The organism is Streptomyces sp. NPDC058326 (assembly GCF_042879855.1).
Lineage (GTDB): Bacteria > Actinomycetota > Actinomycetes > Streptomycetales > Streptomycetaceae > Streptomyces.
In genome coordinates this window covers 85,720-141,179 of the sequence record NZ_JBHVZO010000014.1, presented here as the reverse complement: position 1 = coordinate 141,179, position 55,460 = coordinate 85,720, and the positions used below count along the sequence as shown (strand labels likewise).

Annotated in this window: 56 protein-coding genes and 1 tRNA gene (1 of these 57 running past the window's edge); 32 read left to right on the top strand and 25 right to left on the bottom strand. The window is 72.5% G+C overall.

What is annotated here, in order from left to right; genetic code table 11:
* The 6 genes from ACFVYX_RS24765 to ACFVYX_RS24740 all read left to right on the top strand — a co-directional run.
* Positions 1-466: the 3' end of an ABC transporter substrate-binding protein gene (locus tag ACFVYX_RS24765; protein ID WP_389683644.1), read on the top strand. 1,160 nt of this gene lie to the left of the window's left edge; the window shows 466 of its 1,626 coding nt (coding positions 1,161-1,626); its start codon lies beyond the left edge, outside the window; it ends in the stop codon at positions 464-466.
* Positions 467-570: 104 nt separating this feature from the next.
* Positions 571-1,494: an ABC transporter permease gene (locus tag ACFVYX_RS24760; protein ID WP_389683643.1), complete on the top strand. Its 924-nt coding sequence runs from the start codon at positions 571-573 to the stop codon at positions 1,492-1,494.
* Entirely contained in the window at positions 1,487-2,473 is a 987-nt protein-coding gene (locus tag ACFVYX_RS24755) for an ABC transporter permease (RefSeq protein WP_389683642.1), read from the top strand. Before ACFVYX_RS24760 ends, ACFVYX_RS24755 begins: the two co-directional genes overlap by 8 nt.
* A gap of 6 nt (positions 2,474-2,479) precedes the next feature.
* Positions 2,480-3,463, top strand: a complete 984-nt coding sequence (locus ACFVYX_RS24750; protein WP_389683641.1) for an ABC transporter ATP-binding protein — start codon at positions 2,480-2,482, stop codon at positions 3,461-3,463.
* Positions 3,456-4,565: an ABC transporter ATP-binding protein gene (locus ACFVYX_RS24745; protein ID WP_389683639.1), complete on the top strand. Its 1,110-nt coding sequence runs from the start codon at positions 3,456-3,458 to the stop codon at positions 4,563-4,565. The genes ACFVYX_RS24750 and ACFVYX_RS24745 overlap by 8 nt, the downstream gene beginning before the upstream one ends.
* 178 nt (positions 4,566-4,743) lie before the next feature.
* The gene (locus ACFVYX_RS24740; protein WP_389683638.1) at positions 4,744-5,682 is read left to right on the top strand and encodes a hypothetical protein; all 939 of its coding nucleotides are present in this window, start codon (positions 4,744-4,746) and stop codon (positions 5,680-5,682) included.
* 1 nt (position 5,683) lies between these two features.
* Here ACFVYX_RS24740 and ACFVYX_RS24735 read toward each other — a convergent pair whose 3' ends face one another.
* Complete coding sequence (locus ACFVYX_RS24735) at positions 5,684-7,849, bottom strand: prolyl oligopeptidase family serine peptidase (RefSeq protein WP_389683637.1); 2,166 nt, start codon at positions 7,847-7,849, stop codon at positions 5,684-5,686.
* Positions 7,850-8,030: 181 nt separating this feature from the next.
* On the opposite strand from ACFVYX_RS24735, the gene ACFVYX_RS24730 reads away from it, so the two are divergent.
* From ACFVYX_RS24730 to ACFVYX_RS24715, 4 genes are all read left to right on the top strand, one after another.
* Positions 8,031-8,225 carry a hypothetical protein gene (locus ACFVYX_RS24730; protein WP_030207665.1) on the top strand — a complete coding sequence of 65 codons (195 nt, stop codon included), beginning with the start codon at positions 8,031-8,033 and terminating at the stop codon, positions 8,223-8,225.
* A 51-nt stretch (positions 8,226-8,276) separates the two neighbouring features.
* Positions 8,277-9,167, top strand: coding sequence for an N-acetyl-1-D-myo-inositol-2-amino-2-deoxy-alpha-D-glucopyranoside deacetylase (gene mshB, locus ACFVYX_RS24725; RefSeq protein ID WP_389683636.1), 891 nt, complete (start codon positions 8,277-8,279; stop codon positions 9,165-9,167).
* On the top strand, positions 9,164-9,535 hold the full coding sequence (locus tag ACFVYX_RS24720; RefSeq protein ID WP_389683635.1) for a DUF6113 family protein: 372 nt from the start codon (positions 9,164-9,166) through the stop codon (positions 9,533-9,535). Before mshB ends, ACFVYX_RS24720 begins: the two co-directional genes overlap by 4 nt.
* A gap of 175 nt (positions 9,536-9,710) precedes the next feature.
* The gene (locus tag ACFVYX_RS24715; RefSeq protein ID WP_389683634.1) at positions 9,711-11,912 is read left to right on the top strand and encodes a hypothetical protein; all 2,202 of its coding nucleotides are present in this window, start codon (positions 9,711-9,713) and stop codon (positions 11,910-11,912) included.
* Between the two features lie 187 nt (positions 11,913-12,099).
* Here ACFVYX_RS24715 and ACFVYX_RS24710 read toward each other — a convergent pair whose 3' ends face one another.
* Positions 12,100-12,462 (bottom strand): DUF1304 domain-containing protein, encoded by a 363-nt coding sequence (locus ACFVYX_RS24710; protein WP_389683633.1) that lies wholly within the window; start codon positions 12,460-12,462, stop codon positions 12,100-12,102.
* 240 nt (positions 12,463-12,702) lie between these two features.
* Between ACFVYX_RS24710 and ACFVYX_RS24705 the strand changes: the two genes are divergently transcribed.
* Positions 12,703-12,777, top strand: a tRNA-Val gene (locus ACFVYX_RS24705).
* A gap of 46 nt (positions 12,778-12,823) precedes the next feature.
* On the opposite strand, the gene ACFVYX_RS24700 is transcribed toward ACFVYX_RS24705, so the two are convergent.
* The 4 genes from ACFVYX_RS24700 to ACFVYX_RS24685 form a co-directional block, all read right to left on the bottom strand.
* Positions 12,824-14,389, bottom strand: a complete 1,566-nt coding sequence (locus ACFVYX_RS24700) for a protein kinase (RefSeq protein ID WP_389683632.1) — start codon at positions 14,387-14,389, stop codon at positions 12,824-12,826.
* Positions 14,386-15,963 (bottom strand): serine/threonine-protein kinase, encoded by a 1,578-nt coding sequence (locus tag ACFVYX_RS24695; protein WP_389683631.1) that lies wholly within the window; start codon positions 15,961-15,963, stop codon positions 14,386-14,388. Before ACFVYX_RS24695 ends, ACFVYX_RS24700 begins: the two co-directional genes overlap by 4 nt.
* Before the next feature lie 100 nt (positions 15,964-16,063).
* Positions 16,064-17,128, bottom strand: a complete 1,065-nt coding sequence (locus tag ACFVYX_RS24690; protein WP_389683630.1) for a tetratricopeptide repeat protein — start codon at positions 17,126-17,128, stop codon at positions 16,064-16,066.
* Positions 17,125-18,180, bottom strand: coding sequence for a GNAT family N-acetyltransferase (locus ACFVYX_RS24685; RefSeq protein WP_389683629.1), 1,056 nt, complete (start codon positions 18,178-18,180; stop codon positions 17,125-17,127). The genes ACFVYX_RS24690 and ACFVYX_RS24685 overlap by 4 nt, the downstream gene beginning before the upstream one ends.
* 112 nt (positions 18,181-18,292) lie before the next feature.
* Between ACFVYX_RS24685 and fdxA the strand changes: the two genes are divergently transcribed.
* On the top strand, positions 18,293-18,613 hold the full coding sequence (gene fdxA / locus ACFVYX_RS24680) for a ferredoxin (protein ID WP_015035968.1): 321 nt from the start codon (positions 18,293-18,295) through the stop codon (positions 18,611-18,613).
* A 97-nt stretch (positions 18,614-18,710) separates the two neighbouring features.
* Complete coding sequence (locus ACFVYX_RS24675) at positions 18,711-19,805, top strand: bifunctional succinyldiaminopimelate transaminase/glutamate-prephenate aminotransferase (protein ID WP_389683628.1); 1,095 nt, start codon at positions 18,711-18,713, stop codon at positions 19,803-19,805.
* A gap of 73 nt (positions 19,806-19,878) precedes the next feature.
* On the opposite strand, the gene ACFVYX_RS24670 is transcribed toward ACFVYX_RS24675, so the two are convergent.
* Complete coding sequence (locus ACFVYX_RS24670) at positions 19,879-20,313, bottom strand: ATP-binding protein (RefSeq protein WP_389683627.1); 435 nt, start codon at positions 20,311-20,313, stop codon at positions 19,879-19,881.
* Positions 20,314-20,647: 334 nt separating this feature from the next.
* Entirely contained in the window at positions 20,648-21,589 is a 942-nt protein-coding gene (locus ACFVYX_RS24665; RefSeq protein WP_389683626.1) for a hypothetical protein, read from the bottom strand.
* A gap of 29 nt (positions 21,590-21,618) precedes the next feature.
* Here ACFVYX_RS24665 and dapE point away from each other — a divergent pair, with 29 nt between their 5' ends.
* Positions 21,619-22,713 carry a succinyl-diaminopimelate desuccinylase gene (gene dapE / locus ACFVYX_RS24660; RefSeq protein WP_389683625.1) on the top strand — a complete coding sequence of 365 codons (1,095 nt, stop codon included), beginning with the start codon at positions 21,619-21,621 and terminating at the stop codon, positions 22,711-22,713.
* 104 nt (positions 22,714-22,817) lie between these two features.
* A complete protein-coding gene (locus ACFVYX_RS24655) occupies positions 22,818-23,567 on the top strand; it encodes a TIGR00730 family Rossman fold protein (RefSeq protein WP_389683624.1) in 750 nt (249 codons plus the stop codon).
* A gap of 40 nt (positions 23,568-23,607) precedes the next feature.
* Here the strand turns inward: ACFVYX_RS24655 and folP are convergent, their stop codons facing one another.
* A complete protein-coding gene (gene folP, locus ACFVYX_RS24650) occupies positions 23,608-24,468 on the bottom strand; it encodes a dihydropteroate synthase (RefSeq protein WP_389683623.1) in 861 nt (286 codons plus the stop codon).
* 103 nt (positions 24,469-24,571) lie between these two features.
* On the opposite strand from folP, the gene ACFVYX_RS24645 reads away from it, so the two are divergent.
* Positions 24,572-24,898 (top strand): hypothetical protein, encoded by a 327-nt coding sequence (locus tag ACFVYX_RS24645; RefSeq protein WP_389683622.1) that lies wholly within the window; start codon positions 24,572-24,574, stop codon positions 24,896-24,898.
* Complete coding sequence (locus ACFVYX_RS24640) at positions 24,895-25,482, top strand: DNA-3-methyladenine glycosylase I (RefSeq protein WP_389683621.1); 588 nt, start codon at positions 24,895-24,897, stop codon at positions 25,480-25,482. Before ACFVYX_RS24645 ends, ACFVYX_RS24640 begins: the two co-directional genes overlap by 4 nt.
* Positions 25,483-25,507: 25 nt before the next feature.
* On the opposite strand, the gene ACFVYX_RS24635 is transcribed toward ACFVYX_RS24640, so the two are convergent.
* The 3 genes from ACFVYX_RS24635 to ACFVYX_RS24625 form a co-directional block, all read right to left on the bottom strand.
* A complete protein-coding gene (locus ACFVYX_RS24635) occupies positions 25,508-26,746 on the bottom strand; it encodes an FG-GAP-like repeat-containing protein (protein WP_389683620.1) in 1,239 nt (412 codons plus the stop codon).
* Positions 26,747-26,757: 11 nt separating this feature from the next.
* The gene (locus ACFVYX_RS24630) at positions 26,758-27,999 is read right to left on the bottom strand and encodes an FG-GAP-like repeat-containing protein (RefSeq protein ID WP_389683619.1); all 1,242 of its coding nucleotides are present in this window, start codon (positions 27,997-27,999) and stop codon (positions 26,758-26,760) included.
* Between the two features lie 84 nt (positions 28,000-28,083).
* The gene (locus tag ACFVYX_RS24625; RefSeq protein ID WP_389683618.1) at positions 28,084-28,887 is read right to left on the bottom strand and encodes an enoyl-CoA hydratase/isomerase family protein; all 804 of its coding nucleotides are present in this window, start codon (positions 28,885-28,887) and stop codon (positions 28,084-28,086) included.
* A gap of 312 nt (positions 28,888-29,199) precedes the next feature.
* Between ACFVYX_RS24625 and ACFVYX_RS24620 the strand changes: the two genes are divergently transcribed.
* Positions 29,200-29,367, top strand: a complete 168-nt coding sequence (locus ACFVYX_RS24620) for a DUF3117 domain-containing protein (protein WP_073809075.1) — start codon at positions 29,200-29,202, stop codon at positions 29,365-29,367.
* Positions 29,368-29,493: 126 nt separating this feature from the next.
* On the opposite strand, the gene ACFVYX_RS24615 is transcribed toward ACFVYX_RS24620, so the two are convergent.
* Positions 29,494-30,159 carry an O-methyltransferase gene (locus ACFVYX_RS24615; protein WP_389683617.1) on the bottom strand — a complete coding sequence of 222 codons (666 nt, stop codon included), beginning with the start codon at positions 30,157-30,159 and terminating at the stop codon, positions 29,494-29,496.
* A 142-nt stretch (positions 30,160-30,301) separates the two neighbouring features.
* On the opposite strand from ACFVYX_RS24615, the gene sigE reads away from it, so the two are divergent.
* From sigE to ACFVYX_RS24590, 5 genes are all read left to right on the top strand, one after another.
* Entirely contained in the window at positions 30,302-31,060 is a 759-nt protein-coding gene (sigE, locus tag ACFVYX_RS24610) for an RNA polymerase sigma factor SigE (RefSeq protein WP_079044462.1), read from the top strand.
* A complete protein-coding gene (locus ACFVYX_RS24605; RefSeq protein ID WP_389683616.1) occupies positions 31,057-32,013 on the top strand; it encodes an anti-sigma factor family protein in 957 nt (318 codons plus the stop codon). Before sigE ends, ACFVYX_RS24605 begins: the two co-directional genes overlap by 4 nt.
* A gap of 77 nt (positions 32,014-32,090) precedes the next feature.
* Positions 32,091-33,812 carry a trypsin-like peptidase domain-containing protein gene (locus ACFVYX_RS24600; RefSeq protein ID WP_389683615.1) on the top strand — a complete coding sequence of 574 codons (1,722 nt, stop codon included), beginning with the start codon at positions 32,091-32,093 and terminating at the stop codon, positions 33,810-33,812.
* A 91-nt stretch (positions 33,813-33,903) separates the two neighbouring features.
* On the top strand, positions 33,904-34,347 hold the full coding sequence (locus ACFVYX_RS24595) for a sec-independent translocase (protein ID WP_389683613.1): 444 nt from the start codon (positions 33,904-33,906) through the stop codon (positions 34,345-34,347).
* Between the two features lie 75 nt (positions 34,348-34,422).
* The gene (locus tag ACFVYX_RS24590; protein WP_389683612.1) at positions 34,423-35,049 is read left to right on the top strand and encodes a hypothetical protein; all 627 of its coding nucleotides are present in this window, start codon (positions 34,423-34,425) and stop codon (positions 35,047-35,049) included.
* A 44-nt stretch (positions 35,050-35,093) separates the two neighbouring features.
* On the opposite strand, the gene ACFVYX_RS24585 is transcribed toward ACFVYX_RS24590, so the two are convergent.
* The 3 genes from ACFVYX_RS24585 to ACFVYX_RS24575 are packed head-to-tail and all read right to left on the bottom strand — an operon-like array spanning position 35,094 to position 38,114.
* Entirely contained in the window at positions 35,094-36,227 is a 1,134-nt protein-coding gene (locus ACFVYX_RS24585; protein WP_389683611.1) for an Mrp/NBP35 family ATP-binding protein, read from the bottom strand.
* Positions 36,228-36,271: 44 nt separating this feature from the next.
* Positions 36,272-36,841, bottom strand: a complete 570-nt coding sequence (locus ACFVYX_RS24580) for a DUF1003 domain-containing protein (RefSeq protein WP_389683610.1) — start codon at positions 36,839-36,841, stop codon at positions 36,272-36,274.
* Complete coding sequence (locus ACFVYX_RS24575) at positions 36,831-38,114, bottom strand: magnesium transporter MgtE N-terminal domain-containing protein (protein ID WP_389683608.1); 1,284 nt, start codon at positions 38,112-38,114, stop codon at positions 36,831-36,833. Before ACFVYX_RS24575 ends, ACFVYX_RS24580 begins: the two co-directional genes overlap by 11 nt.
* A 305-nt stretch (positions 38,115-38,419) precedes the next feature.
* Here ACFVYX_RS24575 and ACFVYX_RS24570 point away from each other — a divergent pair, with 305 nt between their 5' ends.
* On the top strand, positions 38,420-39,178 hold the full coding sequence (locus tag ACFVYX_RS24570; protein WP_389683607.1) for a hypothetical protein: 759 nt from the start codon (positions 38,420-38,422) through the stop codon (positions 39,176-39,178).
* Positions 39,179-39,249: 71 nt separating this feature from the next.
* Here the strand turns inward: ACFVYX_RS24570 and ACFVYX_RS24565 are convergent, their stop codons facing one another.
* Complete coding sequence (locus ACFVYX_RS24565; RefSeq protein ID WP_389683606.1) at positions 39,250-39,747, bottom strand: hypothetical protein; 498 nt, start codon at positions 39,745-39,747, stop codon at positions 39,250-39,252.
* A 24-nt stretch (positions 39,748-39,771) separates the two neighbouring features.
* Positions 39,772-40,902, bottom strand: a complete 1,131-nt coding sequence (locus ACFVYX_RS24560) for a magnesium and cobalt transport protein CorA (RefSeq protein WP_389683604.1) — start codon at positions 40,900-40,902, stop codon at positions 39,772-39,774.
* A gap of 429 nt (positions 40,903-41,331) precedes the next feature.
* On the opposite strand from ACFVYX_RS24560, the gene ACFVYX_RS24555 reads away from it, so the two are divergent.
* The 4 genes from ACFVYX_RS24555 to ACFVYX_RS24540 all read left to right on the top strand — a co-directional run bounded on the left by ACFVYX_RS24555 (position 41,332) and on the right by ACFVYX_RS24540 (position 44,526).
* Positions 41,332-41,916, top strand: a complete 585-nt coding sequence (locus ACFVYX_RS24555) for a suppressor of fused domain protein (protein WP_389683603.1) — start codon at positions 41,332-41,334, stop codon at positions 41,914-41,916.
* Between the two features lie 133 nt (positions 41,917-42,049).
* Complete coding sequence (locus ACFVYX_RS24550; protein WP_389683602.1) at positions 42,050-42,688, top strand: DUF6758 family protein; 639 nt, start codon at positions 42,050-42,052, stop codon at positions 42,686-42,688.
* Positions 42,689-42,832: 144 nt separating this feature from the next.
* Positions 42,833-43,696, top strand: coding sequence for a PHP domain-containing protein (locus ACFVYX_RS24545; protein WP_389683601.1), 864 nt, complete (start codon positions 42,833-42,835; stop codon positions 43,694-43,696).
* 224 nt (positions 43,697-43,920) lie between these two features.
* Entirely contained in the window at positions 43,921-44,526 is a 606-nt protein-coding gene (locus ACFVYX_RS24540; RefSeq protein ID WP_389683600.1) for a MarC family protein, read from the top strand.
* Positions 44,527-44,618: 92 nt separating this feature from the next.
* Here ACFVYX_RS24540 and ACFVYX_RS24535 read toward each other — a convergent pair whose 3' ends face one another.
* Complete coding sequence (locus tag ACFVYX_RS24535; RefSeq protein WP_362524569.1) at positions 44,619-44,771, bottom strand: hypothetical protein; 153 nt, start codon at positions 44,769-44,771, stop codon at positions 44,619-44,621.
* Positions 44,772-44,946: 175 nt separating this feature from the next.
* Between ACFVYX_RS24535 and ACFVYX_RS24530 the strand changes: the two genes are divergently transcribed.
* On the top strand, positions 44,947-45,876 hold the full coding sequence (locus ACFVYX_RS24530) for an NYN domain-containing protein (protein WP_389683599.1): 930 nt from the start codon (positions 44,947-44,949) through the stop codon (positions 45,874-45,876).
* Here ACFVYX_RS24530 and ACFVYX_RS24525 read toward each other — a convergent pair.
* Positions 45,860-46,747, bottom strand: a complete 888-nt coding sequence (locus tag ACFVYX_RS24525; RefSeq protein WP_389683598.1) for an alpha/beta fold hydrolase — start codon at positions 46,745-46,747, stop codon at positions 45,860-45,862. The two genes, ACFVYX_RS24530 and ACFVYX_RS24525, sit on opposite strands and share 17 nt — an antisense overlap.
* 103 nt (positions 46,748-46,850) lie before the next feature.
* The gene (locus ACFVYX_RS24520) at positions 46,851-49,478 is read right to left on the bottom strand and encodes a DEAD/DEAH box helicase (RefSeq protein WP_389683597.1); all 2,628 of its coding nucleotides are present in this window, start codon (positions 49,476-49,478) and stop codon (positions 46,851-46,853) included.
* A 487-nt stretch (positions 49,479-49,965) separates the two neighbouring features.
* Here ACFVYX_RS24520 and ACFVYX_RS24515 point away from each other — a divergent pair, with 487 nt between their 5' ends.
* Entirely contained in the window at positions 49,966-50,688 is a 723-nt protein-coding gene (locus tag ACFVYX_RS24515; RefSeq protein ID WP_389683596.1) for a ferritin-like fold-containing protein, read from the top strand.
* 33 nt (positions 50,689-50,721) lie between these two features.
* Here the strand turns inward: ACFVYX_RS24515 and ACFVYX_RS24510 are convergent, their stop codons facing one another.
* The 4 genes from ACFVYX_RS24510 to ACFVYX_RS24495 form a co-directional block, all read right to left on the bottom strand.
* On the bottom strand, positions 50,722-50,994 hold the full coding sequence (locus tag ACFVYX_RS24510; protein ID WP_389683595.1) for a hypothetical protein: 273 nt from the start codon (positions 50,992-50,994) through the stop codon (positions 50,722-50,724).
* 257 nt (positions 50,995-51,251) lie between these two features.
* Entirely contained in the window at positions 51,252-51,479 is a 228-nt protein-coding gene (locus tag ACFVYX_RS24505; protein ID WP_189800025.1) for a DUF3107 domain-containing protein, read from the bottom strand.
* Positions 51,480-51,606: 127 nt separating this feature from the next.
* Entirely contained in the window at positions 51,607-52,266 is a 660-nt protein-coding gene (locus ACFVYX_RS24500) for a TetR/AcrR family transcriptional regulator (protein ID WP_073809023.1), read from the bottom strand.
* Positions 52,267-52,469: 203 nt separating this feature from the next.
* On the bottom strand, positions 52,470-52,685 hold the full coding sequence (locus tag ACFVYX_RS24495) for a hypothetical protein (protein WP_389683594.1): 216 nt from the start codon (positions 52,683-52,685) through the stop codon (positions 52,470-52,472).
* Between the two features lie 140 nt (positions 52,686-52,825).
* Between ACFVYX_RS24495 and ACFVYX_RS24490 the strand changes: the two genes are divergently transcribed.
* Complete coding sequence (locus tag ACFVYX_RS24490; protein ID WP_389683593.1) at positions 52,826-53,794, top strand: alpha/beta fold hydrolase; 969 nt, start codon at positions 52,826-52,828, stop codon at positions 53,792-53,794.
* Positions 53,795-54,201: 407 nt separating this feature from the next.
* On the top strand, positions 54,202-55,215 hold the full coding sequence (locus tag ACFVYX_RS24485; RefSeq protein WP_389683592.1) for a DUF3152 domain-containing protein: 1,014 nt from the start codon (positions 54,202-54,204) through the stop codon (positions 55,213-55,215).
* Positions 55,216-55,460: the final 245 nt, after the last annotated feature.

Genomic DNA, 55,460 nt, shown 5'->3' with positions numbered 1-55,460 from the left:
CGCCGACACCGGCTCCCACAAGGAATGGGTCGACGCGGTCTGCAACTCCATCAACCGGGCCCTCGGCAACGACCGCGCCTGCGTCGGCAACCCCGTCGGCACCTTCGCCGACTACCGCAACCAGGTCACCACGCAGAAGCTCCAGGGCCCCTTCCGCGCCGGCTGGCAGATGGACTACCCGCTCATCCAGAACTTCCTGCAGCCGCTGTACTACACCAACGCCTCGTCCAACGACGGCAAGTGGACGAGCCCCGAGTTCGACAAGCTCATCGACCGGGCCAACGCCGAGCCGGACACCGCGAAGGCCGTCGGCATCTTCCAGGAGGCCGAGGGCGTCCTCCGCGACGACATGGGCGCCATCCCGCTCTGGTACCAGAACGGCAGCGCCGGCTACTCGGAGCGCGTCTCCAACGTCTCCCTGAACCCCTTCAGCGTCCCGGTCTACGACCAGATCAAGGTCAACTGACGCCGTAGCAGGTCGGAGGCGTACGGCCCGGCCCGCGGACCCCCGCGCCGGGCCGTACGCCTTCCCCGGAACCCCCCACCCGGAGCCAACCCCCGGAGCCCCTCATGGGTCGTTATGTGATCCGGCGACTGCTGCAGATGATCCCGGTCTTCTTCGGCGCCACGCTGCTGATCTTCCTGATGGTGAACGTGATGGGCGACCCCATCGCCGGACTGTGCGGCGACCGCCAGTGCGACCCGGCGACCGCGGCCCAGCTCAAGAAGGAGTTCGGCCTCGACAAGCCCGTCTGGCAGCAATACCTGACCTATATGGGCAACGTCTTCACCGGCGACTTCGGCACGGCCTTCAACGGCCAGGAGGTCACCGAGCTGATGGCGAACGCCTTCCCGGTCACCATCCGTCTCACCCTCGTCGCCATCGTCTTCGAGATCGTCATCGGCATCAGCCTCGGCGTCCTCACCGGCCTCAGGCGCGGCCGCCCCGTCGACACCACGGTGCTGCTGCTGACCCTGGTCGTCATCTCGGTCCCGACCTTCGTCACCGGCCTGCTGCTCCAGCTCCTCCTCGGCGTGAAATGGGGCTGGATCAGACCGGCCGTCTCCACCGACGCCCCGATCGACGAGCTGATCGTCCCCGGCCTCGTCCTCGCCTCGGTCTCCCTCGCGTACGTCACCCGGCTCACCCGGACCTCCATCGCCGAGAACAAGCGCGCCGACTACGTCCGCACCGCCGTGGCCAAGGGACTGCCCCGCCGCCGGGTCATCACCCGCCACCTGCTGCGCAACAGCCTCATCCCCGTGGTGACCTTCATCGGCACCGACGTCGGCGCGCTCATGGGCGGAGCCATCGTCACCGAACGGATCTTCAACATCCACGGCGTCGGCTACCAGCTCTACCAAGGCATCCTCCGCCAGAACACCCAGACCGTCGTCGGCTTCGTGACCGTTCTCGTCCTGGTCTTCCTGGTGGCGAATCTGCTCGTCGACCTCCTGTACGCCGTCCTTGACCCGAGGATCCGCTATGCCTGAGCAGCCCGAGCAGCCGTACGAAGGCCAGGCCATCGCCCCGACCGGAGGCGGCGGCGCCTACGACCTCGCGATGGCCGAGGCCGAGACCCTGGAGAAGAACCCGGGCGGCCCCGAAGGCACCGGCCCCGACCGGAAACCCCGCTCCCTCTGGTCCGACGCCTGGCACGACCTGCGCCGGAATCCGATCTTCATCGTCTCCGGCCTGATCATCCTCTTCCTCGTGGTCATCGCCATCTGGCCGCAGCTCATCGCGAGCGGCAACCCCCTCGACTGCGACCTCTCCAAGGCGCAGGAGGGATCCCAGCCCGGTCACCCCTTCGGCTTCAACGGCCAGGGCTGCGACGTCTACACCCGCACCGTCTACGGAGCCAGGGCCTCCGTCCAGGTCGGCGTCTTCGCCACCCTCGGCGTCACCCTCCTCGGCTCCGTCCTCGGCGGCCTCGCCGGCTTCTACGGCGGCGCCTGGGACGGCTTCCTCTCCCGCATCACCGACGTCTTCTTCGCGATCCCCGTCATCCTCGGCGGCCTCGTCCTGCTCTCCGTCGTCAGCAACAACAGCGTCTGGCCCGTCATCGGCTTCATGGTGCTCCTCGGCTGGCCGCAGATCTCCCGCATCGCCCGCGGCTCCGTCATCACCGTCAAACAGAACGACTACGTGCAGGCCGCCCGCGCCCTCGGCGCCTCCAACTCACGGATGCTGCTCCGCCACATCGCGCCCAACGCCCTCGCGCCCGTCATCGTCGTCGCGACCATCGCCCTCGGTACGTACATCGCGCTCGAAGCCACGCTCTCCTTCCTCGGCGTCGGCCTCAAACCCCCCACCGTCTCCTGGGGCATCGACATCTCCTCGGCAGCCGCCTACGTGCGCAACGCGCCCCACATGCTGCTCTGGCCCTCCGGCGCGCTCGCCATCACCGTGCTCGCCTTCATCATGCTCGGCGACGCCGTGCGCGACGCCCTCGACCCCAAGCTGAGGTAGGGACCCATGCTGCTCGAAGTGCGCGACCTGCACGTGGAGTTCCACACCCGGGACGGGGTCGCCAAGGCGGTCAACGGCGTCGACTACTCCGTCGACGCCGGCGAGACCCTCGCCGTCCTCGGCGAGTCCGGCTCCGGCAAGTCCGTCACCGCCCAGGCCGTCATGGGCATCCTCGACATGCCCCCGGGGAAGATCACCCAGGGCGAGATCCTCTTCCAGGGCCAGGACCTCCTGAAGCTCAAGGAGGAGGAACGACGCAAGATCCGGGGCGCCAAGATGGCGATGGTCTTCCAGGACGCCCTGTCCTCCCTCAACCCCGTCCTCAGCGTCGGCGACCAGCTCGGCGAGATGTTCCAGGTCCACAAGGGCATGTCGCGCAAGGACTCCAGGGCCAGGGCCGTCGAGCTGATGGACCGGGTGCGCATCCCCGCCGCCAAGGAACGCGTCGGTCAGTACCCGCACCAGTTCTCCGGCGGCATGCGCCAGCGCATCATGATCGCCATGGCGCTCGCCCTCGAACCCGAACTGATCATCGCCGACGAGCCCACCACCGCCCTCGACGTCACCGTCCAGGCGCAGGTCATGGACCTCCTCGCCGAACTCCAGCGCGAGCTCCACATGGGACTCATCCTCATCACCCACGACCTCGGCGTCGTCGCCGACGTCGCCGACAAGATCGCCGTCATGTACGCCGGCCGGATCGTCGAACGCGCCCCCGTCCACGAGATCTACAAGGCCCCCGCCCACCCCTACACCAAGGGCCTCCTCGAATCGATCCCGCGCCTGGACCAGAAGGGCCAGGAGCTGTACGCGATCAAGGGCCTGCCGCCCAACCTGCTGAACATCCCGCCCGGCTGCGCCTTCAACCCCCGCTGTCCCCTCGCCAGGGACCGCTGCCGGACCGAGGTGCCCCCGCTGTACGAGGTGACCGAGTCCCCCGTGCCGCGCACCAGCGCCTGCCACTTCTGGAAGGAGTGCCTCCATGGCTGAGTCGACCGGGTCGGCCGAGGCGATCCTCGAAGTCCGGGACCTCCACAAGCACTACCCGCTCACCCAGGGCATCCTCTTCAAGAAGCAGGTCGGCGCCGTCAGGGCGGTCGACGGCGTCGACTTCGACCTCGCCGCGGGAGAGACCCTCGGGATCGTCGGCGAATCGGGCTGCGGCAAGTCGACCGTGGCGAAGATGCTCGTCAACCTGGAACGGCCGACGTCCGGCTCCATCCGCTACAAGGGCGAGGACATCAGCAGGCTCTCCCCCCGCGCGCTCAAGGCCGTCCGCCGCAACATCCAGATGGTGTTCCAGGACCCGTACACCTCGCTCAACCCGCGCATGACGGTCGGCGACATCATCGGCGAACCGTACGAGATCCACCCCGAGGTCGCCCCCAAGGGCTCCCGCCGGCAGAAGGTCCAGGACCTCCTCGACGTCGTCGGCCTCAACCCCGAGTACATCAACCGCTACCCGCACCAGTTCTCCGGCGGCCAGCGCCAGCGCATCGGCATCGCCCGCGGCCTCGCCCTCCAGCCCGAGATCATCGTCGCCGACGAGCCCGTCTCCGCGCTCGACGTCTCCGTCCAGGCGCAGGTCGTCAACCTCCTGGAGAACCTCCAGACCGAGTTCTCCCTGTCGTACGTCTTCATCGCCCACGACCTGTCGATCGTCCGGCACATCTCCGACCGCGTCGGCGTCATGTACCTCGGCCGGATCGTCGAGATCGGCACCGACACCCAGATCTACGACCACCCCACCCACCCCTACACCCAGGCGCTGCTCTCCGCCGTCCCCGTCCCCGACCCCGAGGCGCGGGCCCACCGCGAACGCATCATCCTCACCGGCGACGTCCCCTCCCCGGCCAACATCCCCTCCGGCTGCCGCTTCCGCACCCGCTGCTGGAAGGCCCAGGAACGCTGCGCCCTGGAAGTCCCGCTCCTCGCCGTCCCCGCGGAGTTCCGGCTCACGGACAGCCCGGCGAGACACCCCTCGGCCTGCCACTTCGCCGAGGAGAAGCAGGTCGTCCCCCCGGAGCACGACACGGACGAACCCGACACGCCGCCCAGGCGCCGCTTCTTCCGGAAACCCGAAAAGCCTTAACGCCCGGGCAACTTGACGGAAGCGGCACCGATATACGGACACGGCACAGTCGACGACGTACGGCCGTGCGGGTGCCGTGGCCGGCCGGGACGTCATGGCGCCCCGGCCGGCCGTCCGCCACCGGCGGGAAACGCGGAACCGCTTGTTTCGGCGGATGGCGACCGAGAGTATCGGGACCGTGACTGTGACACGACCGGCACGTCTCACGGGCGCCGCGCTCTGCGCCGCGCTCGCCCTCATCGCCGCCGTGTGGATCCTCAAGGACCTCGCCGCGCTCGGCTCGCCCGCCGACCTCGCGTGGTACTGGGCGGGGGACCACCACTTCCTCATCCGGGGGCGGTCCGCCACCTCGCTCATCGACCCGGTGCTCCTCGCCGTCTCCGCCGCCACCGCCGTCGCCGCCCTCCGCTCGCGCCACGCGGCCTCCGCGCTCGCCGCGACCGGCGCCGTCACCCTCGCCCTGCGACTGCCCGGACTGTGGGCACCCGCGAGCGGGGCCCTCGTCACCGCGTTCCTCGAACTGGCCCTCGCCGCCGGTCTCGTCATCACCGCGGCCGCCGGCCGCCGCCCCGTCACCGCCTCGTACGAGCAGCCGGCCACCCGCCCCCGCACCGGCCCCGCGATCGCCGCCGGGATCCTGCTCGCCGTGGCCACGCTCGTCACGGTCCTGTGGGAGCTGTACTGGGCCACCGAACTGCCCCTGGAGATCACCGTCGACCGGTTCATCGGCGGCCGGTCCGTCCTCAGGGCGGATCTCGCGCCGCCGCCCGGCTGGCTCTCCCTCGTCCTCACCGCCCTGTACGGCACGGCCGCCGTCTCCGCCTTCGTGCGGGCCCGCCACAGCCGGTCCTACGGGCTGCTCGCCGGGGTGTTCCTCGTGGCCGGCGGCATCGCCGAGACCGCGCGGACAGCCCGCTACGAACTCGTCGGCCGCTTCGGGGACATCACGACGGCCGAACAGATGGACGTCCTCAGCGCCTGCTTCGGAGTGCTCGCCGGAATCGCGGTGCTCGTCCTTCTCGCCGGGCGCGGCGCCCCCGCCGCCGCACCCGGCGCCTTCCCACCGGCCCGGATGCCGCCCCCGGCGCCGCCGTACCCGCCGCCGCCCGGCTGGTGACTCAGTCCTCGCGCAGCCCCAGGGACCGCCTCAGGAAGTCCACCTGGAGCAGGAGCAGGTTCTCCGCCACCTGCTCCTGAGGCGTCATGTGCGTGACCCCGGTCAGCGGCAGCACCTCGTGCGGCCGCCCGGCGGCGAGGAGCGCGGAGGAGAGCCGCAGCGCGTGCGCGACGACCACGTTGTCGTCCGCGAGACCGTGGACGATCATCATCGGCCGCTCCGGCACCTCAGGACCCGAAAGCCCGTCGTCGGTGAGCAGCGACTGCGCCGCGTACACCTCCGGATCGTCCTGCGGGGTGCCCAGGTACCGCTCCGTGTAGTGGGTGTCGTACAGCCGCCAGTCCGTCACCGGCGCACCGGCGACGGCCGCGTGGAACACGTCGGGCCGCTGGAGCACCGCCCGCGCCGCCAGGTACCCGCCGTACGACCAGCCGCGGATCGCGACCCGGCCCAGGTCGAGCGGGAAGCGCCCCGCGAGTCCCTGGAGGGCCTCCACCTGGTCGTCGAGGGTCGGCGAGAAGTCCCGCGCGATCGCCTTCTCCCAGGCGGGGGAGCGTCCGGGCGTGCCCCGCCCGTCCGCGACGACCACCGCGAAGCCCTGGTCGGCGAACCACTGGGACGTCAGATGCGGATTGTGGGCGGCGACCACCCGGGGCCCGTGCGGACCGCCGTACGGATCCATCAGGACCGGCAGCGGCCCGTCGCCCTCCTCGTACCCCGAGGGAAGCAGCACCGCGCACGGGATCCGCCGGGCGCCCGCCTCCGTGAGCCGCACCCGGGCGGTGATCACCGGCTCCTTGGCGTACGAGGCCACCACCGCGACCTGTTCGCCGTCCCGCAGCACCCGCGCCACACTCCCCGGCGCCCCGGGCCGCGCCGACACCAGCACGGTCACCGGCCCGGACCGCACCGCGCCGTGCACCCCGACGCCCCCGGAGAGCCGCTCGGCGCCCGCGCCGGTCACCCGGTACACATGGACCTCACCGGTCTCGGGGACGGCCGCGTCCGCGCCCGCCGAAGCCGACACGAGGACGTCGTCGTCCCCGATGTCGAGCACGGCCCGCACATGCAGCCCGGCATCGGTGAGCGTCTCCTCCCCGACGGCCAGGGCACGGGCCCCGCTCTCGTCCGTGACGCGCACCAGACGCCCGTCGGGGGTCCACGCCGGCACCCCCGGCAGCAGCTCCAGCCACACCGGATCCGTCTCCTCGCGTACGGTTCTCGTCTCCCCGGACTCCGGGTCCGCCGCGAGGAACAGCTGCGCGCGCTGGTCCCGCGCCTCGACGAGGAGCAGCGGAGCCCCGGCCGCCGACCAGTGGACCCGCGCCAGGTACGGAAACCGCTCCCGGTCCCACCGCACCTCCGTACGCGCCCCGTCGAGGCCCACGACGAACAGCCGCACCTCCGCGTTGCCGGTGCCCGCCGCCGGGTACGCCACCGGCTGCGGCTCCCGGTCCGGGTGCGCCGGGTCGGAGATCCACCAGCGCCGCACCGCCCGGTCGTCCGCCCGGGCGACGAGCAGCCGGTCCGAGCCGGGGGACCACCAGAAACCCCGCTCCCTGCCCATCTCCTCCGAGGCGATGAATTCGGCCAATCCGTAGGTGACGTGATCGTCCTCGGGAACGGCCAGTTCCCGGTCGCCCGCACCGTCCGCGCCCACGACCCGCAGCGCGCCCTCCGTCACGTACGCCACGAACCGTCCGTCCGGCGAGGGCCGGGGGTCGATCACCGGCCCCGGCACCGGCAGCTCCCGTGCCGTCCCGGCCCGCAGCTCCGCCGTGAACAGCCGCCCCGACAGGGCGAACGCCGCCAACTCCACGGCCCCGTCCACCGCGTACGACACCACGCCGGCCGAGCCCTCCCGGCTCCGTTCCCGGCGCGCCCGCTCCTGCGGCGACAACTCCTCCTCCGCCCCGGCGAGCAGCAGCTCCGGGTCGGCCGCCACCCGCTCCCCGGGCGGGCCGCCGTCCCGGGGCAGGTCGAGGACCCAGAGCCGGTGCGAACGGTCCGTCCCCGAAGCGGACCTGACGAACACCACGCGCTCCGCGTCCGGGGAGATCGAGAAGGCACGCGGGACCCCCAGGGTGAACCGCTGGGTCCTCGCGTGCTGACGGGGGAAGGAGAGCCCGGCCGAGGGTGTGGCCGACTGCTGTCGAGACAAGGTCATGCGGCTGAAACTAGCGCCGTGCGCCCCCCTCGTGCCTCTGTCCGCCGATCGATGCGGTCGCACGGATAGTTATGATCCGTAGCGCTAGGTGGGTATGCATCCGATCGGCATGCCCCCTGGCACATGCTGATCGACCGAACCGCTCGAATATCCGACCGAAGAAGTGTGGAGGTGAACCGCCGTGGCACTCTCGATCTCCGTGGTGGTGCTGCTGGCGATCGTCGTCTTCCTTCTGATCCGGAAATCCGGGTTGAAGGCGGGACACGCGGCGGTCTGCGCGCTCCTGGGCTTCTATCTGGCGAGCTCGTCCATCGCTCCGTCCATCAGCACCCTCACCACGAACGTGGCGAACATGGTCGGCGGGCTCAAGTTCTGAGACCCCGCACGTCCTGACCTGCCACCCGGTCCGACCTCGTAGGGTGGGGACATGTCCGATCTCCCCGCCCGCCGTCTGCTGCTCGTGCACGCGCACCCGGACGACGAGTCGATCAACAACGGCGCCACCATGGCCAGGTACGCGGCCGAGGGCGCCCTCGTCACCCTCGTCACCTGCACGCTCGGCGAGGAGGGCGAGGTCATCCCGCCCGGGCTCGCCCACCTGGCCCCCGACCGGGAGGACCGGCTCGGCCCCCACCGTGTCGGCGAACTGGCCGCCGCGATGCGCGAGCTGGGCGTCACCGACCACCGTTTCCTCGGCGGCCCCGGACGCTTCCGCGACTCCGGGATGATGGGCGCCGAGCAGAACAAGCGCGACAACGCCTTCTGGAACACCGACGTCGACACGGCCGCCCCCCACCTCGTCGAGGTGATCAGGGAGACCCGCCCGCAGGTCCTCGTCACCTACGACCCCGACGGCGGGTACGGCCACCCCGACCACATCCAGGCCCACCGCGTCGCCATGCGCGCCGCCGAACTCGCCGCCGACCCGGCCTACCGGCCCGGACTCGGACCCGCCCACACGATCGCCAAGATCTACTGGAACAGGGTGCCCCGCCCCGTCGCCGAGGCCGCTTTCGCCCGGCTGCGCGCCGAGGGCTCCGTCTTCCCGGCCGTCGCCGCGATCGACGACGTCCCGGGCGTCGTCGACGAGGACCGGATCACCGCCGCGATCGACGCCGGACCGGAGCACGCGGCACGCAAGAGCGCGGCGATGGCCGCGCACGCCACCCAAGTCGCCGTCGACGGTCCCTTCTTCGCCCTCTCCAACGACCTCGGCCAGCCGATCTTCACCACCGAGTACTACGAGTTGGTCCAGGGCGTCCCCGGCGCCCCCGCCGGCGAGCGCGAGACGGACCTCTTCGCGGGGGTGACCGCGTGAGCACCTCCACGCCGACCGCATCCCGTAACGCCCGGTTCGTCTGGTGCGCGGTACTTGTCGTCCTCGGCGCCCTCGTCGGAACCGCCGGCGCTCTCGTCCAGGCCGCCTGGCTCCCCGGCGGCCTGTTCCTCGCGCTCCTCGCGACCGCCGCCCTCTTCTACGGCGGACTGCGCGCCACCGGCACCCAGACCGGCGTCGTCACCGGCGCCGCCGGCTGGCTCCTCGCCGTCATCCTGCTCAGCCTCGGACGCCCCGAGGGTGACGGGGTGTTCGCCGGAGGCGTCGGCGAGCTGCTCTTCCTCTTCGGAGGCATGGCCCTCGCTGTGATGTGCGCCACGCTGTCACGGCTGCCGCGACCGACCCCTTGAACAGGTCGACTTGAGGCCGGGGACGCCCTGACTTCGGCCGGATTGCCCGTCGTCCGTCACCCGGGGGTCGGGTATATGACGGCGGCGGCCAGTATGGTGGTGCGCGCCGCCGAACCGCCCGGGTTATACGAGCATCAGCAAGAGCGGGCGGTGGAGCCAACCGGGAGATCCTGCTTTGAGTCGTGAAACTGGTCGAGAGACTGACAGTTCGTCCTCCGGCGCCCAGGGGCGCGGTGGAGCCGCGTACCCCTCGGGTACACCGCCGTACGGATCCCGCCAGTATCCGTCGCTCCACCCCTCGCAGGACGCGCCGGAGGAGACCGCCGCGCCCGCTCCGCCGGAGGAGCCCAAGACCGAGACGACCCTGACGACCCGTATCCGGATCAACATCCCGGGTTCGCGTCCGATCCCGCCGGTCGTCGTCCGCAAGACGGTCAACGAGACGCCCGCGCCGGAACCCGCGCCCGAGCCCGCTCCCGCCGTGGAGCCGGAGCCCGCGCCGGTGGCGGCCCCCGAGCCGCCGCAGGCCGAGGAGGCGCCCAGGGCGAAGGAGACGAGCGACTGGTTCGCCCCCCGCAAGGCGGCGCCCCAGAGCCCGGCCCCGACGCCCGCCCTGCCGTCGGCACCCACCCCGGCCCCCAAGCCGGCCGCCGCCGGGCCGGACGCCCAGGGCACGGGCTTCGCGGGCTCCGCGACCTCCGGCGTCCCGACCGTCGGCAGCACCCCGTCGAGCCGCCCGGTCACGGCACAGCCGACGCCCGGCAACCCGCTGTACGACAGCGGCCCGTCGACGGGCAGTACGCCGATGTACACGGGCACACCGGCCGGCGGCACGCCGATGTACAGCGGGACCCCCGCCGGGGGCACGCCGATGTACGACGGAGGCCCGGCCGGAACCCCCGCCGGGGGCACGCCGATGTACGACGGAGGCCAGGGCTACGAGGGCACGCCCGGCGCCGGAACCCCGAGGTACGACGGGACCCACGGCTACGAGGGCACCCCCGCCGCCGGAACCCCGAAGTACACCGGGACGCCGGCCGGCGGCACGCCCGCGTACCGGGGTCCGGGCGCGGCCGCGCCGACCGGCCCCACCACGGGCCCGGTCACCGGCACCGTCTCCCTGGGCGGTCCCGGACAGACCAAGAGGCCGGGCCAGGGCGCGGGCTCCCCGTTCCCCGGCGGCGCCCCCCGCATGTCCGACGACACCGCGATCCTCACCCCGCAGGCACCCGCGCCGGCCCCGGGACCCGGGGCGCACGACGGCAGCGGCCACATCTCCGGGGACACGCTCACCAGCGGCATCCCCGTCGTCCCGCCGAAGGCGGCCCGACCGGACCTCACCCCCCGCATCGAGGAGCAGGCGAGCCCCGCGCCCGCCCCGGCACCCGCGCCGCGCCAGACGTCCGCGCCCGGCCGCGCGCCCGCGAAGAAGGGCCGCTCCAAGCTGGTCCTCCTCGCCGCCGGAGTCTTCGGCCTCGCCGGCGTCGCCTACGGCGCGGGACTGCTCCTCAACCACTCCGACGTCCCCAAGGGCACCACGGTGCTCGGCGTGGACATCGGCGGCGGTACGAAGGAGGAGGCCGTCAACAAGCTGGACGCGGCCCTCGGCGAGCGCGCCGCCACCCCGCTCCAGCTCGGCCTGGGCGGCCAGAAGGTACAGCTGCCCCCCGAGAAGGCGGGCCTGTCGCTCGACAGCCAGGAGACCGTCCGCGCCGCCGCCGGCAGCGACTACAACCCCGTCTCCGTCATCGGCTCCCTCTTCGGCGGCGAGCGGGTCGCCAAGCCCGTCTTCCCGGTCGACAAGGAGAAGCTCGCCGTCGCGCTGCGCGACCTCGCCGGCACGTCCGCCTCCGCGACCGAGGGCACCATCCTGTTCGCCCCGAACAAGGTGACCCCCGTCGAGGGCAAGCCCGGCAAGGCCGTCGACCTCCAGCGCTCGATGATCTCCGTCCAGGACGCCTTCCGCGCCCAGGTGGAGACGGGCCAGAACAGGCTCGTCGAACTGCCGGTCACCACCCGCCGGCCGACCGTCACCAAGGCCGAGCTCGACCGGGCGATGAAGGAGTTCGCCACCCCCGCCATGTCCGGTCTGATCCGGATCTACGCGGGCGGCAAGTACATCGACTTCGGCCCCGCGCGGTCCCTGCCGCAGATCCTCTCCATGAAGGCCGTCGACGGTCGGCTGGTCGAGGTCTACGACAAGAAGGCGATCGACCGGCTCCTCGACGGCGCCTTCGACGGAATCATGATCACCAAGGGTGACGGCACCAAGCACGAGGTCTCCGCCGACGACGTCGCCTTCGTGATGGGCGACGCCCTGCGCGGCAGGACGAAGGCGGAGCGCACGAAGACCATCGACCTCAGCGGCGAGGGCTGACCGCACCCGCCCCGGGCCCCGAGCCCCCGTCCCCTCCCGGGACGGGGGCTCCCGCGCGTCGCGCGCGGATCACCACCGGCCCCCGTACCGCTGCTGCCTGGCGCGCAGCCACGCCTGGATCTCCCGCACCTCGGCGGGGAAGGCGGCCGGGACACGCCTTTCGCTCTCTCTGACGGTCCGGGGGCTGTCAGTGGGACACGAGGACGGCGGAAAGGGCGAGCGCGCCCGGCAGGGCCTGGCCGAAGAGGATACGGCGGTTGGCCGTGGCGGCGCCGTAGATCCCGGCGATGACGACGCAGGACAGGAAGAAGACGCGGACGCGGAAGCCGGTGGGGTCGTCGGCGACGAGGCCCCAGACCAGACCGGCGGCGAGGAAGCCGTTGTAGAGACCCTGGTTGGCGGCCATGGCGGCGGTGTCACGGGCCAGGGCGGCGTCGAAGCCGGAGAAGCGACGGCCGATCGGCTTCTGCCACAGGAACATCTCCATCACGAGGATGTAGGCGTGCAGCAGGGCGACGAGGGCGACGAGGATGTCGGCGGTCAGCGGCATGTCCGCATTCTGCCGCCGTGCCCGGCCGGGAAGCCGCGCGACGCGAGCGTGCGGAGCGGAAAGAGGTCGGCCGCGCCGGAAGCCCGCCCGGCACGTCCCTCCGGGGCTCCGCTCCGATCGGGGCCATGACTCTCTCGCTCGGCTCCGTCTCGGCGCCCTCCGGCGGTTCACGCGGAGGTCCGCGAGGACGTGAATATGGTTCGCCCGTACGCCCCTCGCCGCCTACGATGACGTCCAAGGGCGGGGTCGTAGCACAGAGGTAATGCGCCGCGATGACATCTCGGAGGACGCCGGTTCGAATCCGGTCGCCCCGCCCCCTTCTTCCCCTCCCCGGCCTTCCCCGGCCCGGACGCTCTTCCGCTCAGGCGCGCGGCATCGCCCGCACCGCCGCCTCCGCGATGCCCCTGGCCTCCCGTTCGCACGTCTCGGCCGGATGTCTCCTGCCTCCCAGGCTCACGGACACGATCAGGTTCCCCGTGCGCGCGTACAGCGTGCACGTCGTCCGCTCGTCGCTCGGGCCGCTCCAGAAGGCCTCGTCGGCGAACGTGAGGCCGTTCTCCGGGCGTTCGCCCTCCGCGTCGTCCGCGAACTCGCTCCGCTGCCGTTCCGTGGCGTTCTCCTTCGTGCCCGCGCTGCGACGGAGGTTCCAGCCGACCGTGGCGTGGGCGTAGTAGTTCCAGCCGTCCGGCTGCGGTTCGTCCTTGTCGTGCCACGAGCAGCTGGTCTCGGCGCGGTCCGAGTACTCGGAGTACGCGTCCTGGTCCGCCCGCCGTTCCGGCAGCGGGAGACCGGGGGCCACCTCCGCGCAGATCGGCATCGTGACGTAGCGGTCCGGTGGCCCGGCCGCGCCTTCCTCCCGTACGTACCACCAGGCCCCGGCGCCGAGCACGCACAGGGCCACGACGGCCGCGACGAGCGGCCCCCGTCGTCGCCGTCGGGCGGGTGCGGCGGAGAGCCGGGTGGCCACGGCGGTCGGCGCGGCGGAGCCTCCGCCGCGCGGGACGACCACCGTGCGCTCAGGATGGTCGTCGCCCCGGGCGAGGAGGCGGTCGACGGCCCGCTGCTGGTCGGCGGCCATCGCGTGGACGGCGGGCGGCCACGGGCGGGCCGCCGGAACCGCCGGGCCGAGCGCGGCGAGGAGCTGGGCAGGGGCCGGCCGGGCCGTCGGGTCCTTGGCCAGGCACCACGTCACGAGGCCTCGCAGCTCCTGGGGCACGGCGGAGAGGTCGGGTTCGGTGTGGACGACGTCGTAGAGCGACTGGAGTGTCGACGCGGCGGCGAACGGGCTCGCGCCGGTCGCCGCGAGGACCAGGACCGAGCCCAGGGAGAACACGTCGCTCGCGGGGGTGAGTTCCCTGCCCTCCGCCTGCTCGGGCGACATGAACGCCGGTGAGCCGACGACCAGGCCCGTCGCGGTGAGTTCGGCGACGTCGCCGCCCTCGGCCGCCCGCGCGATACCGAAGTCGATGACGCGGGCGCCGTCCTCCGACAGCAGGACGTTCTCCGGCTTCAGGTCGCGGTGGATGAGCCCCGCCCGGTGGATCTCGTCCAGGGCGGTCGCCAGTTGTACGGCGAGCCGCCGTACCGTCTCGACGGGCAGGGAGCCGGACCGTTCCACCGCCGCCCCGAGGGAAGGCCCGGCGACGAACACGGAGGCGAGCCACGGCGTGGGTGCGTCCGCGTCGGCGGCCATCACGGCCGCCGTGCAGGCGCCGGACACCTTCCGGGAGGCCTCGACCTCCCGACGGAACCGGGCACGGAAGCCGTCGTCGGCGGCGAGCCGGGCGTGGACCTGCTTCACGGCGGCGAGCCGCCCGTCGGGCGCGGCGCCGAGGAAGACGCGGCCCATGCCGCCGCGCCCCAGTTCGGCCAGGAGCCCGTACGGGCCGGCCGTGCGCGGGTCGGTGGGGCTCAGGGGGCGGATCACCGTGCCGCCGCCTGCGTCGCCGCCAGCGCGACCGCCTGCTTCGCGCTGTCCTCGGTCAGGGCCTCACAGGTGCCCAGCGGGTGGTTCGGTCCCTTCACCTGGACGAAGAGGTCCAGGTTGACGTCCCGGGCGTACAGCACGCAGTACCGGCCGTCGGGCTTGTACCAGAGGGCCTCCTCCACGAACCCGAGGGCGAAGACCCGGTGGGTGTCGCCGCGGATGTACATGCCCTCGTGGTCGGTCTTCGCCAGTTCGGCGCCGGTGGGGCCGCCGGCCTTGCCCCGGAAGAGCTCCCACACGAGGACGACCCGGTCGCCGGAGCGGGTGTTCCAGGCGCACTGGTTCGACGACCCGCCGTCCTTCTGGCCGGTGGGCGGCCCGCCGTCCTGCACCCGTTCCGGCACGAACCCGGCCGGCAGCCGCATCGCCGCGCCCGCCTCCGCGCACGACGGGAGGGCGCCCGTGTACTTGTCGGCGACCTGACTCAGCGGCACGTTCCCCGGCGTCGGTACGGGCTCGTCGACGAACGTGTAGTACAAGTCACCCGCCAAGCCCGTCGCCGCGCCCACCGCCCCGGTGACCGCCAGGACTCCGGCGGTGACGGCGGCGACCGTCCAGCGCCGGCGGCCCCGGCCCCGTGCCCGGGGGAGGGGAACGGGGGCCGCCCGGGGCGCCGGCGCGGTCGCCACCGCGGCACGCACCAGCCGGTCGATCTCCGCCCGCTGCTCCGCGATCCGCCCGTGCACGGCCTCCGGCCAGGGCCGCGCGGACGGCGGGACCGGCCCGATCAGGGCGAGCAGTTCCCGCGGGGAGGGGCGCTGGGCCGGGTCCTTGGCGAGGCAGGCCGCGAGGAGGCCGCGCAGGTGGGGCGGTACGGCGTCGAGGTCGGGTTCCTCGTGGGCGATGCTGTACATGAGCCCGGGGGCGGAGGTACCTGCGAACGGCGTCTTTCCCGTGCAGGCCACGACGAGGGTGGCGCCGAGCGCGAAGATGTCGGCGGCGGGACCCGGGGTCTCGCCCCGGATCTGTTCGGGTGCCATGAAGGCGGGGGAGCCGATGAGCGCTCCGGTGTGCGTCAGCTTCGTGAGGTGGTCCGCGGCGCGGGCGATGCCGAAGTCGATCACCCGGACGCCGTCGTCGGTGAGCATCACGTTCGACGGCTTCAGGTCCCGGTGCACGAGACCCACCCGGTGGATGTCGGCCAGTGCCTGCGCGAGGCCGGCGGCCACCTGCCGTACCGGCGCCTCGGGCAGGACGCCCGCCGCGAGCACCTCGTTCAGTGCGAGTCCCGGGAGGAAGAGCGAGGCCAGCCAGGGTGTCGCCGCGTCCGGGTCGGCGTCCACCACGGGCGCGGTGTAGGCCCCCGAGACCCGGCGCGAGGCGTCGACCTCACGCCGGAAGCGGGACCGGAAGCCCTCGTCGTCGGCGAGGTCGTCGTGCACCTGCTTGACGGCCACCAGCCGTCCGTCGGCGGCCACGCCGAGTAGGACCCGGCCCATTCCGCCCTGCCCCAGCACCGCGACCGTGCGGAACGGCCCGACCTGTGACGGGTCGTTCGGCGTCCAAGGACGCATGTGATCACCCTCCCCCGTGAGCGCGGAACGGATCCTAGTCCCCACGGACCCCGAGCTCGCCGAATCCGCCGCGTGATCCGCAGGACACGGACGGGAGCGGTCAGTTAAGCCGGGCCCGCGCCGCCTGGGCGCGGCGCCGGATCGTCGTCGCCGACTCCGGGTCCACCGCGTCCATCACCTGCGCGTACGCCTCCATCTCGGCCGCTCCGGTCAGGAACTGGCCGCGCTGGACGAGCAGCTCGGCGCGCTCGTAGCGGAGTCTGGCCGGGTGGGAGGGGAGCAGCAGGGAGAGCTCCACCGCCCACAGGGCCACGTCGGAGCGTTCCGGTCGGGGCGCCGCCCAGGCGCGGATGTTGTTGAGGACGCGCAGCACGATCGCGCCGGGCTCGGCGGGCCGGAGCATCGAGCGGTCGAGGGCCTCGCCCGTCGCGCCGGCGACCAGGAGTTCGGCGTCCGTGCCGGTCATGGGGCGCCCGCCGGCGAAGGGGTCGGCGAGGTTCAGGTCGGCCGGGTCGCCGAAGCCGACGACGAAGTGGCCGGGCAGCCCGAGCCCGTACACGGGGGCGCCGGCCCGGCGTGCGACCTCCATCCAGACGACGGAGAGCAGGATGGGCAGGCCACGGCGGCGCCGGAGCACCTCGTGCAGCAGTGAGGACTCCAGACGCTGGTAGTCGGCGGGGACACCCTCGAAACCCTCGTGGCGGCCGAGGAGCGCCGCGAGCTCGCCGGTCCAGTCGCCGGTGATCCGGGTCGCGTACGGGACGAGCCCGGCGAGGCGGTCGAGCTCGATCTCGGCCTCGTCGAGGTCGCGCCGGGTGACCGCGGGGTCGGCGACCGCGCCGATGAGGAGGCAGAGCCGCGCGAGGTCGGGCCGTTCGGTCCTGGCCTCCTCCGCGAACTCCCGCCGCCAGTCGACCGCCTCGCCGCCCCGGGCGCCGACCGCTTCGCCGCCGGGCGGGCCGGCCGGCCCTTCGTCGTCCCGCGCCGCGCCGGCCGCGCCGTCCCCCGCGGCAGTCGGCTCTCCACCGTCCGCCGCGCCGTCCCCCGCGGCAGTCGGCTCTCCACCGTCCGCCGCGCCGTCCCCCGCGGCAGTCGGCTCTCCACCGTCCGCCGCGCCGTCCGCCTCCGGGCCGTCCCCCGCCTCCGGTGGTCCCTCGTCCGTCACGCCTCCGCCCATCGGTAGTGGTGGTAGTGGTGGTGGACCGTGAAGCCCATGCCGTCGTACAGCGCCCGCGCGCCGTCGTTGTCGGCCTCCACCTGGAGCCAGGCCGCCGAGGCGCCCTCGTCGAGGGCCTGCCGGGCGAGCGCCGTCATGACGGTCGTCGCCAGGCCGCGGCGCCGGTGGGCCGGGTCGACCTCGACGGCCATGAAGCCCGCCCAGCGCCCGTCGACGACACACCGCCCGATGGCTGCGGGTACCCCTTCCGTGCCCGCCACGGTCGCGAACCACACACTCGGACCCGAGGTGAGGACCTTCAGTACGTCCGGGCCCGGTTCGCCGAAGCGCTGGTAGCGGCGCAGCCACGGTTCGTCGACGGTGCGGGAGAGGCGTACGGCGGAGACGTCGGTGTCCAGGTCGCCGATCGGGGCCAGCGCCGCGATCCGGACCTCGGCGGAGACCTCGATCCGCCAGCCGTGCCGGTCGAGCGCGGCGCAGAGCAGCTCCTGGGTGCCTTCGGCGCCGGTGGCGGCCTGCACGTACGCGGGGAGGCTCCGGGCCGCGTACCACGCGCGTACGTGCGTCAGGGCGTCGGCGACCGGCAGGCCCGGATCACCCAGCGGGAGGACGGAGTTGGCGCGCCGGGTGAAGCCCACCCGTCGCCCGGCCACCGCCCCTCCAGGACGCCCTTCGGGCGGTACCTCCTGGAACGAGGCCCGCAGGGTCCACTCGCCGAGGGCTTCGCTCTCGACCGGCTGCCACGCGCGCGCGGTGGCCCGGGCCAGCTCGGGGAAGGTCGCCGAGGGGCCACGACGGCGTGCGGGGGCGGCCGGGACGACCTTGCCCGCGACGAGTGCGGAGTCCGGGATCCGGACGCTCTCGCCGCTCTTTCGTGTGATCAGCAACACAGAGTCATCCCATGATGTGAGAACTCCGACCGCGTCGGTGAACCTGCCCCCCGCCGCCGGTGACTCTGTCACGTACCGAACGGAGACACGTTTTCCCACGTCAGCGCTGCTGATGCGGACCTCAAGACGTCCTCCGCCGATGAATTCCACAGCTTCTCCGCCCCTCCTGTTCGGATCGCCCCCAAGAACGGAGATACTAGGTGCGGGCATCGACGACGCCGCGCTCCCGCGCAGACCAGCCCTATCGAGGAGGAACGACAGCGTGACCTACGTCATCGCGCAGCCTTGTGTCGACGTGAAGGACAAGGCGTGCATCGAGGAGTGCCCCGTCGACTGCATCTACGAGGGCAAGCGGTCCTTGTACATCCACCCGGACGAATGCGTCGACTGCGGGGCCTGTGAGCCGGTCTGCCCGGTCGAGGCGATCTTCTACGAGGACGACACCCCGGAGGAGTGGAAGGACTACTACAAGGCGAACGTCGAGTTCTTCGACGAGCTCGGTTCGCCCGGTGGTGCCTCCAAGCTCGGCGAGATCGAGCGTGACCACCCCTTCATCGCCGCCCTGCCGCCGCAGAACGGCTGATCGACCGCACCCGGTCCCGCACGGCGTCGGCCGCCGTGCGGGACCGAGGCGTTTCCCGACGCCTCTCCCATGTACGTACAGGAAGTGAGAGCCACCCGTGAGCGCAGTCTCTTCGCGCCTGCCCGTCTTCCCCTGGGACAAGCTGGAGCCGTACAAGAAGACGGCCCTGGCGCACCCGGACGGAATCGTGGACCTCTCGGTCGGCACGCCCGTCGACCCGGTCCCCGCGCTGATCCAGGAGGCCCTGGTGGCGGCGGCGGACTCGCCGGGCTATCCCACGGTGTGGGGGACGAAGGAGCTGCGGGACGCGCTCACCGGCTGGTGCGAGCGGCGCCTCGGCGCGGTGGGCTTCGCCCACGAGAACGTGCTGCCCGTGGTGGGCTCCAAGGAGCTGGTGGCCTGGCTGCCGACGCAGCTGGGTCTCGGCGCCGGTGACGTCGTCGCCTACCCGCGGCTCGCCTACCCGACGTACGAGGTCGGGGCGCGGCTCTGCGGCGCGACCCCCGTCGTCTACGACGACCCGACGGAGCTGGACCCCTCCGCGCTCAGGCTGCTCTGGCTCAACTCCCCGTCCAACCCGACCGGCAAGGTCCTCTCCAAGGACGAGCTGACCCGGATCGTGGCCTGGGCGCGCGAGCACGGCGTCCTCGTCTTCTCCGACGAGTGCTACCTGGAGCTGGGCTGGGAGGCCGACCCGGTCTCCGTCCTGCACCCGGACGTCTGCGGTGGCTCGTACGAGGGGATCGTCGCCGTCCACTCGCTGTCCAAGCGCTCCAACCTGGCCGGCTACCGGGCCGCGTTCGTCGCGGGTGACGCGGCGGTGCTCGGTGAGCTGCTCCAGATCCGCAAGCACGGCGGCATGATGACCGCGGCCCCGGTCCAGGCGGCGACGGTCGCGGCGCTCGGCGACGACGCGCACGTGGCCGAGCAGCGGGAGCGGTACGCGGCCCGGCGGGCGGCGCTGCGGGCGGCCCTGGAGGCGCACGGCTTCCGGATCGAGCACAGCGAGGCGAGCCTGTACCTGTGGGCGACCCGGGACGAGCCGTGCTGGGAGACCGTGGCGTACCTCGCGGAGAAGGGCGTCCTGGTGGCGCCGGGAGACTTCTACGGCGAGGCGGGGGAGCGGTTCGTGCGGGTCGCGTTCACGGCGACGGACGAGCGCGTCGCGGCGGCGGTCAAGCGTCTCGCCTGACCGCGCGTCACCGGCATGGGCGAGGGCCCGGGGAGCGGATGCTCCCCGGGCCCTCCGTCGTTCCCGTGCGGGGTCAGCCGACCGGCAGGCCGCCGAGGGTCTGGCCGGTGGGCAGGTTGCCCAGGCCACCGCCGAGGGCGCCGCCGGTCGGGCCCTCAGCGCTCTCGGCCGCGGCGCCGACGACCTCGCCCGCGCTGTCGGTGGTGTCACCGGTGACCTGCTGGGCGACCGGGGTGGCGGTCTTGCCCGCCGCGCCGACGGTCTTGCCGGCGGCGGGGACGGCCGTGCCGACGGCCTGGCTGCCGGTGGTGCCGACGACGTCGGTGGCGGTCTGCGAGGCGCTGTCGACGGCGGCGGCGTCCAGGGCGGTGACGCCGCCGAGCGCGCCGGTCGGCGCGAGGCTGTGGTCCAGGGCGCTCGCGGAGCCGGCCGCACCGACCACGGGGGCTGCTCCGGCCGCGATGAGGAGGGCGGCGCGGGCGATCCGGCGGGTCAGGGGGAGGGACATGGTGCTCCTTCGACGAGGTGCGACGTGTGGTTCGGACGCAGTGACAACCGGCCCTGGGGCGGGAGAGGTTGCGGAGGTCGAAGGTAAAGAGTTGGTCATGCGTCGTATTGTCGGGTGGGGAGGAAAACGGACGAACACGTCATTGCGCAGGCCTCTGCCGAACCGTCACTTCCCTTGTCCCGCAAGGGCATGGGGAGGGTGGGGCGCAGTGAGCGGAAAGCGGCTCGAAAGGGTGGTGAATTCTTCGGCCCCGGACCACCGCCGCGCCACGACCGAGTGAAGGACCGTACAGGTGCCCGACGACTGGACGGGAGCCGTATCCGGACGGCCTCGGCTACTGCGCGAGCCGCATCCGGACGGTCCCGTCGCTCCCGGCGGACGTGCCCGGGGACGTCGACCAGCCTCCGGCGGCCTCGCCGGCCCGCCACACCCGGCCTCCGTACGCGACCTCCGTGATGCGCAGCGTGTCCGCCCGCGCCACCGCCCACTGCGCCAGCTCCCAGCCGCGCCGCTCGTCGGCGCCGGCCCCCCGCGCCGCGCCGGCCGACGCCCGTACCGGCACCACGAGCACCGGCGGCTCGCTCACCGACCGGCCCGCGCTCGGACCGCCCGTCACCGCCCGCGGCGCCGCCTTCTCGCCGAAGGCCCGCACCAGCTCGTCCCGCACCAGGTCCGGATCGCCCGGCCGGCCCTCCGTCTCGTTCGCCGTGCAGGAGAGCGCCGCCGGCGCCCGGCCGGTCAGCGCCGCCGAAAGGAGCGTGGCGTCCGGCTCGTGCTTCGCGTACGCCTGCGGGAAGCCGCTCTTCTGCACCTTCTGCGCCGCCACCGTCAGCGGCAGCCGCGAATACCCCCGGACCTTCTCCAGGCCCTCGTAGAACTTCCCCGCCGAGTACACCGGGTCCATGATCTGCTCCGGCGTCCCCCATCCCATCGACGGCCGCTGCTGGAACAGCCCGAGCGAGTCCCGGTCACCGTGCTCGATGTTCCGCAGCGCCGACTCCTGGAGCGCGGTCGCGAGCGCGATCGTCACCGCGCGCTCCGGCAGCCCCCGGGTGGTGCCCACGGCCGAGATCGTGGCCGCGTTCGACGCCTGCTCCGGAGTGAACTCGTACCGGTTCTCGCCACTGCCCACACTGCACCGTGGGGTGCCCTTGCTCCCTGTCGTCTGGTGCACGGCCACGTACGCGGCGAGGCCGAGGAGCACGGCGAAGGCGGCCGCGGAACGGGCGAGGCGGCCGCGGCGGGCGGGGCGGGTGGGCTCGGACACGGGGCCCACCGTACTGGAGGCCGCGTTAGGGTCGGCACATGGCTGACATCACCCCGCTCGACTCGCCCCTCGACCTGTCCCAGGACGGGGCCGCGCTCACCGCCGCCCTCGTCGACTTCCCGTCCGTCAGCGGGACCGAGCAGCCCCTCGCGGACGCCATCGAGCAGGCACTCCGCGGCCTGCCGCACCTCACCGTCGACCGCTACGGCAACAACGTCGTCGCCCGCACCCGCCTCGGCCGCGGTGAGCGGGTCGTCCTCGCCGGCCACATCGACACCGTGCCGATCGCCGACAACGTGCCGTCCCGGCTCGACGAGGACGGCATCCTGTGGGGCTGCGGCACCTCCGACATGAAGTCCGGGGTCGCCGTCCAGCTGCGGATCGCCGCCACCGTGCCCGCGCCCAACCGCGACCTCACCTTCGTCTTCTACGACAACGAGGAGGTCGCCGCCGACCTCAACGGCCTCGGGAAGATCGCCGCCGCGCACCCCGACTGGCTGGAAGGCGACTTCGCCGTCCTCCTCGAACCGTCCGACGCACAGGTCGAGGGCGGCTGCCAGGGCACCCTCCGTGTCATCCTGCACACCGCCGGTGAACGCGCCCACTCCGCGCGCTCCTGGATGGGCTCCAACGCCATTCACACCGCCGCCCCGATCCTCGCCCGCCTCGCCGCCTACGAGCCGCGCAAGCCGGTCATCGACGGCCTGGAGTACCACGAGGGCCTCAACGCCGTGGCGATCCAGGGCGGCGTCGCCACCAACGTCATCCCCGACGCCTGCACGGTCACCGTCAACTACCGGTACGCCCCCGACCGCTCGCCGGCCGAGGCCCTGGCCCACGTCCGCGAGGTCTTCGCCGACTGCGACATCGCCGAGTTCGTCGTCGACGACGAGAGCCCCGGCGCGCTGCCCGGCCTCTCCCACCCGGCCGCCGAAGCCTTCATGAAGGCCGTCGGCGGCAGCGCCCAGCCCAAGTTCGGCTGGACGGACGTCTCCCGCTTCAGCGCCCTCGGCGTGCCCGCCGTCAACTACGGACCCGGCGACCCGATCTACGCGCACAAGCGGGACGAGCACGTTCCCGTCGACCGGATCCACCACTGCGAGGCACGGCTCCGCGACTGGCTGACCGCCTGACTTCCGTAATTTCGCGTTTCGTCACCTCTGTGGTCCTACGCTGACCGGACCAGAAGATCAGTTGGCGGTCGGAACGGACCGCCGATCGGCGGAGGGAGCAGGCCATGGGCATTCCCGAGGGAATGGCGAAGCCCGAGGAACAGCGACTCGGTCCGGTGCTCAGGCGGCGGGACCAGATCCAGCCGGGCACCACGGACCAGCGGCTGCTCGACACCGAGGGCGACTCCGAGTGGGTGCACACCGACCCCTGGCGGGTCATGCGCATCCAGTCCGAGTTCGTCGAGGGCTTCGGCGCCCTCGCCGAACTGCCGAGCGCGATCAGTGTGTTCGGTTCGGCCCGCACGAAGCCGGACTCGCCCGAGTACGAGGCGGGCGTACGGATCGGCCGGGCGCTCGTCGAGGCCGGCTTCGCGGTCATCACGGGCGGCGGCCCCGGCGCCATGGAGGCGGCCAACAAGGGGGCCAGGGAGGCCAAGGGCATCTCGGTGGGGCTCGGCATCGAGCTCCCCTTCGAGCAGGGGCTCAACCCGCACGTCGACATCGGTGTGAACTTCCGCTACTTCTTCGTCAGGAAGACGATGTTCGTGAAGTACGCGCAGGGGTTCGTCGTCCTGCCCGGTGGCCTCGGCACCCTCGACGAGCTCTTCGAGGCACTGACCCTGGTCCAGACCCGCAAGGTCACCCGCTTCCCGATCGTCCTGTTCGGCACGGAGTACTGGAAGGGCCTCGTCGACTGGCTCCGTGACTCGGTCGTCGCGGGAGGCAAGGCCTCGGAGCGCGACCTGCTGCTCTTCCACGTCACGGACGACGTGGAGGAGGCGGTCACGCTGGTGACGAAGGAGACGGGCAAGTAGGTCCCCGGGGGCGCCGCCCCGCGGCGCCCCTTCCGTCGCTCTACGCCAGCCCGCGCCGCGCGACGGCCGGCGGCCGGTGCCCGGCGATGGACGCCACCATGTCGAGCACCTGACGCGTCTCCGCCACCTCGTGCACGCGATACACCCGCGCCCCCAGCCACGCCGAGACCGCTGTGGTCGCCAGCGTCCCGAGCACCCGCTCCTTCACCGGCCGGTCCAGCGTCTCCCCGACGAAGTCCTTGTTCGACAGGGACACGAGCACCGGCCACCCCGTCTCCGCCATCTCCCCGAGCCGCCGCGTCGCCTCCAGGCTGTGCCGGGTGTTCTTCCCGAAGTCGTGTCCCGGGTCGATCATGATCGCGTCCCGGCGCACGCCCAGGGCCACCGCGCGCTCCGCGAGCCCCACCGTCACGCGCAGGATGTCGGCCATCACGTCCTCGTACGCGATCCGGTGCGGCCGGGTCCGCGGCTCGGCGCCACCCGCGTGCGTGCACACGAGCCCCGCCCCGTACTTCGCGGCCACCACGGCGAGACCCGGGTCGACCCCGCCCCACGCGTCGTTGAGGACGTCCGCCCCGGCCTCGCAGACCGCCGCGCCGACGTCCGCCCGCCAGGTGTCCACGCTGATGACCACGTCGGGGTGACGCCTGCGGACCTCCGCGACGAAACCGACCGTGCGGCGCGCCTCCTCCTCGGCCGTCACCTCCTCGCCCGGGCCCGCCTTCACCCCGCCGATGTCGATGATCGCCGCCCCCTCGGCCACGGCCTGCTCGACCCGGGCGAGCGCCGGCTCGTCCCGGAAGGTCGCGCCCTGGTCGTAGAAGGAGTCCGGGGTCCGGTTCACGATCGCCATGATCACCGGCTCGTGCGGCCCGAATTCACGCCGTCCCAAGCGCAGCATCCCTTTTGTCCTCCCTCGCGTACGTTCGCCTGCGACCCTAACTGTCGGTGGCGCATGGCACGATCGGCACGGGACGATTTCCACTCCGGGGAGAGGCACGCAGGTGTTCTGGTTTCTGCTCATCACGATGGTCGTGGTCGTGGCCGCGGTGACCCTGGCCGTGGTCGGCGGCGGCGACAGCGAGGTGCTGCCCGAGGTGGCGCCCGAGCAGCTCGTCGACCCGCTGCCGACGGCCCGCCCGGTCGACCGCGCCGACGTCGAGGCGCTCCGCCTCCCCGTCGCGGTCCGCGGCTACCGGATGGCGGACGTCGACGACGTCCTCGTCCGCCTCGGCGCCGAACTCGACGAGCGGGACGCGCGGATCGCCGACCTCGAGGACGCGCTCGCGGGAGCGGTCGCGGAGGGTCACGGAGAGGACGACCGGTCATGACGGCCGGCGAGGCGGTCCCGGGGCCGGACGGCCGGCCGCGCTGCCCCTGGGGCCTGTCGACCGAGGACTACGTGGCGTACCACGACGAGGAGTGGGGCCGCCCGGTCCACGGCGACGACGCGCTCTTCGAGCGGCTCTGCCTGGAGGCCTTCCAGTCGGGCCTCTCCTGGATCACGATCCTGCGCCGCCGCGGGGGCTTCCGGCAGGCCTTCGACGGCTTCAGGATCGCCTCCGTCGCGGAGTTCGGGGACGCGGACCGCGAGCGGCTCCTCGCCGACGAGGGCATCATCCGCAACCGTGCCAAGATCGACGCCACCCTCGCCAACGCGAAGCTGCTCGCCACCTGGTCCCCCGGCGAACTCGACACCCTGATCTGGTCGTACGCCCCCGATCCGGCGGGCCGCCCGGTCCCGCGCACGGTCGCGGAGGTCCCGGCCGTCACGGACGAGTCCACGGCCCTCTCCAAGGCCCTCAAGAAGCGAGGCCTCCGCTTCATCGGCCCCACCACGGCGTACGCCCTGATGCAGGCGTGCGGCCTCGTCGACGACCACCTGAAGGGGTGCGTGGCCCGGGGCGGGAAGTAGCCCCGGACCACTGGTCCCGTCCGGATCAGAAGATGTGGACCCGATCGGCGGTGTCCCAGCTCATGTCGGGCTGCGGGCCGCCGAGGCCGCCGCGGCCGTTGCCGGCGTAGACGTACAGCTGGTTCCAGTCGATCGGCCGCATCACGTCCGATGTGCCGTCGCCCGTCACGTCACCGACGGAGAACACGGGCGCGTTCGTCGGCCAGGCGTAGGGCAGCTTGGTGCGGGCGCCGAAGCTGCCCCGGCCGTTGCCCGGGTAGAGCCACAGCCCGCGCGATCCGTCCCGCGCGACGAGGTCCGACCTGCCGTCGCCGTTCAGATCGCCGGGCGCCACGAGCCGGTTCATGACGTGCCAGCCGCCGCCGACCCTCTTACGGGCGCCGAACCAGCCGCGCCCGTTGCCCGGGTACGTCCACAGGACCCCCGCCGTGTCACGGGCCACGAGGTCGCGGCGGCCGTCGCCGGTGATGTCACCGACCGCGGAGATCGCCTTCAGGCTGTTCCAGCCGCCGCCGACCTTGAGGCGCGGCTTGAACCAGCCCCTGCCGTTGCCGGGGTAGAACCAGAGGATGCCCGCCCTGTCGCGGGCGTAGACGTCCTCGTTGCGGTCGCCGTTGTAGTCGCCGTGCCGGACGATCTGCGTCATGGCGTTCCAGCCGCCGCCGATCAGGGCGCCCTTGGTGTTCCAGTTGGCGTCGCGCACGCCGTTGAGGAACCACAGACGGCCGTCGTCGGCGCGCTCCACGAGATCGGGGATGCCGTCGTTGTTGAGGTCGCCGAACTGCGCCGCGGCCGGCAGACCGCTCGGACGCTTCTCCATGGGCGACCAGTCCATCCACGGAACGCCGGAGTTCGCCTCCCAGTGGGTGGTGGCCACGCGGATGGAGCTGAGCCTGTTGTCGAGCTGGCCCATCACGGAGCCGTCGAGGCTGATCCCGCCGTTGTACGGGTCGACGACCAGGGAGTCGCCGCCACCGTAGTCGCGGTCGACGGTGAGGAGGGCGTGCAGGCCGGAGCGGTTGACCAGCGAGGAGATCTTGTTGTCCCAGGTCCCGAGGGAGGCCTGGCTGGACGTGATGATCTTCATCTCGCCCTTGAAGTCGTGGTACTGGAAGACGCAGAGCCGCCCGGACGGGCAGCGCTCCGAGCCGGCGGCGGCCGGGGGAGCGGCGGTCATGAGTGTCGCGAGGGACGCCGCCGTGGTGACGGCGGCGGCCAGGGCGCGACGGCCCCGAAGGGTGTGGATCATGGCGCGGAGGTCCATTCGGGAAAGGGTCAGAAGGCGTAGTGCGTGGACCGGATCGAGGCGAGGACCCAGGGCGCGCGGAGGCGCCCGTCCCCGGTGCCGGAGTAGACCCGGAGCCGGTTCTCGTCCGGCATGCCGGAGGCGGGGGCGTGCGCGACGAGGTCGGCACGGCCGTCACCGTTGATGTCGCCGAGGCCGGCCAGTTCGTCCATGGCGTTCCAGCCGCCGGAGCCGATGAGCTCGCGCGCGCCGAACCAGCCGCGGCCGTTGCCCGGGTAGAGCCAGAGCCTGCCCGCCGTGTCGCGGGCGATCAGGTCGGCCTTCTTGTCGGAGTTCATGTCCCCGGCGCCGACGAGTTCGTTGATGGACTTCCAGCCGCCGCCGACCTTCTTGCGGGTGCCGAACCAGCCCTTGCCGTTGCCGGGGTACGTCCAGAGGACCCCGGTGGCGTCGGTGGCGAGCAGGTCGCCCTTGCCGTCGCCGGTCAGGTCGCCGGCGGCCGTCAGGTCCCGCAGGGAGTTCCAGCCGCCGCCGACCTTGAGGCGGGGCTTGAACCAGCCCTTGCCGTTGCCGGGGTAGAGCCAGAGGACGCCGGAGCGGTCGCGGGCGTAGACGTCCTCGTTGCCGTCGCCGTCGTAGTCGCCGTGCCGGACCAGCTTCGTCATGGCGCCCCAGCCGCCGCCGACGAGTCCGGGGTTGCTGCCGCTGGTGTAGTCGTGGGACACCCACAGCTGGCCGACCATGTTGCGGGTGACGACGTCGGCGAATCCGTCCCGGTTGAGGTCGCCGAAGGCGCCCGACGCGGGCAGCGTCGAGGGCCGGCGGTTCACCAGGTCGTACATGGTCGGGTAGCGGCCCTCGCTCCCGCAGAAGTCGTCCGCGTCGGGCCCGACATCGACGGAGCTGACCGCCCGGTCCAGATGGGGATGGGAACTCTCGTCGAACGACTCCGAGGAGTAGGAGTGGATCGCGCCTTCCGGATCGAGTCCGGGCTCGGGGTGGAGGCAGACCGCGCTGCTGTACCCGGGCAGCTTGACGACGTACGACCGGATGCGGTTGTCCCAGGAGCCGAGCGACAGCATCGGCTTCCGGATCACGATCATGTCGCCCTGGTACCGGGGCTGGCTGAAGCCGCACACGGCGTTGTCGGGACAGCGGTCCCAGCCGTCCGCGGCGGCGGACGGCTGGGACAGCACGGTGGCGGACAGGCCCAGGGCCAGACCCGCCGTGAGCGCGCCGCGAAGAAGGCGCGCCGAAGGAGAAGGACGCACGGAACCCCCCAGGTATGTGCGTACGAATGGTGAGCGGATCTTATAGACGCGCCCGCCCCTCGTACGAACGGGTTCCGGGGTCCGTCACCTGCCCAGGTACTGCGGCTTCTCCTTCGCGATGAAGGCGCGGACCGCGATCGTGTGGTCCTCCGAGGAGCCCGCCAGGGTCTGGAGCTCCTCCTCCTTGTCCAGGGCCTCGGCGAGCGAGTGGTCGGCGCCGTAGGCGAGGGACTCCTTGAGGGCCGCGTACGCCACCGTCGGGCCCTCCGCCAGGGTGCGGGCCACCTTCTCGGCCTCGGCGGCCAGGTCGGCGGCCGGGACCAGGCGGTTCACGATGCCGAGCTCGTATGCCTCCTGGGCGCTGATCGACCGCGGGAAGAGCAGCAGGTCCGACGCCCGGCTCGCGCCGATCAGCCGGGGCAGCGTCCAGGACACGCCCGAGTCGGCGGTGAGCGCGACGCCCGCGAACGAGGTGTTGAACGAGGCCGTGTCGGCGACCACCCGGTAGTCCGCCGCGAGCGCGAAGCCGAAGCCGGCCCCGGCCGCGACACCGTTCACGCCCGCCACCACCGGCTTGCGCATCCCCGCGAGCGCCTTGGTGATCGGGTTGTAGTGATCGCGGACCGTGTTCATGGTCGCGCGCGTGCCGTTCTCCTGGTCCGCCATGAGGAGGCCCACGTGCTCCTTCAGGTCCTGCCCGACGCAGAACGCCCGATCGCCGGCCGCCGTGAGCAGCACCGCACGTACGGCGGGGTCCGCCGCGGCCGTCTCCGCCGCGTCCCGGAGGGCCACCTTCGCCGCCACGTTCATGGCGTTCATGGCCTCGGGCCGGTTGAGCGTGATGGTCGCGAGTCCGTCGCTCACTTCGTACAGCACCGTGTCGGCCATGGGGTTCCCTTCGCCTCTTTGCGTCGTTGACCAGCTCAGCATGGCGGAGATCACCCGCACCGCACATGTGAGCTGCGTCAAAGATTGAGAGGCTCCAACCTGACGCCGAGCGGCGAAGTATCGCAGGCCGATCGCCGAAATGTGGGGTTTTGCGAGAGCGCGTTGCGCAAGCGATGCCATTCGATGTTGGTCATCGGGTCCTGCCATGCGGGATAATGACCTGGAAGCAATGTGTTCGAAGCCGGTGAAGCGTGCTCCACATCATGGAGCTGCCCGGCTGACAAAGAGCTGGTTTCAGGAAGGGGAACAAGCATGGCGGCCATGAAGCCGCGGACGGGTGACGGCCCGCTCGAGGTGACCAAGGAGGGGCGGGGCATCGTCATGCGCGTTCCGCTCGAAGGCGGCGGTCGGCTTGTCGTCGAGCTGACCCCGGACGAGGCCCAGGCACTGGGCGACGCTCTGAAGCAGGTCGTCGGCTGACCCTCTTCTCCACGATTCCCCACCGCTGCCCCGGTACGGCCCGCCCGTACCGGGGCAGCGGTGCGTCGGGGTGCGGGAGGGGCGGATCTCGTCGTACGGGTGTCCCGTACGGGCGCCGTGGGGGCCTCAGCCCCGGCGGACCGCGCAGAGCAGGCCGTCGCCCACCGGCAGCAGGGAGGGAACGAACTCCTGGCTCTCGCGCACCGCGCGCAGCAGTTCGCGGACCCGCTGCACCTCCGCCGGCTGCGCCCCCGAGTCGACCGTGCGGCCGTCGGCGAAGACACCCTCGAAGCAGACGAGACCCCCAGGCCGGAGCAGGCGCAACGATTCAGCGAGGTAGTCCAGGTACTCGAGCCGGTCGCCGTCGCAGAACACGAGGTCGTACCCGCCGTCCGCGAGGCGCGGCAGGACGTCGAGGGCGCGGCCGGGGATGAAACGGGCCCGGTTCCCCGCGAAGCCGGCCGCGCGGAACGCCGTCTTCGCGAGCTGCTGGCGCTCCGGCTGGAGGTCCACCGTCGTCAGGACGCCGTCCGGCCGCATCCCGAGCAGCAGATAGATGCCCGACACGCCGGTGCCGGTCCCGATCTCGGCCACCGCCTTGGCGTCCGCCGTCGCGGCGAGCAGGCGCAGCGCACCGCCGGTGCCCGGCGACACCGAGGGCAGCCGTGCCTCCTGGGCCCGCTCCCGGGCCCAGCGCAGAGCATCGTCCTCGGCGACAAAGGCGTCGGCGAACGACCAGCTCGTCTGCCGGTTGGCGGTAATGGCCCTCTCCTGTCCCCGTAGTTGACGCAACGGTGACTGTATCCGCTGTCAGCGGGAACCCGCAGATGGGACCGTGCGTTCACCAGGGGTAGGACGCGACAGGGGACAGCCGGGCGGCCGGGTTCCAAATTCGCGTAAAGATTCTTATCCGGAGCTAACGGGCGGGGTGGCTATGGTAGGGGCTCCACTGGACACCACCAGAGCCGACAGGGGAGGTGCGGCTGCGCCTGTGGATCGGGGAGGAGTGCTTCGGCGTCTTCTCAGGTCGGCGGGTGAGCCGAAATCCGTGACCGACACCGCTGACCGATTCCGCTCCACCGACTCCGCTCCCACCACCGCGACCTTCGCATCGGATGCGGAATCGCAGGCGTGGACTCCGCCCACCTGGGAGGAGATCGTCAGCACGCACAGTGGCCGGGTCTACCGCCTCGCCTACCGCCTCACGGGCAATCAGCACGACGCCGAGGACCTGACGCAGGAGGTCTTCGTCCGCGTCTTCCGCTCGCTGTCGACGTACACGCCGGGCACCTTCGAGGGCTGGCTCCACCGCATCACCACCAACCTCTTCCTCGACATGGTCCGCCGCAAGCAGCGCATCCGCTTCGACGCGCTCGCCGACGACGCCGCCGAGCGACTGCCCAGCCGCGAGCCCTCGCCGCAGCAGGTCTTCAACGACACGCACTTCGACGCCGACGTGCAGCAGGCCCTCGACACCCTCGCGCCCGAGTTCCGTGCCGCGGTCGTCCTCTGCGACATCGAAGGACTGTCGTACGAGGAGATCGCCGCGACCCTCGGCGTGAAGCTCGGCACCGTCCGCAGCCGGATCCACCGCGGGCGCTCCCACCTCCGCAAGGCGCTCAAGCACCGCTCGCCCGAGGCACGGGCGGAGCGTGCCCTGGCCTCCGTCGGATGGGAGGCAGGGACAGCGTGAGCGGCACACGTCCCTCGTCACCGACCCCCGCGGAACACCACCTCGGGGACCGGTTGGCCGCGCTCGTCGACGGCGAGCTCGGCCATGACGCCCGCGAGCGGGTCCTCGCCCACCTCGCGACCTGCGCCCGCTGCAAGGCCGAGGCCGACGCGCAGCGCACCCTCAAGAGCGTCTTCGCGTCCGCCGCGCCCCCGCCGCCCTCGGAGGGCTTCCTCGCCCGCCTCCAGGGCCTCCCCGGAGGTCCCGGCGAGCCGGGAGGCCCCGGAGGGCCCAGCGGGCCCCTGGAGCAGTTCCTCGGCGCCGGCGGAGTGAAGTCCGACGGCTTCGCCACGGCGGCGGTCGTCACCCCGCACCCCCCGCACACCGGCTTCCGCATCCACGCCGTCGGCGACCGTGCCTCCGGATCCTCCGGGCGCGGGCGGCGCTTCGCCTTCGCGGCGGCCAGCGCCGTCTCCTTCGCGGCGATCGCCCTCGGCGGCACCCTTCCCCTCGAAGCCTCGGTGAACGCGAGCGGGCGGGGCGGTCAGGGCACGGGCAGCGCCGTCACCCCGTTGCGCGCCACCGCCACGGGCCCCGGCGGCGGCACCGCCGTGACCCGGGGCACGCGCTCCGGCGAGCGCGGCGCCCAGTCGGTCGACGCGGGGCAGACGGTCCCGGCCGGCCCGCTGTCATCGGTGGCCCCGGCGGCGGTGCCGCACGGGCCGGTGGTGCCGCACGCGCCGCTGGCCGCGGGGAACACGGGCACGGTCCCGGCGGGCGCGGTCCCGCCGGACGCGATGCGCTCCGCCGCGGCGCCGCTGCCGGCGGTGCGGCTCCAGAAGCCCGCCCCGCAGTCGCTCCTCGCCCTGTCGCCGCTCATACGGCCGACGGGCCCGGCCCTCCAACTGGCCTTCGCTCCCGGGCCGAGCCCGGCGCCGAGCCCGACGACCACACCGCTCGGCTCCCCCCGCTGACCCGCGACCTGGTTGAATCCAGGGACACGGGCGCCCGACCCAGGGGCGCGGACGGGTCTGCGGGTTGCGGGGAGAGCATGAACAACGGGAAGCCGAACTGGTGGAGCCGGCCTTCGAGTACACCGGAGGCGGCGCGGATACCCTCGCCGCCGCCGACCGGGGAGACGGCCGACGACGGTGACTTTCCCCTGCCCGCGCCGCAGCCACCGGCCGGGGGCGCCGCCGCAGCGCAGGACGCCCCCACGGCGGCGGACGGTACGGACGTGACGAACCCGTCCGAGGTGACGGACGCGGCGGAGACGGTGGTGCCGTCCGAGTCCGTCAGCACCGACACGTCCGGGGCCGCCCCCGTCGTTCTCCTGACCAAGAGCGAGCCCCCCGCCCCGGCCGACCACTCTTCCCAGGACGTTCCCGTGCCCGACGCCCCGGTGGCAGCCGAGCCCCGGCCCCTGCACGCGCCCGACGAGTACCGGACGCCGCCCTACGGGGAGCCGGGCCCCTGGGCGCCCGCGCCGCCCGTGCAGCGCCCGTCGGCGCCCGTACCGCCGCAGCAGGCGCACATGCCCCCCGTGCCGCCGCAGGCCCACCCCCAGCCGCACCCGCAGGCCGGTGCGCCCTGGGTGCAGTACGACCCCTGGGGGGCCGGCGGGCCCGCACTGCCGCCCGCGCCCGCGAAGAAGTCCCGCAAGGGGCTCGCCGTCGTGGGGGCGCTCGTCTTCGCGCTCGTCACCGGCGTCATCGGCGGCGGGATCGGCGCGTACGTCGAGCGGAACGGCGGGCTCACCACCGTCGAACTGCCGCAGGCGGACGCCGGGGACACCGGTCGTGCCCCCGACAGCGTGGCCGGGATCGCGGCCAGCGCCCTGCCCGGCGTCGTCACCCTGCATGTCAGGGGCGGCGGTTCGTCCGGCACCGGCACCGGCTTCGTCCTCGACACCAAGGGACACATCCTCACCAACAACCACGTCGTCGACGCGGCCGAGTCCTCCGAGGACATCTCGGTGACCTTCTCCAGCGGCGAGACCGCCCGCGCCAAGATCGTCGGCAAGGACACCGGCTACGACCTGGCCGTCGTCCAGGTCACCGGTGTCTCCGGCCTCAGGCCGCTGCCGCTCGGCAACTCCGACGACGTCCGCGTCGGCGACCCCGTCGTCGCCATCGGCGCCCCCTTCGACCTCTCCAACACGGTCACCTCCGGGATCATCAGCGCCAAGGAGCGCCCGATCACCGCCGGCGGAGAGAAGGGCGACGGCAGCGACATCAGCTACGTCGACGCGCTCCAGACCGACGCGCCCATCAACCCCGGCAACTCCGGCGGCCCGCTCCTCGACTCCAAGGCCCGGGTCATCGGCATCAACAGCGCGATCCGCGCCGCCGGCGGCGGCTCCGGCGAGGGCGACGGCGGCAGCGCCGCCCAGCCCGGCTCCATCGGCCTCGGCTTCGCCATACCGATCAACCAGGGCAAGCGCGTCGCCGAGGAGCTCATCAACACCGGCAAGGCCACCCACCCGGTCATCGGGGTGAGCCTCGACATGCAGTTCAACGGCGACGGCGCCCGCGTCGGCGAGAAGGGCAAGGACGGCTCCGCATCCGTCACGCCCGGCGGCCCCGCGGCCAAGGCGGGGCTCCGGCCCGGCGACGTCATCACCAAGGTCGACGGCCAGCGGGTGCACAACGGCGAGGAGCTGATCGTGAAGATCCGCGCCCACCGTCCCGGCGACCGCCTCGAGCTCACTCTGACCCGCGGTGGCAAAGAGCTGACAAAGACGCTGACGCTCGGTTCCTCGCAGGGCGCCTGAGCGCCATGTGGCCGACACCGGGAGGTACCCGTCCGGCGGTTTCGGCGGGTACCGTGGACCGGGCCCTTGACCGGCATGAAGGAGCTACTACGTGTTCAGCGACATAGGCGCACTCGAGCTGGTGGCGCTCGTGGTCCTCGCCGTGCTCGTCTTCGGGCCGGACAAGCTCCCGAAGGTCATCCAGGACGTCTCGCGCTTCGTGAAGAAGGTCCGTGACTTCTCCGACAGCGCGAAGGAGGACATCCGGAGCGAGCTGGGGCCGGACTTCAAGGACTTCGAGTTCGAGGACCTCAACCCCAAGACGTTTTTGCGCAAGCAGATGGACCAGAACGAGGACCTCAGGGAGCTGAAGGAGCTGCGCGGCACGTTCGACCTCAAGAAGGAGATGAACGAGGTCGCCGACGCGGTCCACGGCCGGGAAAGCGCTCCCGCCGCCGCACCTGCCGCGGTCAACGGCTCCACTCCCGACCTGCTCAAGAAGCAGGACAAGCCGGACAGCGGCGAGCGTCCGCCGTACGACTCCGACGCGACCTGACGACGGGCTGTCACCGCTCCGGTGCGTCCCGGTGGCTATCCTCACCTCTGTTGACGGAACGAGGAGGCGGCCGAGATGGAGACCACGAGTCGGGTGGAGGGCGTACCCGCGGCCCGGCGGACCGCCGAGGGCTACCTGCGCGCACCGTTCGCCTGGTACGGCCTGGACGAGGCGTTCACCGGGCCCCGCTGGCTGATGCAGGTCGGCACGGCGGCGGACGGCAGCGTGCAGCACGGGTCGACCGGACACGGTGACACGCCGTCCATAAAGTCGGACGCGAGCGCCACGGAGAAGGAGCGGTTCGCGGTCGTCGTGACGGTCGCGGCGAGCCCGGTACGGCGCACGGGGGACGGGACCGGCGTCCTCGACGCCACCACCGTCTCCTCGGCCGCCTGGCTGGCCGCTTCGGGGCTGCTCGTCCACACCTGGCCCGCCTCGCTCGACCACGCGACGCGGGACAACTGGCTGGACCAGCAGACCGAGACGGCGTTCGAGCTCGCCGACGACCTCGACGGTCCGGCGTGGTCGACGCTGTCGCTGCCGGTGGACGGTGTTCCGGTGCCGTTCCACTACCGGGAGTCGGAGTTCGGATGGGTCCTCGCGGGGTCCGCGGAGGGCGTCCACATCGGGGCGTACGGGCGGGGAATGAGCGCGTACGGGCTCGGGTTCTCGCAGATCAAGGACCTCGACGCGTACGCGTAGACATGGCGAAGGGCGCCCCCCGAGGGGGCGCCCTTTCCCCTGCCTCAGAACTTGTTGCGCGGGGTGATGCCGAGGCTCATGCCCGAGAGGCCGCGCTGACGGCCGCCCAGCTTGCCGGCGATGGCGCGGAGCGCCGCGCCCGCGGGGGAGTCCGGGTCGGAGAGGACGACCGGCTTGCCCTCGTCGCCGCCCTCGCGGAGCCGTACGTCGATCGGGATCGAGCCGAGGACCGGGACCGTCGCGCCCGTGGTCCGCGTCAGCCCGTCCGCGACCCGCTGGCCGCCGCCCGTGCCGAACACGTCCACCATCTCGTCGCAGTGCGGGCACGGCAGGCCCGCCATGTTCTCCACGACGCCGACGATCTTCTGGTGCGTCTGGACGGCGATCGAGCCGGCCCGCTCGGCGACCTCGGCCGCCGCCTGCTGCGGGGTGGTGACGACCAGGATCTCCGCGTTGGGGACGAGCTGGGCGACGGAGATCGCGATGTCGCCGGTGCCCGGGGGCAGGTCGAGCAGGAGGACGTCCAGGTCACCCCAGTACACGTCCGCGAGGAACTGCTGGAGCGCCCGGTGCAGCATCGGACCGCGCCACACGACGGGCGCGTTGCCCGGGGTGAACATGCCGATGGAGATGACCTTCACGCCGTGCGCCGACGGCGGCATGATCATGTTCTCGACCTGCGTCGGACGCCCGTCCGCGCCCAGCATGCGCGGCACGCTGTGCCCGTAGATGTCGGCGTCGACGACACCGACCTTCAGGCCGTCGGCGGCCATCGCCGCGGCCAGGTTCACGGTCACGGACGACTTGCCGACACCGCCCTTGCCGGAGGCCACCGCGTACACCCTGGTCAGCGAGCCGGGCTTCGCGAACGGCACCTCGCGCTCGGCGCTCGTGCCGCGCAGCGCCGCCGCCAGCTCCTTGCGCTGCTCGTCGCTCATCACGTCCAGCGTGACGTCGACGCCGGTGACTCCCTCGACCCCGGAGACGGCGTCGGTCACGCGCTGCGTGATGGTGTCCCGCATCGGGCACCCGGAGACGGTCAGGTAGACCGTGACGGCGACCTTGCCGTCCGGTTCGATCTCCACCGACTTGACCATGCCGAGCTCAGTGATCGGTTTGTTGATCTCGGGGTCGTTCACCGTCGCCAGTGCTTCGAGCACCGCGTCTTCCATAGCCATACCGACGATGGTACGGCGCCGACCACCGGGCCATGAAAGGCCTGTCAACGGTCGGGTACGTCACTTCCCCGCGTGTCGCCGGACGGGAATAGATCGCGGTGCTCCTCCAGCTCCTTGATGAGGTCCTGGAGCTCCGAGCGGATCCAGTCGCGCGTGGCGACCTCGCCGAGGCCCATCCGGAGCGCCGCGATCTCCCGCGTCAGGTACTCGGTGTCGGCGATCGACCGCTCGTTCTGCTTCCGGTCCTGTTCGAGATTGACCCGGTCCCGGTCGTCCTGCCGGTTCTGGGCGAGCAGGATCAGCGGCGCCGCGTACGAGGCCTGGAGGGACAGTGCGAGCGTCAGGAAGATGAACGGGTACTCGTCGAACTTCAGCGGCCCCGGCGCGAAGATGTTCCACGCGACCCAGACGATGATCGTCAGGGTCATCCAGACGAGGAACCGCCCCGTCCCCAGGAACCGGGCGATCCGCTCCGACATCCGGCCGAAGGCCTCGGGGTCGTACTCCGGGAGGAGCCTGGCCCGCCGTTCGCGCGGCAGGTCGAGCCGGATGCGGGGCAGGGTCCGCTCGCGCTCCCGTTCGCGGTCCCGGTCCTGTGTGCGCTCAGCCGCCATGTCCGGCACCCTCCTCGTGGAACTCGGTCTCGCGCCAGTCCTCCGGCAACAGATGGTCGAGCACGTCGTCGACGGTGACCGCGCCGAGCAGCGAACCGCTCTCGTCCACGACCGGCGCCGCGACCATGTTGTACGCGGCGAGATAGCTGGTGACCGCGGGCAGCGGGGTGTCCGGTCCCAGCGGCGGCAGATCGCTGTCCACGAGCGAACTGACCAGCGTGAACGGCGGGTCGCGGAGCAGCCGCTGGAAGTGCACCATCCCCAGGTACTTGCCCGTCGGCGTCTCGTCCGGCGGCCGGCACACGTACACCTGAGCGGCGAGGGCCGGGGACAGGTCCTGCTGCCGGACCCGCGCGAGCGCGTCCGCGACCGTGGCGTCCGGCCGCAGCACGATCGGCTCGGTCGTCATCAGACCGCCCGCCGTGCGCTCCTCGTACGCGAGGAGCCGGCGCACGTCGGCCGCGTCGTCCGGCTGCATCAGGGTGAGGAGCCGCTCCTTGTCCTCCTCGGGCAGCTCGGACAGCAGGTCGGCGGCGTCGTCGGGGTCCATCGCCTCCAGGACGTCGGCCGCGCGTTCCTCCTTCAGCTTGCCGAGGATCTCGATCTGGTCGTCCTCCGGCAGCTCTTCGAGGACGTCGGCGAGCCGGTCGTCGTCGAGCGCCGCGGCCACCTCGGCGCGCCGCTTGGGGGAGAGGTGGTGCAGCGCGTTGGCGAGGTCGGCGGGGCGCAGCTTCTCGAAGGTGGCGAGGAGGCTCTCGGCGCCCTGCCCGTGCTCTTCGAGGGAGAAGCCGGTGACGGCGGACCATTCGACGGTCAGCGTCTCGCCCTTGCGGCTCAGGACTCCGCCCTTCCCCTTGCGGACGAAGACCTTGTCGATCTCCCAGTCACGGCGGGCGGGCAGCTGCTGGATGGCGACGTCGAGGACGGTGACCTCCTCGCCCTCCTCCCCGCCGGGCCCCACCAGGCGGACCCGCCGGTCGAGGAGTTCGCCGAGGACGAGCCGCTCGGTCGGGCGCTGCTCGAAGCGGCGCATGTTGACCACGCCGGTGGTGATGACCTGGCCGGACTGGACGCCGGTGATCCGGGTCATGGGGACGAACACCCGGCGGCGGCTGAGGACCTCCACGACCATGCCGAGCAGCCGCGGCGGCCTGCGCCCGACCCGGAGCATGGCCACCAGATCGCTGACCCGGCCGACCTGGTCGCCGACGGGGTCGAAGACGGGGACCCCCGCGAGGTGGGAGACGAAGATCCGGGGGGCGCCTGCCGCCATGCCACGCGCCTCCTCGGTGCCGCACGATTCGAGTCACTGCAGTTCGGCGCGGATCCCTGCGGAGCTTTGCCGGGTTCAGGCTAGCCCGTGCGGTTCGGCCCCGCCCCGGCAGCGCCTCCGTACGGCTGCCCGCCGGGTCCTTCATCCGGCCCGGGTACGCTGCGGTCTGCTGTTCCCCCACCTGGGCTCCGACACCGGACCCGGCGGTTCCGCCGGGCCGGAAGCGCGGTAGTCTCCCCGGCCCGGCAGTCGGTACGGGCCCACGGCCCGTCGCTCACCCCCCCCACGACACGAGAGGCGCGCAGATGACCGTCCGTACCCCGTCATCGCGTATCCGCGGGGCTGCCACGCCCCTGGCGCTCTGCGCCGCACTGACGGTGGGACTCACGGCCTGCGCGGCCGACCCGGACGAGGGGACCAACGGGGTCGGGAAGCTCTCCGCGCCCGAGATCGAGGGCAAGGCGCGGTCGGCGGCGGACACGGCGAAGGCCGTACGGCTCTCCGGAACCCTGGTCAGCAAGGGCGACACCTTCAAGCTGAACATGCGCCTCAAGCAGAACGGCGCCACCGGTTCGGTGACGACGAAGAACAGCACCTTCGAGCTGCTGCGGGTCGGCGAGGCGCTCTATCTGAAGGCCGACGCGGGCTTCTGGGCGCACGACGCCGAGGACGGCGACGGGCCGTCGGAGGCGGACGCGGAGGCCGCCGACAAGCTGGACGACATGTACGTGAAGGTGCCGCAGGGCGACCCCTCGTACAAGCAGCTGCGCGGCTTCACCGACATGGGTCTGCTCCTCGACGGGCTGATCGGCCTGCACGGCGACAAGGTCAAGGGCGACCGGGACCGGATCGGCGGGGTCCGTACGGTCAAGGTCAAGGGCGGCGAGGGCGGCGAGGGCGGCACCCTCGACGTGGCCCTCGAGGGCTCGCCGTACCCGCTGCAGTTCGCGCGGGGCGGGGGAGCGGGGGTCGTGGTGCTCTCCGAGTGGAACAAGGACTTCCCGCTCGCCGCGCCGTCGAAGGAGGAGACCCTCGACTACGGCAAGCAGCTGCCCCGGACCTAGGGGGCCGCTCTGCCACCGTCTGCGCTCGCTCCCGGACGTACTGCCGCCGACGGCGCTCGCCCCCGGGCGTACTACCGTCGGCGGCGCTTGAGCAGCAGTCTCGGGAGACCGGCCGGGACCGGGTCGCGGGTCGTGGCGCCCGAGGGCGGCGGTACGGCCGCCAGGGAGCCGTCCGGCAGCTCCGTGGTCGCCGCGCGCGGGTCGAGCCGCAGCACCCGGCACTCGCGCGCCCAGCGCCCCGTCATGGCCTCGCCGTCGGGCGCGTTGAGCCGCTTGCCCTTGAGCTCGGCGACCGCCGCGTCCCACTCCTCGGTGCCGGCGGAGAGTTCGCGGACGGCGGCCGTCCAGGCGACGAGCCGGCCACCCTTGTCCTTGCTGCGGACCGTCACCTCGGCCGTACCGCCGTCGAGCAGACCGGGCAGCGGCTGTTCGCCGGGGCCGTCGCCGACGACGAGCGCGGCGCCGTCGTGCCAGACGTGCCAGAGCGCGCGGACGGGGCCGGTGCCGCGCACCCAGACGAGGCCGGACTTCTTGGTGGCCTCCTCGACGAGGAAGAGCTCTTCGGTCATGGCCCGAAGCCTAACGGCACCCCCTCACAGCCAGCCGTTGCGCTTGAGGGTGCGATGGATGGTGAAGCAGATGGCCACGATGCCGGTCAGCACCATCGGGTAGCCGTACTTCCAGTGCAGCTCGGGCATGTGGTCGAAGTTCATGCCGTAGACGCCGCAGACCGCCGTGGGGACGGCGACGATCGCCGCCCACGAGGTGATCTTGCGCATGTCCTCGTTCTGCGCGACGGTCGCCTGCGCCAGATTGGCCTGGAGGATCGAGTTGAGCAGCTCGTCGAAGCCGACGACCTGCTCCTGGACGCGGGCGAGGTGGTCGGCGACGTCACGGAAGTACTTCTGGATGTCGGGGTCGACCAGCCGCATCGGCCGCTCGCTGAGCAGCTGCATCGGGCGGAGCAGCGGAGTGACGGCCCGCTTGAACTCCAGCACCTCGCGCTTGAGCTGGTAGATCCGGCCGGTGTCCGTACCGCGCGTGGTGCCCTTCGCGGCCGGCGAGAAGACGTCGATCTCCAGCTGGTCGATGTCGAGTTCGACGGCGTCGGCGACCGCGATGTAGCCGTCGACGACATGGTCGGCGATGGCGTGCAGCACGGCCGAGGGACCCTTGGCGAGCAGCTCGGGCTCGCCCTGGAGGCGGTGCCGGAGGTTCCGCAGGGAGCCCTGGCCGCCGTGCCGGACGGTGATGACGAAGTCGGGTCCCGTGAAGCACATGACCTCGCCGGTCTCCACGACCTCGCTGGTCGCGGTGAGTTCGGCGTGTTCCACGTAGTGGATGGTCTTGAAGACGGTGAAGAGGGTGTCGTCGTACCGCTCCAGCTTGGGCCGCTGGTGGGCGTGGACGGCGTCCTCGACGGCGAGCGGGTGCAGCCCGAACTCGGCGGCGATACCGGCGAATTCGGCCTCGGTCGGCTCGTGCAGACCGATCCAGGTGAAGCCGCCGCCGCTCTCCCGCACCTGGCGCATCGCGCCCCGCGGGGTGAGGCATTCGCTGTCGTCGAGGCGGCGCCCGTCGCGGTAGACGGCGCAGTCGACCACGGCGCTGGAGGTCGAGTGGTCGCGGGTGGGGTCGTACGAGGTGTACGTGGTGGGGGTCTTGCGGAGGGGGTGCCGCAGGCTCGGACGGACGGCTGCGCGCAGGTCACGGATCATCGACATGGGCATGCTCCTTCACGGAGAGGCCGTCGGCGAGCGTGGCACAGCCCGGAATGGGGACGGGGAGTCAGGTCGTCCACAAAGCGGGCGGCACCGGGGGATCGCGGTGACGGCGTTCGCTACAGACAGGCAAAGGCGAGATGCTCTTCCGTCGTGCGAGATGCCGGGGAGAGGGTCCGTGTGGAGAGGTACGGACCGGAATCACCGGAGAGTCGTACGCACCGGGCTCGGGTGCGGGGCGGAAGAGCGGCTGGTACTGCCCGACCGACTTCGGTCCATCGCAGCCCCACCTCCTCCGGCCGGTCCCTCGTGAGGGATGACGTGTGACGAGTAGTCAGGAGTTCGGGACTCCCGACCAGCGGCCAAGACTATCAGCCGACAGAGGGTCAATCCCTTCCTTTGCCCGTTCCATACGCGCTTTATGCTCGACCCATGGGAGAAGTTCTTGCTCTGGTCGAGGCCCGGTTGCGTACGGCCCTCGGAGAACCGGACGCGCGCGCCGCGGTGACGTTTCTCGGCACGGACCGGATCGAGGTGCTCCGCTTCATTGACGGCGATCTCGTGCGGTACGCGACCCTCGGCATGTCGGCCCAGCCGATGGCCGACCCGACCGCCGCCCTCGCCGACCCCGTGAAGGGCCCGCGCGCGGAGCTCGTCCTGACGGTGCGCGGCGGACTCGCCGACACCGACAAGGTGCTGCGCCCGCTCGCCGTCCTCGCCTCCACCCCCCAGGTCGAGGGCGTGATCGTGGCCCCCGGCGCCTCGCTCGACGTCGGCGAGCCGCTCTGGCCCGGCGCCGCCTTCAGCTCGGTCCTCGTCGCCGAGCCCGGCGGCCTCGTCGAGGACCTGGACCTGGACGAGCCGATGGACCCGGTGCGCTTCCTGCCGCTGCTGCCCATGACCTCGAACGAGGCCGCGTGGAAGCGGGTGCACGGGGCGCAGGCCCTGGAGGAACGCTGGCTGGCGCGGGGCACGGACCTGCGCGATCCGCTGCGCAGGTCCGTGAACCTGGACTGACCGAGGTCCGTGAACCCCGGCCGGCCGGCACGGGTCCGCGCCGGCCGGCCGAGGGTGAACGGCGCGGGCCGGACGGGTGATCGTCGGTGGCCGTCCTTGACGCCGGGCCTCGCGGGTAGGACCGTTGAGCCCTATGAGGGGCGAACCCAGTTGTCCGAAGTGTGGTGGCCGGGTCAGGGCGCCCGGGCTGTTCGCCGACTCCTGGCAGTGCGACGTGCACGGCTCGGTGCACCCGCTCCAGCCCGTGATCCCGCCCAGCGTCGAGGCGCTCGGCGTCGTGGTGCACCGGTCCCAGGTGCCGGTGTGGATGCCATGGCCCCTGCCCGTCGGCTGGCTCTTCACCGGGGTCGCGTATGCCGGTGACGACCGCAGCGGGGGACGCGCGACCGCCGTCGCCTGCTCGGGACCGGGTCCGCTGGGCGGCCTCGGCGAGCTGCTGCTGATCGCGGAGGAACTCGGAGTCGGCCTCGGCGCGCGGTACGCGGGCATCGACGGCCCCGACCCCGGCCCCGGCATGGCCATCGACAAACCCCCGCAGACGAAGGTACTCGCCGCCGGGCGGCCCACCCCGCTCTGGCACGTCAACGGCACGCCCCACGACCGCGCGGTGTTCGCGGGGGAGGCGCGCGGCCTCTGGCTCTGGGCGATCGTCTGGCCCGAGCAGTCCGGCCTCCTGATGTACGACGAGCTGGTCCTGACGGACCTGCGGGACGCGGGCGCCGAGGTCGAACTGCTCCCGTGCGGCGCACTGACCCCGAGGCTGCTCGGCTAGGGGGTCCCGCTCCCCCTGCCCCACGGCGCCCCGCACGCGCTCAGGGGTGGCCCGGTGCGCTCGGAGGATCCGTACAAGCGTGTTCGATTCGCCCGTTATGCTGGAGCGTCCCTCGTCCGTCCCGAGCCCCCGGAGTACCGCGTCGTGCGCATCGATCTGCACACCCACTCCACGGCCTCCGACGGTACGGACTCCCCGGCCGACCTCGTACGGAACGCGGCCGCCGCGGGCCTCGACGTCGTCGCGCTCACGGACCACGACACCACCCGCGGTCACGCCGAGGCGATCGACGCGCTCCCCGAGGGGCTGACCCTCGTCACCGGCGCCGAGCTGTCCTGCCGGGTCGACGGCATCGGCCTGCACATGCTCGCCTACCTCTTCGACCCGCTGGAGCCCGCGCTCCTCGCCGAGCGTGAGCTCGTCAGGGACGACCGGGTGCCGCGCGCGCGGGCCATGGTCGGCAAGCTCCAGGAGCTGGGCGTGCCCGTCACCTGGGAGCAGGTCGCCCGGATCGCGGGCGACGGCTCCGTGGGGCGCCCGCACGTCGCCGAGGCGCTCGTCGAGCTGGGTGTCGTACCGGATGTGTCCGGGGCGTTCACGCCCGAGTGGCTCGCCGACGGCGGCCGGGCGTACGTCGGGAAGCACGAGCTGGACCCGGTCGAGGCGATCCGTCTGGTCAAGGCGGCCGGCGGGGTCACCGTCTTCGCGCACCCGCTCGCCGTCAAGCGCGGCCAGGTGCTGCCCGAGGCCTCGATAGCCCGGCTCGCCGAGGCCGGACTCGACGGCATCGAGGTCGACCACATGGACCACGACGAGGCGACGCGCGCGCGGCTGCGCGGGCTCGCGAAGGAGCTCGGTCTGCTGACCACGGGCTCCAGCGACTACCACGGCAGCCGTAAGACCTGCCGCCTCGGTGAGTACACGACCGACCCCGAGATCTACGGCGAGATCACCCGCCGTGCGGCGGGGGCCTTCCCGGTCCCCGGCGCGGGGGGAAGCTCCGTCTAGTCCCGGGCCGGGCTCTCCGCCCCGTTCCCGCCGTCCCACCGCTCCGGAGGCAGGCCCCCCGCGCGTGACGACGCGCGCACGCCCACTCCGCGCACCCCACGCGGCCGCGTACGGCTCTCCGCCGTGCGGCGGCGGCGCCTCACCCTGCCCCACCGGCGGAATCCCGCATTCCGGCGGCATGGGTGACACCCCACCGTTCCACCTCTCCCGCAAGGCACCCCACCGTGTTCGACGTCGCCGTCTTCGGCTCGCTGTTCCTGACCCTCTTCGTGATCATGGATCCCCCCGGGATCACCCCGATCTTCCTCGCGCTCACCTCGGGCCGCGCGTCCAAGGTGCAGCGCCGGATGGCCTGGCAGGCCGTCGCCGTGGCCTTCGGCGTCATCACCGTCTTCGGCATCCTCGGGCAGCAGATCCTCGACTATCTGCACGTCTCCGTCCCCGCGCTGATGATCGCGGGCGGTCTCCTGCTGCTGCTCATCGCGCTCGACCTGCTCACGGGCAAGACGGACGAGCCGAAGCAGACCAAGGACGTGAACGTCGCTCTCGTCCCGCTGGGCATGCCGCTGCTCGCCGGCCCCGGCGCCATCGTCTCGGTCATCCTCGCCGTGCAGAACGCCGACGGCGCGGCCGCGCAGGTCTCCGTCTGGGCCGCCATCGTCGCCATGCACGTCGTGCTCTGGCTGACCATGCGGTACTCACTGGTGATCATCCGGGTCATCAAGGACGGCGGCGTGGTCCTGGTGACCCGCCTCGCCGGCATGATGCTCTCCGCCATCGCGGTGCAGCAGATCATCAACGGTGTCACCCAGGTGATCCAGAACGCCTGAGCCCCCGGGCCCGGACACCACTGCGCCCCCGTACGGATTCCGCTCTGGCGGAGTCCGTGCGGGGGCGCGGTGCGTGGGGTGGACCCGACCTGTTACGAGGCCGAGCTCTCGGCGGGGCGGATCCAGATGCGCTGGCCGATCGAAGCGGCCTGCTGCACGATCCGATTGACGGAGGCGGCGTCCACGACGGTCCGGTCGACGGGCGTGCCGTCGATGTCGTCGAGTCGCAGGATTTCGAAGCGCATGGGCTTCTCCCTTCGTCTGAGTTGATCCTCCAGATGGAGAACTGTGTTACATACGGGTCCAACGACATGCATCCTGCAAACATTCCTTACGCTAAGGAAAATTTTCGGATGGCTAACTACTAATGGGTAGGACAGTGTGGCGGCCCGGCCCGGGGCGGCGGACAATGAGCCCCGTATGAACGACGCAGACACCACTCAGGTGACCGAGACCGACGCCCGCCTGCGCGCAGTCGACGCACGCCTGGAGCGCACCAACGAGCTCCTCCAGCGGATGCTGGTCGAGGTCGCCAAGACTCCCTCTACCCACGCCATCTTCGTCGACGCGGGTTACGTCCATGCTGCGGCCGGGTTGCTTGTGGCGGGCACCGAGGACCGGCGCTCCTTCGACCTCGACGCGGAGGGCCTCATCGAGGCCTTCATCGACAAGGCCCGCACGATCTTCGCCGACAGCAGACTGCTCCGCGTCTACTGGTACGACGGGGCCAGACGCCGTATCCACACCCCCGAGCAGCAGGCCATCGCCGAACTCCCCGACGTCAAGGTCCGCCTCGGCAACCTCAACGCCAACAACCAGCAGAAGGGCGTCGACTCCCTCATCCGCACGGACCTGGAGTCCCTCGCCCGCCACCGGGCCATCAGCGACGCCGCCCTCGTCGGCGGCGACGAGGACCTCGTCTCGGCCGTCGAGGCCGCCCAGGGCTACGGCGCACGCGTCCACCTCTGGGGCATCGAGGCCGCCGAAGGACGCAACCAGGCCGAGGCGCTCCTCTGGGAGGTCGACAGCCAGCGCACCTTCGAGCTGGACTTCTGCCGCCCGTACGTCACCCGCCGCCCCGTCACCACGTACGAGAACGAGGGCGAGCCGCCGCCCTCCCGCGAGGAGGTGCGGTTCGTCGGCGCCCAGATCGCGGCGACGTGGCTCGGCGAGCGCGGCCGGGACCGGCTCGCCGAACTCCTGCCCAGCGCGCCCTACCTCCCGGGACCCGTCGACCAGGACCTGCTCGTCGAGGCGGAACGCCTGCTCAGCCGCTCCCTGCGCGGCCACGCCGCACTCCGGCGCGCCCTGCGGGACGGCTTCTGGCAGCACCTCAAGGCACAGTTCTGAACCCCGCGGGAGCGTCCGCCCCTTCCCAGAAACCGGTGAGCAGGTCGGTCAGCTCCCGCGGGTGCGACACGTTGGGGGAGTGGCCCGCGCCCTTCACCACCGTGTGGTGCGCGCCGGTGCGGGCCGCCGCCGCGGCGAGGTCCGCGACGGGCCAGACCATCTCGTCCGTCCCGTACACGATGTGCAGGGGCATCCGCAGCGCGGCCAGTTCCTCCGTACCGTCCTGACGGCAGAGCAACAGCCGCCCCGCGCCCGCCAGTTGGGCGATCCGTGTCCGCATCCAGCGCCGCCGCAGGAAGACGGCGAGCTCCGGTACGTCGGTCGTGTCCGGCTCCTCGCCCCGGCTGTCCAGCCAGCACATCAGCTGCCACACCCGCTCCTTCGTCAGCAGCGCGAGCCCGACGCGCAGCACCCGGATCCGGATCCGCTGCGGCCTGGTGACCCGGCCGGGGCCCGAGGAGAGCAGGGTGAGCGAACGGAAGGCGGCGGGGGCGATCGTCGCCGCCTCACGGGCGACCAGACCGCCGAACGAGTGACCGAGCAGCTGGACGGGACCGTCCCCGAGGGCCGCCGCCTGCGCCACCGCGTCGAGCGCGAGCGCCCGCCGCCGGTAGGCGGCCCGCCCCCGGGGGCCCCGGGACTCGTACTGGCCGCGCCCGTCCACCGCCACGGCCCGGTATCCGGCCTCGCTCAGCGGCCCGAGCAGGGCCAGGAAGTCCTCCTTGCTGCCCGTGTACCCCGGCAGCAGCAGCACCGTCCCGCGCCGCCGGCCCAGCGGCTCCGTGTCGAGCACGGCGAAATCGCCCCGCGCGGTCTCCAGCGCGCGGGCGCGGGTCCGGGGCGGCAGCAGGAGGGAACGGGGCTTGCTCATATCCGGACTGTAACCGGAGGGGCCCGCACCGCGGCGGCCGGTGGACGCCGCTGCGGCCCGGCCCCTGGAGAGGGACCGGGCCGCAGCGGCAAGGACGGACGGATCAGCTCTCGGGCTGAGCCGCCGCCTTCTTGGTGGTGCGACGGCGCGGGGCCTTCTTGGGCTCCTCCACCGGGGCCTCGGCGACCGGTTCGGCGGCGGCCTTCTTCGTCGTACGCCGACGTGTCGGCGTCTTCGGCTCGGAGGCGTCCGGAGCCTCGGCCACGACCGCCTTCTTGGCCGCACGGCGACGGGGAGCCTTCGGGGCCTCCTCGGCGGCCGGCGCGGGCGCGGCGGTCTCGGCGACCGGCTCCGCCACGGCCTTCTTGGCCGTACGGCGACGGGGGGCCTTCTTCGGCTCCTCCGCCGGGGCGTCGGCGACGGCGGCCGGGGCGGCCTCGACCACGGGAGCGGCCTCGACGACCGGAGCGGCCTCGACCGCCGGAGCCGTGGCGACCGGGGACTCGATGATCACCGTTCCGACGGCCTCGGTGGCGGCGGCCGGCGAACCGGCGGCCTTGCGGACCACCCGGCGACGGGTCGTCTTCTTCGGCTCCTCCTCGACGACCGGCGCGGGCGCGGTCTCGACGATCACCGTCTCGGCGGGGGTGGAGACGGCCGGCGAACCGGCGGCCTTCCGGACCACCCGGCGACGGCGCGGTGCGGGCACCTCGGCCGTGACCTCGGCGACGGGCGCCACGGGCTCGGCCACCACCGGTGCGGCGGCGACCGGCTCGGCCACCGGCTCGGCGGCGACCGGCTCCGTGACCGTCTTCTTGGCCGTACGGCGGCGGGTCGTCTTCTTCGGCTCGTCCACCGGGGTCTCGGCGACCGTGACCTGAGCGGTCTCGGCCACCGGAGCGGCCGACGCGGCGCGCAGGGCGGCCGCGGCCGTCTCGACCGTCTGGAACGAACCGGTGTCCTCGACCGGACGGGCCACACGGGGCCGGCGGCGACGCGGGGCCGGAGCCGGCTCCTGGGCCACGGGGGCCGGGGAGACGGGCGCGGCCCCCACGGCCTCCGGACGGGCGGCGGTACGGCCGCGACGGCGGGGGGCCTTCGGCTCGGCCGCCGGGATCCCGGCGACGTTGGCCTGAGCAGCCTCCGCGACCGGGGCCGCGGGAGCGGCCTTCGCGACCGGAGCGGCCTCGACGACCGGGGCGACGAAAGCGACCGGAGCCACCTTGGCCGCCTGCGCGACGGGAGCCGCCTGAGCGGCAGCGGCCGGAGCGGCCTGGGCGACCGGGACGCCCTGCGTCACAGGAGCGGAGCCCGGGGCGCCGACGCGGGTGCGACGGCGGCGGCGCGGGGTGCGCGGACCGGACTCGGCCGCTGCCTCGTCCGTCACCGTCTCGACGGCCGGGGCCGCCGACACCGGGGCGTCGTCGAGCTCGCCGCCACCACGGGTACGGCGGCGCTGACGCGGGGTGCGCGTCCGCTCGGGGCGCTCCTCGGTCCGCTCGGGCCTGTCGGCCTTCGGGCCGCGGGCACGGCGTCCGCCGGGCTCGCCCAGGTCCTCGAGCTCCTCCGCGCCCAGACCCGCACGGGTCCGCTCGGCGCGGGGCAGGACGCCCTTGGTGCCCGCCGGGATGTCGAGCTCCTCGAACAGGTGCGGGGAGCTGGAGTACGTCTCGACCGGGTCGTGGAAGTCGAGGCCGAGCGCCTTGTTGATGAGCTGCCAGCGCGGGATGTCGTCCCAGTCGACCAGCGTCACCGCCGTGCCCTTCGCTCCCGCGCGGCCGGTGCGGCCCACACGGTGGAGGAAGGTCTTCTCGTCCTCGGGGGACTGGTAGTTGATGACGTGGGTGACGCCCTCGACGTCGATGCCGCGGGCGGCGACGTCGGTGCAGACGAGCACGTCGACCTTGCCGTTGCGGAAGGCGCGCAGCGCCTGCTCGCGGGCGCCCTGGCCGAGGTCGCCGTGGACGGCGCCGGAGGCGAAGCCGCGGCGCTCCAGCTGCTCGGCGATGTCGGCCGCCGTGCGCTTGGTGCGGCAGAAGATCATCGCGAGCCCGCGGCCGTTGGCCTGCAGGATGCGGGAGACCAGCTCCGGCTTGTCCATGTTGTGCGCGCGGAAGACGTGCTGCTTGATGTTGGCGACGGTCACGCCCTCGCCGTCGGGAGAGGTGGCGCGGATGTGCGTCGGCTGCGACATGTAGCGGCGGGCGAGACCGATGACCGCGCCCGGCATGGTGGCCGAGAACAGCATGGTCTGACGCTTCGCCGGAAGCATGTTCATGATCTTCTCGACGTCGGGCAGGAAGCCCAGGTCGAGCATCTCGTCGGCCTCGTCGAGGACGAGGACCTTGACGTGGGAGAGGTCGAGCTTGCGCTGCCCGGCCAGGTCGAGCAGGCGGCCGGGGGTGCCGACGACGACGTCGACGCCCTTCTTCAGCGCCTCGACCTGGGGCTCGTACGCCCGGCCGCCGTAGATGGCGAGCACGCGCACGTTCCGCACCTTGCCGGCGGTCAGCAGGTCGTTGGTGACCTGCTGGCACAGCTCACGGGTGGGGACGACGACGAGCGCCTGCGGGGCGTCGGTCAGCTGCTCGGGCTTGGCCCGGCCGGCCTCGACGTCCATGGGGACGGTCACGCGCTCCAGGATCGGCAGACCGAAGCCGAGGGTCTTGCCCGTGCCGGTCTTGGCCTGGCCGATGACGTCGGTGCCGGTGAGGGCGACCGGAAGGGTCATCTCCTGGATGGGGAAGGGGTTGACGATGCCGACGGCCTCAAGGGCCTCGGCCGTCTCGGGAAGGATTCCGAGGTCTCGGAAAGTCGTAGTCAGGGTGCTGCCTCTTCTGTGAGACGCGGCACGAGGCGAACGAAGGGGGTCGTACCGCGTCGGGACACTTCCGGCGGGATCGGGAAGATCACTGCCGGGTGACACGGGACCACTGCCGTCGCTCGAGCGTCGAACCGCTGAGGGTGACCCTTCCGCGGGGTCCGCCGGAAGGGCTGTCGGGCCGGAGCCGATCGGGCCACCGACCGGGCATCCTCATTCATGCGTCGGCCCACCGGATACGTCCGAACGTGCGAAAGCATGTCCGCATACTCAGCAGGCGCTTTATCACTGTACCCCGGAATCGCGCATGTGTGTTGGGAGAAATGGCGATGAGGGCACGGTCACACTGACTGACCAGCGCCTTCCTCCCGTGCGCGAGCGGGCTATTGTGCGCTCCATGGAGACGCCTGACAACGCCACACCCACCGGGATCGCCGCCAAGGACTGGGCGACGGCATCCGCCGAGCCGCAGTACCGCGCCGCCGTGATCGACCTCCTCGGCGCACTCGCCTACGGGGAGCTCGCGGCCTTCGAGCGGCTCGCCGAGGACGCCAAGCTGGCGCCGACCCTCGCGGACAAGGCGGAGCTGGCGAAGATGGCCTCGGCCGAGTTCCACCACTTCGAGCGGCTGCGGGACCGGCTCACCGCCGTGGACGCCGAGCCGACCGCCGCCATGGAGCCCTTCGCCAAGGCGCTCGACGACTTCCACCGCCAGACCGCGCCGTCGGACTGGCTGGAGGGTCTGGTCAAGGCGTACGTCGGCGACTCGATCGCCAGTGACTTCTACCGGGAGGTCGCGGCCCGCCTCGACTCCGACACGCGGGGGCTCGTGGTCTCCGTGCTCGACGACACCGGCCACGGCAACTTCGCCGTCGAGAAGGTCCGCGCGGCGATCGACGCGGACCCGCGGGTCGGCGGACGGCTCGCGCTCTGGGCCCGCCGTCTGATGGGCGAGGCGCTTTCGCAGGCCCAGCGCGTGGTCGCCGAGCGAGACGCGCTCTCGACCATGCTGGTCGGCGGCGTCGCGGACGGCTTCGACCTCGCGGAGGTGGGCCGGATGTTCTCCCGGATCACCGAGGCGCACACCAAGCGGATGGCCGCGCTCGGCCTGGCCGCGTAACGACGTCCTGGGGGACCGGCCGGGCGGTGTCGCTCACACCGCGGCTGATCGGCGCAGCCGGCGGCGCGACGCCGGGCGGATCAGCAGCGAGAGCAGCACCGCCGCCACGGCCACCGCACCGATCAGGGTGGCGAAGAAGTGTCCGGGACCGAGTGCCCCGTGGGTGACGAGCGCGCCGAAGACGCCGCCGAGCGCGCCGGTGGTGAGGACGATCATCCGGACGGGGAGGCGGTCGGGCAGCCGGTGCGCGGCGGCCCAGGCCAGGGCGAAGCCGAGCAGAGCGGAACCGAGGGCTTCCAGGAACACGGTTGATCACCTCGCGAGGGGTGCGGGGCGGGTGGTGCGGTCGAGAACCCTCCTACCCCCGGCGTTCGGAACGCAATCCTCCCGGGCACCCCGGCGTGGCCCTTCCGGACTGTGGAGGCACGGCACTTCCGGACAGGCGGTGCGTGGCTTTCCCGGCACGGAGCGGCCCTCGCGGACGGGGGGCCGGGGGTCCCACGGACAGACGAAAGGCCCGGTGGACCGAGACGGTCCACCGGGCCTTTCCGCAGATCCTGGGCTCAGAGCGCGCCGAAACCCACGCGGCGCACGGCGGGCTCGCCGAGCTCCACGTACGCGATCTTCTCAGCCGGGACGAGGACCTTGCGGCCCTTCTCGTCCGAGAGGCTGAGCAGCTGCGCCTTGCCGGCCAGCGCGTCGGCCACGGCGCGCTCCACCTCCTCGGCGGACTGCCCGCTCTCCAGAACGATCTCCCGGGGTGCGTGCTGCACGCCGATCTTGACCTCCACGGCTATGTCCCTCCGAACGGTCAGCGTTGCGCGATTGTCCGCGCCGTACGCTGCACACATTAGCCCGGTGAGGGGACCCGCACGGTTCAGTGGCGGCACGCCAGGAGCGAACACCCGACGGGAATGGTCAGTGGCCCTCGGCGCTCAGCTGGCCGTCCACCGGGTGGAGCGGGAAGCCGGCGATGCCGCGCCAGGCGAGCGAGGTGAGCAGTCCGACCGCCTTGTCCCGGGGGATGGCGGACTCGCTCGACAGCCAGTAGCGCGCGACGACCTGGGAGACGCCGCCGAGGCCCACGGCGAGCAGCATCGACTCGTCCTTGGACAGGCCGGTGTCCTCGGCGATGACGTCGGAGATCGCCTCGGCGCACTGCAGGCTGACCCGGTCCACGCGCTCGCGTACGGCCGGCTCGTTCGTCAGGTCGGACTCGAAGACCAGCCGGAAGGCGCCGCCCTCGTCCTCGACGTACGCGAAGTAGGCGTCCATCGTGGCCGCCACCCGCAACTTGTTGTCGGTGGTGGAGGCGAGGGCCGTGCGCACCGCGAGGAGGAGGGACTCGCAGTGCTGGTCGAGCAGGGCCAGGTAGAGCTCCAGCTTCCCGGGGAAGTGCTGGTAGAGCACCGGCTTGCTGACGCCCGCCCGCTCGGCGATGTCGTCCATCGCGGCCGAGTGGTACCCCTGGGCGACGAAGACCTCCTGGGCCGCGCCGAGGAGCTGGTTCCGCCGGGCACGTCGCGGCAGGCGCGTGCCCCGAGGGCGTGCTGCCTCTGTCTGCTCGATGGCGCTCACGCGGCCTCCCACAATCGATCCATGCACGCTGTCGCGCGCGCCGCCATCGTACTTTTGGGTAACCCGGCTGTGCGCCGTGCGAACGCAGAATTTCACGGACCGGACGCCCGGGTCGACAGTCGATTCAAGATTAAACCGAACAAACCGGCGGGAGTCACCTGCTCAGCGGTCGCCGTGCCCGTCTCAGCGGTCCCGTGCTGGTCTCAGCGGTAGTCGTCCTCGTCCAGCGCGACCACACGGGCCTGCTCGGACGCGTCGGCCTCGTTGGCCGAGTCGCGCTCGACATGGGTGAGCCGTTCGTCCTCGCGCTGCTGCAGTTCGGTGTGCTGCTCGGCGGCGTCCGCCTCCGGGGTCTCCTCGTCCAGCACCACGGCCTCTTCCTCGGTGAACGTGTCCGGCTCGGTCGGATCGACAGTCATGCGGTTCCTTCCGGCATGCGGGTCGCTGTCCTCTCGATGTGCCTCTGTCCCGAGCCTAGGAGTACATGCGCCCCGCCGCACACGCACTTGTGACGGCACCCACACGCCTCCCCGCGTGATCGTCTCGTAATATTGCGGCCATGTCGTCGACCGAGCTGCCGGAAACCCGGACCGCCGCCGCACCGCCCGAGCCGCGCACCACGCGCACCGTACGGGTCGCCGACGGCGAGGAGCTCCGCTCCGTGTCGCTGCCCGGGCTCACGCTCACCGTGCGCTCTCGGCCCGGCTCCACGACCGGACTGCCGCCCGCGCTGTACGTCCACGGCCTCGGCGGCTCCTCGCTGAACTGGTCCACCCTGATGCCGCTGCTCGCGGACATCGTCGACGGCGAGGCCGTCGACCTCCCCGGCTTCGGCGACTCGCCGCCGCCGGACGACGGCAACTACTCGGTCACCGGACACGCCCGCGCCGTCATCCGGCTGCTCGACTCCGCGGGGCGCGGCCCGGTCCACCTCTTCGGCAACTCGCTCGGCGGCGCCGTCGCCACCCGCGTCGCCGCCGTCCGGCCCGACCTGGTCCGTACCCTCACTCTGATCTCACCGGCCCTGCCGGATCTGCGGGCCCAGCGCACGGCCTGGCCCACGGCGCTCCTCGCGGTGCCGGGCGTCGCCTCCTTCTTCGCGAGGCTCACCAAGGACTGGACGGCCGAGCAGCGGGTCCGCGGCGTCCTCTCGCTCTGTTACGGAGACCCCGGCCGGGTCACCGACGAGGGCCTCAGGGACGCCGTCGAGGAGATGGAGCGGCGCCTGGAGCTCCCGTACTTCTGGGACGCCATGGCCCGCTCCTCGCGCGGCATCGTCGACGCGTATACGCTCGGCGGCCAGCACGGGCTGTGGCGGCAGGCCGAGCGGGTCCTCGCGCCGACGCTGCTGATCTACGGCGGACGCGACCAGCTCGTCTCGTACCGCACGGCCCGCAAGGCGGCCGCGGCCTTCCGGGGCTCACGGCTGCTGACCCTTCCGGAGGCGGGGCACGTGGCGATGATGGAGTACCCCGAGACGGTCGCGCAGGCCGCCCGGGACCTGATCGCCGATCACGGCGGGAGCTGATCCGGGGCGTGGGACGACATAGTCGCAAGGGCTCCGCGCCCTCGGTGGCCGACACCGGGCAACAGCCGGCGGCCGCCCGGCCGGCGGTGACGCAGGCAGTGGCGGGAACGGTGGGACCGGCGGCCGTGCGCGCGCCGGGTACCGGACGCCGCCGCAGGCCCCCGGGCGGCGGCCAGGAGACGGCCGGGACTCCCGTGTACGGGACCCCTGGGTACGGGACGCCCGCGCACGGGACTCCGGTGTACGGGACGCCCGCGCACGGGACCCCTGGGTACGGGACCCCGTCGCACGGGACTCCGGTCCATGGAACCTCCGGGCACGGCGCTCCGGCCCACGGCGCTCCCGCGTATGACGGTGGCATCCATGACACCCCCGCCCATGGGACCCCCGGCACCCCCGCGCACGGTGTGCCCGTCTACGGGACCCCCGTGCGGGGCGGGCATCCTCAGCACGACGAGGGCTCCGCGCCGCGACCCCAGCGGTACGCCCCCCGGCACGGCGCCCCCCGCCCCGCCGAGCCCGAACAGGACGCCCCGCAGGGGCCGTTCATCCCCGGGCCCCGTCACGAGGGCCTTCCCGAGGACGGCGCGCAGGCCGGCCGGGGCGGCCTCGGCCGGACCCTCACCGGAGTCACGGCCGCCGCCGTCGCCACTGTCCTCGCCGTCGTCGTCGCCGGTCAGGTGGCCGACGGCGAGAAGGCGCCGACGGTCGCACGCGCCGCCGAGCAGCCCGCCGAGCGGGCCGTCGACGACAGCTCCGCCTCCCGCTCCGACGAGCGGGCCACCCCGTCGAGCCCGGCGCCCGTCACCACCCCGGAACCGACGTACGAGCAGCTGATCACCCGCCAGTTCCGGATCGACCCGAAGCTGAAGGGGTCGGGGAAGTTCCAGGCGGTGCCGGGCCTCCAGAAGGCGCCGGGCAAGGGGCGGCTGGTCCGCTACCGGATCGACATCGAGGAGGGGCTCGGTCTCGATCAGGAGCTCTTCACCGCGACCGTCTTCAAGACGCTCAACGACCGCCGCAGCTGGGCCGGCCGGGGTGCGATGACCTTCGAGCGGATCTCCGGCGGGGAGCCCGATTTCGTCATCACGCTCGCCAGTCCCGGCACCACCGGCGAGTGGTGCGCGAAGTCCGGGCTCGACACCACGATCGACAACGTGTCCTGCGACTCGGCCTCCACCGACCGCGTGATGATCAACGCGTTCCGCTGGGCGCAGGGGGCCGAGACCTTCGGTCCCAAGGCGATGTACGCCTATCGCCAGATGCTCATCAACCACGAGGTGGGGCACCGCCTCGGGCACGGTCATGTGAGCTGCAGTACCCCCGGGGCGCTCGCCCCCGTGATGCAGCAGCAGACGAAGTCCCTGGATGTGGGCGGGATCAAGTGCCGTCCCAACCCCTGGGTGTATCCGGGCAGTTGACGTCCGGCAGGACGGGATCGTGGCCGCTGCCTGACTGTCCGTGACCGCTCCGCCGCGTAGCGCGACTGAACGCGACCGGGGTGGGAAAGTTACGTGCATTCACCCCTTCCAGTGGTGGGGGGGGGGGGCGGGGGGGGGGGGGCCCCCCCCCCCCGGGGGGGGGGGGGGGGGGGGGGGGGGGGGGGGGCCGGGGGGGGGGGGGGGGGGGGGGGGGGGGGGGGGGGGGGGGGGGGGGGGGGGGCGGA

Excerpts from the sequence above, each read along its gene's own strand:
- ACFVYX_RS24760 (WP_389683643.1), top strand. The coding sequence starts at position 571 with ATGGGTCGTTATGTGATCCGGCGACTGCTGCAGATGATCCCGGTCTTC.
- ACFVYX_RS24755 (WP_389683642.1), top strand. The coding sequence starts at position 1,487 with ATGCCTGAGCAGCCCGAGCAGCCGTACGAAGGCCAGGCCATCGCCCCG.
- ACFVYX_RS24750 (WP_389683641.1), top strand. The coding sequence starts at position 2,480 with ATGCTGCTCGAAGTGCGCGACCTGCACGTGGAGTTCCACACCCGGGAC.
- ACFVYX_RS24745 (WP_389683639.1), top strand. The coding sequence starts at position 3,456 with ATGGCTGAGTCGACCGGGTCGGCCGAGGCGATCCTCGAAGTCCGGGAC.
- ACFVYX_RS24735 (WP_389683637.1), bottom strand. The coding sequence starts at position 7,849 with ATGACCTTGTCTCGACAGCAGTCGGCCACACCCTCGGCCGGGCTCTCC.
- mshB (WP_389683636.1), top strand. The coding sequence starts at position 8,277 with ATGTCCGATCTCCCCGCCCGCCGTCTGCTGCTCGTGCACGCGCACCCG.
- ACFVYX_RS24710 (WP_389683633.1), bottom strand. The coding sequence starts at position 12,462 with ATGCCGCTGACCGCCGACATCCTCGTCGCCCTCGTCGCCCTGCTGCAC.
- ACFVYX_RS24695 (WP_389683631.1), bottom strand. The coding sequence starts at position 15,963 with ATGCGTCCTTGGACGCCGAACGACCCGTCACAGGTCGGGCCGTTCCGC.
- ACFVYX_RS24670 (WP_389683627.1), bottom strand. The coding sequence starts at position 20,313 with ATGTCCCTCCCCCTGACCCGCCGGATCGCCCGCGCCGCCCTCCTCATC.
- dapE (WP_389683625.1), top strand. The coding sequence starts at position 21,619 with ATGGCTGACATCACCCCGCTCGACTCGCCCCTCGACCTGTCCCAGGAC.
- ACFVYX_RS24655 (WP_389683624.1), top strand. The coding sequence starts at position 22,818 with ATGGGCATTCCCGAGGGAATGGCGAAGCCCGAGGAACAGCGACTCGGT.
- folP (WP_389683623.1), bottom strand. The coding sequence starts at position 24,468 with ATGCTGCGCTTGGGACGGCGTGAATTCGGGCCGCACGAGCCGGTGATC.
- ACFVYX_RS24640 (WP_389683621.1), top strand. The coding sequence starts at position 24,895 with ATGACGGCCGGCGAGGCGGTCCCGGGGCCGGACGGCCGGCCGCGCTGC.
- ACFVYX_RS24635 (WP_389683620.1), bottom strand. The coding sequence starts at position 26,746 with ATGGACCTCCGCGCCATGATCCACACCCTTCGGGGCCGTCGCGCCCTG.
- ACFVYX_RS24625 (WP_389683618.1), bottom strand. The coding sequence starts at position 28,887 with ATGGCCGACACGGTGCTGTACGAAGTGAGCGACGGACTCGCGACCATC.
- ACFVYX_RS24620 (WP_073809075.1), top strand. The coding sequence starts at position 29,200 with ATGGCGGCCATGAAGCCGCGGACGGGTGACGGCCCGCTCGAGGTGACC.
- sigE (WP_079044462.1), top strand. The coding sequence starts at position 30,302 with ATGGTAGGGGCTCCACTGGACACCACCAGAGCCGACAGGGGAGGTGCG.
- ACFVYX_RS24600 (WP_389683615.1), top strand. The coding sequence starts at position 32,091 with ATGAACAACGGGAAGCCGAACTGGTGGAGCCGGCCTTCGAGTACACCG.
- ACFVYX_RS24590 (WP_389683612.1), top strand. The coding sequence starts at position 34,423 with ATGGAGACCACGAGTCGGGTGGAGGGCGTACCCGCGGCCCGGCGGACC.
- ACFVYX_RS24585 (WP_389683611.1), bottom strand. The coding sequence starts at position 36,227 with ATGGCTATGGAAGACGCGGTGCTCGAAGCACTGGCGACGGTGAACGAC.
- ACFVYX_RS24580 (WP_389683610.1), bottom strand. The coding sequence starts at position 36,841 with ATGGCGGCTGAGCGCACACAGGACCGGGACCGCGAACGGGAGCGCGAG.
- ACFVYX_RS24575 (WP_389683608.1), bottom strand. The coding sequence starts at position 38,114 with ATGGCGGCAGGCGCCCCCCGGATCTTCGTCTCCCACCTCGCGGGGGTC.
- ACFVYX_RS24570 (WP_389683607.1), top strand. The coding sequence starts at position 38,420 with ATGACCGTCCGTACCCCGTCATCGCGTATCCGCGGGGCTGCCACGCCC.
- ACFVYX_RS24565 (WP_389683606.1), bottom strand. The coding sequence starts at position 39,747 with ATGACCGAAGAGCTCTTCCTCGTCGAGGAGGCCACCAAGAAGTCCGGC.
- ACFVYX_RS24560 (WP_389683604.1), bottom strand. The coding sequence starts at position 40,902 with ATGTCGATGATCCGTGACCTGCGCGCAGCCGTCCGTCCGAGCCTGCGG.
- ACFVYX_RS24555 (WP_389683603.1), top strand. The coding sequence starts at position 41,332 with ATGGGAGAAGTTCTTGCTCTGGTCGAGGCCCGGTTGCGTACGGCCCTC.
- ACFVYX_RS24550 (WP_389683602.1), top strand. The coding sequence starts at position 42,050 with ATGAGGGGCGAACCCAGTTGTCCGAAGTGTGGTGGCCGGGTCAGGGCG.
- ACFVYX_RS24535 (WP_362524569.1), bottom strand. The coding sequence starts at position 44,771 with ATGCGCTTCGAAATCCTGCGACTCGACGACATCGACGGCACGCCCGTC.
- ACFVYX_RS24530 (WP_389683599.1), top strand. The coding sequence starts at position 44,947 with ATGAACGACGCAGACACCACTCAGGTGACCGAGACCGACGCCCGCCTG.
- ACFVYX_RS24525 (WP_389683598.1), bottom strand. The coding sequence starts at position 46,747 with ATGAGCAAGCCCCGTTCCCTCCTGCTGCCGCCCCGGACCCGCGCCCGC.
- ACFVYX_RS24520 (WP_389683597.1), bottom strand. The coding sequence starts at position 49,478 with ATGACCCTTCCGGTCGCCCTCACCGGCACCGACGTCATCGGCCAGGCC.
- ACFVYX_RS24515 (WP_389683596.1), top strand. The coding sequence starts at position 49,966 with ATGGAGACGCCTGACAACGCCACACCCACCGGGATCGCCGCCAAGGAC.
- ACFVYX_RS24495 (WP_389683594.1), bottom strand. The coding sequence starts at position 52,685 with ATGACTGTCGATCCGACCGAGCCGGACACGTTCACCGAGGAAGAGGCC.
- ACFVYX_RS24490 (WP_389683593.1), top strand. The coding sequence starts at position 52,826 with ATGTCGTCGACCGAGCTGCCGGAAACCCGGACCGCCGCCGCACCGCCC.